The sequence below is a fragment of the Bradyrhizobium sp. USDA 3315 genome, from assembly GCF_054056795.1.
Genome location: NZ_JBSRYP010000001.1, coordinates 3346998 through 3401110, shown reverse-complemented (window position 1 = coordinate 3401110; position 54113 = coordinate 3346998). Strand labels below are relative to the sequence as shown.

Here is a 54113-nt window from a genome sequence, read left to right as displayed (position 1 = left end):
GAGAACGGCTGCGCCTTCTTGTCGGTGAAATGTCCGACCAGCGGCTGCAGCAGCGACGCCGTGAACTGGAACGCCAGCGTGATCATGCCGATCTGCGCGAAGTCGAGCGCGTAATTGTCCTTCAGGATCGGATAGACCGAAGCGATCAGCGACTGCATCGTGTCGTTGAGGAAGTGCGAGAAGCTGATGCCCGCAAGCACGACATAGGCCGGTCCCGCAGCGGCGGCGACCTTCGCGGCTGTCAGCTCCGGCACCGGCACCGGCTCGCCCAGCGCCTGTTTGCTCACGACGGGTTTGTTCAATGCAGCATTCCCGGACAGATTCGCAAAAATACCTCCGTGTCGTACGACGCGGAGGTGAGGCAAACCAGTTGCGTTAGCCGATGGCAGCGATGCGCTGTGGGGTCAGCCGGCGGCCCAACTCTTTCCCCGTCACCCTGAGGAGCGCCAACGGGTCCGCGCAAAGCGCGGCCCGATGACAGGCTCCGCGCGTCTCGAAGGGTCGACGGCCCGGCGCTCGCCAAATTGCGACAATGGGCCGTGCATCCTTCGAGACGCGCGCAAGGGCGCGCTCCTCAGGATGACGGATCACGAGCTGACGAGGCCGGACGGAGCTTATGCCGCAGCGGCGTGGCCGAGTGCGCTGACGATGTTGTCGACGACCTCTTCCACCAGGATACGATCGTCGCCCTCGCCCATGACGCGGATCACCGGCTCGGTGCCGGAGGGGCGGATCAACAGACGGCCATGGCCGTTGAGGCGCTTCTCGCCGTCGGTGATCGCGGACTTGACCTCGGCGTCGTCGAGCGGCTTGCCGCTGCGATAGCGCACGTTCTTCAGGATTTGCGGCAACGGGTCGAAACGCCGGCAGATCTCCGACACCGGGCGGCGCAGCTTCTGCACCACGGCCAGCACCTGCAGTGCCGCGACGAAACCGTCGCCGGTCGTCGAATAGTCCGACATGATGATATGGCCCGACGGCTCGCCGCCGAGATTGTAGCCGCCGCTCAGCATCTGCTCGAGCACATAGCGGTCGCCGACCGGCGTGCGGACCATCTGCAGCCCGAGCCCCTGCAGGAAGCGCTCCAGCCCGAGATTGGACATCACGGTCGTGACGATGCCGGGCTTGGCGAGGCGCCCTTCTTCCTTCCAGCTCTGCGCGATCACCGCGAGCAGCTGGTCACCGTCGACGATGTGGCCGCGCTCGTCGACCAGGATGACGCGATCGGCATCGCCGTCGAGCGCAATGCCGATGTCGGCGCGCATCTCGCGCACCTTCCGCGACAGCGCTTCCGGCGAGGTGGAGCCGCATTCCTTGTTGATGTTGAAGCCGTCGGGTTCGACCCCGATCGGCACCACGTCGGCGCCGAGCTCCCACAGCGCTTCCGGCACCACCTTGTAGGCGGCGCCATTGGCGCAATCGACCACGACGCGCAGGCCGTCGAGCGAGAGATCGCGCGGCAGCGTGCGCTTGGCGAATTCGATGTAGCGGTCATGGACGCCGTCGATGCGGCGGGCGCGGCCGAGGCTCGCGCTCTGCGCCAGGCGGCGGTCGAGCGATTCGTCGAGCAGCTGCTCGATCTGCTTCTCGACATCGTCCGACAGCTTGAAGCCCTGCGGGCCGAACAGCTTGATGCCGTTGTCTTCGAAAAGATTATGCGACGCCGAGATCATGACGCCGAGATCGGCGCGCATCGACTTGGTGAGCATCGCGATCGCCGGGGTCGGCATCGGGCCGACCAGCAGCACGTCCATACCGACCGAGGTGAAGCCCGCGACCATGGCGTATTCGATCATGTAGCCGGACAGCCGCGTGTCCTTGCCGATCACGACGCGATGGCGATGGTCGCCACGCTGAAACACCAATCCCGCGGCCTGCCCTACCTTGAGCGCGAGCTCCGGCGTGATCAGTCCATTGGCGCGGCCCCGAATTCCATCGGTCCCGAAATATTTGCGGCTCATGTAACCCCCAACACGGACCTCTCGAACCACCCGGCGAGAGAGTCCTGAACGCCTACCAGTCTAGCGTGCATCGGCCTTATAGACTGCCAGGCGCTAAAAGGACTTCAAAAAATATGATGAATCATTACCGGGGCTAAACCCCGTGCCTCTACATTAAGGCACTGAAAGATATAACATTATTACTCTTTCGGCAACCTGGGGAACGAACGTCGTCCCTACCCTTTGCCGGTGCGCTTGACGTGCTGGTCACCCTTGGTAGGGGCCGGCTGGGTGACATTGACGGGGTCGGAACCGGGAAACGTCTCCTCCAGCCCCTCCTCCAGGGCCTCGTCGAGCCGGCGCTTCTCGGCGTTCTCGTCTGCTTTTGCTTTCGGTTTGGAGCCTGATTGGGTCATCGCGCTCTCCCATCCGTCTTCGATTTGGCAGCTCCCCCATCCATGCTAGATGACGGCAAGATCGAACACCCGCAAGACTTGCTGCCTAAACAAGGCTCGCGACATCGAACTTGCGACACAGAAGAAGGGCCGGGACCGTCCATGAAGCACATTACCTGCATCGAAGATCTGCGCCAGCTGCACAAGCGCCGGGTGCCGAAGGCGTTTTTCGATTATGCGGACCGCGGCTCCTACACCGAGGACACGCTGCGCGCGAATTCGGAAGATCTGCAGCAGATCAAGTTCCGCCAGCGCATCCTGGTCGATGTGTCCAAGCGCACCCTGGCGACCACGATCCTCGGCGAGCCGGCCGCGATGCCGCTGATCCTGGCGCCGGTCGGCCTGCTCGGCATGCAGCATGGCGACGGCGAGATCTATGCCTGCCGCGCCGCGCAGGCGGCCGGCATTCCCTTCACCCAGAGCACGATGTCGATCTGCTCGATCGAGGACATCGCCGCCGCCGTCGACAAGCCGTTCTGGTTCCAGCTCTACGTCATGAAGGACCGCGGCTTCATCAAGTCGCTGATCGAGCGCGCGATCGCGGCGAAATGCTCGGCGCTGGTGTTGACCGTCGACCTGCAGGTGATCGGCCAGCGCCACCAGGACATCAAGAACGGCATGACGGTGCCGCCGGAATGGTCACTGTCGAAGCTGATCGACTTCGCGACCAAGCCCGCCTGGGTATCAGGCGTGCTGCAAGGCAAGCGCCGCACCTTCGGCAACATTGCCGGCCACGTCAAAGGCACCGAGGATCTGACGAAACTGTCGGAATGGACCGCCTCGCAGTTCGACACCTCGCTGAGCTGGAAGGACATCGACTGGATCCGCAGCATCTGGCCGGGCAAGCTGATCCTTAAAGGCATCCTCGATATCGAGGACGCCGAGCTTGCCGCCAAGACCGGCGCGCAGGCGATCGTGGTCTCCAACCATGGCGGCCGCCAGCTCGACGGCGCACCGTCCTCGATCGAGGTGCTGCCGGAGATCGTCGATGAGGTCGGCTCGAAGCTCGAGATCATGTTCGACGGCGGCATCCGCACCGGCATGGACGTGATGCGGGCGCTGGCGCTCGGCGCGAAGTCCTGCATGATCGGCCGCGCCTATGCCTATGGCCTCGGCGCCGGCGGCCAGGAAGGCGTCGCCAAGGCGATCGATATCCTGGGCAAGGAGCTCACCACCACGATGGGACTGTGCGGCGTCAACACCATCGCCGAGATCGACGATCACGTGCTGGCGGTTTAGCCGCCGGCGCTATTATCGTAGCCCGGATGAAGCGAAGCGTAATCCGGGTCTTTCCTCGTGGATAGATTGGCCCCGGATTGCGCTGCGCTCCATCCGGGCTACGCAATCTTCGTCGTCCCGGGCAAGCGAAGCGCGACCCGGGACCCATAACCACCGATGGCCGTCGTTTCGCAGCGCTGCGGCGACAGCGCGCTTCAACAACTCAACCATGTGGTTACGGGTCCCTGCTTTCGCACTAGGGCATGCACACATTTCTGAGGCTCCATCCGAGAGCGACGGCGCGGAAGTAATCGAGACCGTTTTTGAAGGTGATGGGGCCTGGTGGCTTGGAGGACGGATAGCCGTCCCATCCTCCAATGCGGCCGATAATCCAGGCCGCCCAGGCAAGACGATCGGACGGATGCGGGTTCTTCAGTCGTCTGTTCCTGGCTTCAAGCTGCTGATTGAGGGCGGTCAACGCATCGATCTCGCTGGGATTGAAGGCAACGTGAAGCGACTGCTGGCTCCCGTTGCGCGCTTGCAGGAGCTGGATGGTGATGATCGCGGCCTTGGCAGCGATGGCAACCAATTTGAGAAGCCGGCCGGCGGTGCCGATCTGGCTATCCTCGAGCTTGAAGCCCTGCGTCTTGAGGACGCGGAAGAACTGCTCGATGATCCAGCGCTGCTTGTACCAGGCGACGATGCGCCAGGCATCGTCTGAACTGGTGACCTCGTGAGAGGTGAGAAGACGCCAGTGCAACGGCTCGACGTTGGGATCGGCATTGATCTCGCGGACGTCAACGATGGCCAGATGCAGGCTTTTCGGCAAATGGCGCAGGAACTTGCTTTGCGGCCGGGCCAGCTCGATTGCGCCGAAGCGAAGTTCGAGGTCCATCGGACGTGCAGGCCGCCCCGCACGCGCAGGCAACTCGATGATGCGACGCTCTACCGCCGTCATGGCGTCGATCGCCGCATACAAACCCGTCGTGTCGGCCAGCTTGCGATCATGCATGCTGCGGGCGATCACGCGGTAGTCTTGCTCGGCTGCGCTGGCATAAAGAGCAAAGATGTCGCTCTCGCGGTCACCAAGCAGGGTCACCATTGCAGCACCGGTAAGCAGCGGCTTGGCCGCAAGGGCGGTGGCAATCCAGCGCTGCGATTCCTTGTCCGACAGGTCGCGGCTGTCATGCGAGACGCTCCGAGGGCCTTCACGCGTCCACACCTCGCCGCTCAAAAGTCCCAGGCAGGTGCCATTGTCCGCATCCACCGCCAGCATCGGGTGCAGCAGCACGCCGTGGTGATTGCCCTTGCCGATCTCCCCGAGCCCGCGCCGGCGTTGCGGCGTGGTGTTGAAGTGGATCTCGCTGGTGTCCTGGATCGCCAAAACATGGCGGCCTGTAACCGCCGCAGCCGTGCTTTCGCTCCAGCTTTCGATGATGCGCTCCTTCGTCACCTTGGAGTTACCGAGAAAGCGGTTGAACCGCACCTCCAGCGCGCGGTCTCCCTTGGAAAGCCGCCGAAGGCATACATCCTTGCCCGCGACCATGCGTCCGATGAGCGCCGCCCCCCTTTATCGAGACGACCATCCTCGAACCGGCCCAACGTCCAGTCAATCCGCGACAACATGCTGGCACCTCCGCCCAAGCCGAAGTGCCGTAATAGAAGTCACCGAGACCCCCGATTCTGGAATCCCCAATCTCTGACCCGAGTCAATCCGTCGCACCAGATGTGTGCATCCCCTAGTGCTTTCGCAGAGACGACAGCGGAGCCTGTTCAGCCTCACATCGGCGGTGCGATCCCGTCGCGGCCGACATTGACGCGGTTGGCTTCCAGCGTGCCGTCGTCCTTCTTCAGCGCGCCGAAGATGATGATCTTGGCGCCCGGCTTCAGCTCCGACTTGTCGCCGGCGACGAAGGTGACGACCGGGGTGCCCGGCGGCACCACGACTTTCTTCTCGCCGTCCTTGTACTTCACCGTGATGTTCTGGCCGTCGGTGCCCTTCACGGTCTCGGCGACGGTGGCGTTGGTCATGGTCGAATTGGCGCGCAGGTCCCAGGGGCGGAAGCCTTCGGCGGCGCCGCGCTGGTTCTCCGGGAAGATGTGAACCGCGATCGCCTTCTGCGTTCCGTCAGCCTCGGGCATCGCGGTGACGCCGATATAGGAACCGGGCTTAATCTCCGACAGATCGGTCTTGGCGACGCCGAACACCGCGACGTTGTCGGTGGTCCGCACCTTCATGTCGGCGCCGTCGCGCGACTTGATCGACAGCATGGCGCCGTCGACGGCCTCGATGGTGCCGCGGATGCGCACCGCCGGCGGCTGCTGCGCGGATGCAGCCGAAGCAAAGGCAACAAGAAGCAATGCGGCGAACAGCGTCGATTTCGGCATGGTGTCCCTCATGGGTTGGGCTGGCGAATCAGGGAACACCGGGGAGTTGGTGGTATTCCGTGCAAGCCACAACTCCTCGCGGAAGCGACGGCTCAAACGACAACTACGCGCCGGACGAGGGAACTGTTACTGCGATAACGGACAGGTGATGCGCTCGCGTGTTCTGATGTAGCCCGTTCAGATCGTCATTCCGGGATGGTCCGAAGGACCAGACCCGGAATCTCGATATCCCGACGCTTCGCATCGCCCCGGGATGACATTGTGCGTCACATCGGCGGCGTAAGGCCGTCGCGGCCGACGCTGACGCGGTCGGTCTCCAGCGAGCCGTCGGGCAATTTCTTCATGAAGGCGATGATCTTGGCACCGGCCTTCAGGTCTGCCTTGTCGCCGGGAACATAGGTCACAACAGGCGTATCAGGTGGGACCTGAACCGTCTTCTCGCCGTCCTTGTACTTGACCTGCAACGTATGACCGTCATTGCTGACCACGGATTGCGCGACGGTCGCGTTGGTCATGCTGCTGTTCGGCTTCAGATCGTACGGCCGCGAGCCCTCGCCGGTGCCGCGCATGTTCTCCGGGAAGACATGCACCTCGACTGCCTTCGGCGTGCCGTCGGGGCCGGGCACCGTGGTGGTGCCGATGAAGGAACCGACCTTGATGTCGGACAGCGCGATCCTGGTGAGGCCGAGCACCACCATATTGCCGGCCATATGCAGCTTGACGTCCTCTCCGCTGCGCGACTTCACCGCGAGCGTATTGCCATCGACGTTTTCGACGGTTCCACGCACCCGCGTCGGCGTCGGCGGCTGTTGCGCGAGCGCGTAGAGCGTGGATGCCGTCACCATCGCAAGCGCAATGAACGGACGAACGAGATGGGAACGGCGGGCAGGCATGGTTGATCTCCGGAAGGGAACGCGGGGGACTAACACGAGACCCCGCATCGGAGACGCTATTCCAGGCCTCAAGTCTTTGTGAGATCGGCTTCGACGATCGCACGCAGCTCCGGCGTGACCCGCGGGCGCTGCCCGAACCAAAGCTCGAAACCGCGCACCGCCTGATGCAGCAGCATGCCGAGCCCGTCGGCGGTCTTCAGCCCCCGCGCCGTTGCCGCCGCAAGCAACGGCGTCACCAGCGGCACGTAGACAATGTCGGAAACAACCGCGCCCTCCGGCAACAGGCCGACATCGATCTCCAACGGAGGCTGGCCGTGCTGGCCGAGCGACGTCGTGTTCACCAGCAGCCCCGCGCGCGGCAACAACTCGCCGACCGTGTCCCAGGTCGCCGGATGGACGCGCGCGCCGTACAGGTCGGCAAGCGCGCGGGCGCGGTCGATCGTGCGATTGACCAGGTGCACGCGCGCAATCCCGCGCTCGATCAGGCCGAACACCACCGCGCGCGACGCGCCGCCGGCACCGAGCACCAGTGCGTCCTCGGTCTTGTCCCAACCGGGCACGCAGGCATCGAGATTGTTGATGAAGCCTTCGACATCGGTATTGGTCGAGCGCAGCTCGCCGTCGGCAAACCACAGCGTGTTGGCGGCGCCGACGGCGCGAGCGCGCTCGTCCGGCGCCGAGAGCGCCAGCGCGCGCTCCTTGTGCGGAATGGTGACGTTGGCGCCGACGAAGCCGCGCAGCGACAGGCGGAACAGGAAATCCTTGAAATCCTCCGGCGGCACCGCCTCGATCACGTAGCCACCCTGGATGCCGAGGGTGCGCAGCCAGTAATGATGGATCAGCGGCGAGCGGGAATGCGCGGCGGGCCAGCCGATCAGGCACGCGGCGCGGGTTTTGCTTGAGGACGTCATGATGGTGACATCGGCCAAGGCGGGCGCGCTGTCAATCCGTCCGCTTCGCGGTTGCGGCAACCAGCGCGCTGAGGGCGAACGCGGCGGCCGCGGCGAACCAGATCGCCGCGAGGTTGATCCAGCCATAGGCCAGCGCGCCGGCGAGCGCGCCCGCGACCAGCGCCGCCCACAGCAGCAGGTTCGGCAGCCAGGCCCAGCCCGCACCGCCGGTGAGCGCGGCGGCGATCAGCTGGCCGGCCTTCACCAGCGCCCCGGTGACGTAGGTGAGGCCGAGCCCGGCCCCGCCTTCGAGCTGAAATACGGCGTTCTCGAGCCCCATCGCCAGCACGATGGCGGCGACCGCGGCGTTCGGCAGGCCATAGGCATAGGCCACCGCCGCCGCCGTGAGCAGCCACGCCTCGATGAGCAGGAGCAGGGGCTGGCGATGGGCCAGCGCGCTGAGCACGATCAGGCTGCCGGCTGCGGCGCCGGCGACGAACAGCACGATCAGCTCCAGCGCTTCCAGGGCATGCTGCCAATGCCCCTCGGCCAGCGTCACGCCAAGCCGCGTCGAGTTGCCGCTCATGAAGGAGACGAACAGCCCGCCGAGATGCAGATAGCCGATGCCGTCGACATACCCGGCCATTGCGCTGAGCGCGCAGGCCAGCGCCAGGTTACGGCGGGATTCAAGCATGCTGGCGGAAACTGCGTCATAGGAAGGGAATCACGGGCGCTATCTTGGCCCGTCATTCCGGGGCGATGCGACAGCATCGAACCCGGAATCTCGAGATTCCGGGTCTGGTCCTTCGGACCATCCCGGAATGACAATTCGATCACGCCGCGTCGCGATGCGCGGCGATGATCTGGTCGGCGGCGCGGCCCGTCACTTCGGCCATGCGGTCGAACTGGCGGGTGAAGGTGCCGGCGCCGGCGGTGGCGGAGCGCAGTTCGACAATCAAGTCGCCGATCTCCGATTCCGGCATCGTGGCGCGGACGCAATCCCAGCCGATCCAGCCGTCGCGGGTGTCGAAGCCGAGGATCTGGCCGCGGCGCGCCGACAGGATCGCGTTGATCTTCGCGGTGGCGTCGGTCGGACAGACGATCTCGACCATATGGATCGGCTCCAGCAGCACCGGCTGGCACTGCGGCAACCCTTCGCTGACCCCGATCCGCGCCGCGGTACGGAACGCGAGATCGGACGAGTCGACGCTGTGATAGGAGCCGTCGGTCAGCGTGACGTCGACGTCGATCACGGGGAAGCCGAGCGGGCCGCGCGCCAGCGCGTCGACAACGCCCTCTTCCACCGCGCCGATATAGTTGCGCGGCACCGCGCCCCCGACCACTTTCTCGTGGAATTCGAAGCCTGACCCGCGCGGCTTCGGCTTGATGTCGAGCACGACGTCGCCGAACTGGCCGTGGCCGCCGGACTGCTTCTTGTGCCGGCCGCGCTGGGTGATCGGCTTGCGGATGGTCTCCTGATAGCCGATCGCCGGCGGATGCGATTTGACGTTGACGCCGTAGCGGTCCTTCAGCCGCTCCTGCGCCACGCGCAGATGCATCTCGCCCTGCCCCCACAGCACGGTGTCGTGGGTGCGCGGGTTCTGGATCATCGTCAGCGAGGGATCTTCCTCGTTCAGCCGCAGCAGCGCCTGGCCGAGCTTGACATCGTCCTTGCGGTCGGTCGCGGCAATCGAGATCGACAGCACGGCCGCGGCCGGCTCGACCTTGACCAGCGAGGCCGGCGCCGTCTTGCCGCTCGAGACCGTATCGCCGGTCTTGATCGCATCGAGCTTGCCGAGCGCGACGGTGTCGCCGGCCTCGGCCTGCGGCCGCTTGCTGTCATGCCCGCCCGAGACCGCGAGGATGCCTGAGACGCGTCCGCTCTCGCCGCTTGAGGATTGCAGCGTCGCGCCGTCGTCGAGCCGGCCCGCAAGCACGCGCGCCAGCGACAGCTTGCCGCCGTGCTGCAAGTGCACGGTCTTGAACACGTAGGCCAGCGCATCCTTCTGATCCTTGATGCCGAGCCGATCGGCGGTCTCGGCGACGCCGGGCGCCTCATGGCGCAGCGCCTTCATCAGGCGCAGCACGCCGTTCTCGCGGCTCGCAGCGCCGAGCAGCACCGGACAGATCTGCCCTTCGCGCAGTTCGCGGGCGAGATCGTCGAACACGGCATCGCGCGGCGGCTGGATATCCTCCAGCAACTGCTCCATCAGCGCGTCGTCGTGGTCGGCAAGCTTCTCCAGCATCGAGAAGCGGGCTTCCTTCTCGCGATCGAGATTGCCGCCCTCGAGCGCCATCACCTCCGACGGCTTGTGCTCGCGATAGACGAAGGCGCGCTCCAGCGCGAGATCGACAAAGCCTTCGATCAGATCGCCGTTCCAGATCGGGATCTGGCGCAGCACCAGCGGCACGCGCGAGGCCGGCTGCAGCGTCGCAAGCGTCTCGCGGACGCGCTTGTTGGCGCGGTCGATCTTGTTCAGGAACAGGAAACGGGGAATTCCGAGCTCCTCGAGCTCGCGCAGGATGATCTGCAGTTGCGGCAGCTTTTTCTCGTCGGCTTCGCAGACCACGACCGCGGCATCGACCGCCGGCAACGCTGCACGCATATCGTGCGCGAATTCGATCGAGCCGGGACAATCGATAAAGGTGTAGCTGTCCCCCATAAAGGTGGTGGTGGCGGCGGTCAGGCCTACGCCCATCTTGTGCTGACGCGCCTCGGGGCTGGCATCGCCGACGGAGGTTCCGGCATCGACGCTGCCGGCAGTTTTAATGGCGCCACTGCGCGCCAGGATCGCTTCCAGAAGTGTGGTTTTACCGCTTTGGAAAGGGCCCACCAATGCGATGCACCGTGGACCTCGGGGACTTCTGACGTCTTGTCCCATTGCCGCCTCCTCGTTTTGGAGCTCGGCCCATGATTGGGTCGGCGACCGTTTATGCTCTGCCTGCGTTTGACATTTGGCAAGCGGGAAAACGTCGCTGCGGTGCGGCGTCGCGGAGGTTTGCAATTCCGAGCCATCGTCCGGACAATTGCATCCGCTGCGTCAGTTCCTTCGCGCAAGTCCCGGAGAAATCTCGCGCCAGCGTGTCGCAAGGTCGAGCAGACGCTGCACGGCGGGCGAGACATCTTCTTCACGCCACGCAATCGTGAGCGGCGCCGTCACCGCCGGCGCGGCCAAGCGGACATACGCCACGCCGCGACCGGTCTGCGCGCGTGCCGCGGCCTCCGGGACGAGCGATACACCGACGCCGGCGGCGATCAGGCCAATCGCGGTTTGCAGATGCAGCACCTCCTGCGCGAGTCGCGGCGTGAATCCGGCGGCCTGGCACGCGGCGACGATCAGGCCGGTGACCGATGGCTCCGGCCGCGCCGGATAGAGCACGAAGGCATCATCGGACAATTCGGCAAGCGCAATGTCGTCCCTCTCGGCAAGCGGATGCGCGCGCGGCAACGCCGCGACATAGGGCTCCTCCAGGATCAGGCGCTGGGCAAGACCCGCCTCCGGCAATAGCGCCGGGCGTGCGAAGCCGACATCGATCCGGCGTCGCCGCAGCGCTTCGGCAATCTCGGCCGCCAGCATCTCGTCAAGCACGAGCTCGACGTCGGGACAGGCGTCGCGATAGCTGCCTATGATATCGGGCAGACCGGCGAACATCGCGGAGCCGACGAATCCGATCGCGAGCTTGCCGGCCTGGCCGCGCCCGACGCGCCGCGTGTCCGCAACCGCGGCCTCGAAATTTGCGAGCAGGGAGCGGGCGCGCGCAAGCAGCAGCTCGCCCGCCTCGGTGAGCCTGACAGGACGGCTATTCCGCTGCAGCAACGTCACGCCGAGTTCGTCCTCGAGCTGACGGATCTGCTGGCTCAGCGGCGGTTGCGCGATGTGCAGCCGCTCGGCCGCGCGGGTGAAGTTCAATTCCTCGCCGAGCGCCACGAAATATCTGAGATGTCGCAATTCCATGCCGTCGGTATAGCACGGCGGCGGGTGCCGTCAGTCATACGCAATAGCTCTGCAACCGTATCGAACGAGTATTGGACCGGACGCGCGAACGCGGACAGCCTGCGACAAAGCAAAGGGAGTCCCCATGACGGCGCTGGAAAAAGCCTTCGCAGAAGCAGCCGCGGCAGGCATTACGCAACAGAAGATCGATATCGGCGATTTGCGCGTCAATGTCGCGCGCTTCGGCAAAGGGCCGCCGCTGCTCCTGCTTCACGGCTGGCCGGAGTTCTGGCTGGTGTGGCGCCCGCTGATGCTGCGCCTCGGCGACAGTTTTGAACTGATCGCGCCCGACTTGCGCGGCTGCGGCGACACCGGCAAGCCGACAACGGGGCCCGATGCGTCCGCCACCGCGGAGCGCCACGCGCTGGATATGTTTGCCGTCATGGACGCGCTCGACTATCAGCGCTTCGGCGTCATCGGCGGCGATCTCGGCGCCTACGTCATGCAGGCGATGTCGCATCGACATCCGCAGCGGCTGATCGGCACGCTCTATCTCTGCACGCCCTATCCGGGCCTCGGCCATCGCTACGGCCAGCCCGGCCACCTGATCGAGGTCTGGTATCAATACTTCCAGCAGCTGCCATGGGCCGCGCAATTGGTCGGAAGCTCGCGCGAGTCATGCCGGCTCTACTTCCGGCATTTCCTCGACCACTGGTCGGGCGACGATCCCGCGGTGTTCGGCGACCTGCTGGAAGCCTATGTCGACAACTTTATGAAGCCGGGCAACATCCAGGGCGGCTTCGACTGGTATCTCTCGTCCGCGCCCAATCGCCGGCTCTGGCTGGAAGGCAAGCTGCCGGCGCAGCCGCGCATCGACGTGCCGTCGCGCTTTCTCTGGGGCCGCCGCGATCCGTTGATCGCGCCCGAATGGTCGGACAGGTTGGGAGACTATTGGAGCGAACCTTCGATCAGGTTCGTCGAGACCGGGCACTATGTTCACGCCGAGGCGCCCGGGATCGTTGCCGAAGAGGCCCGCGGCTTCTTCGGCAAGCTGATCAACCGCACGGGCGCGCGTTAGCGGCCCGGACGGAGCTCGAGGCTTTCGAGGCCGGCGGCGATGTTGATGCCGACCTGGCCCTGCACGCTGAGCGGCTGCAGGGCGATCGTGTTGTCGGAGCCGCCGACCAGCACGTTGCCGCCGACGCCGACACCGAGCGTCGCGCTGCCCTGCGCGCCGGCATAGTTGCCGGAGAGCGCACCCGGCCCGAGCCGCTCCACCGGCGCATAGACGCCCCAGGCCAGCGCCGATTCCTGGGTGATGCCGAGATCGATGCCGACCTTCTGGATGGTCGCGATGTAGCGATCCTCAGGCAGACCATTGGCGCGCAGCACGCAACCGAGATGGGTCACGGAACCGACGATGAAGCCGACGCTCGCGCCGCCGCGGCATTCAAGGACGCCGACCTGCACGCGCTGGATCGGCTGTTGGGCGCTGGCGCTCACGATTGCGGTCAGCGTGGCAATGGCAGCACCGGCGAGGAAAGTGAAGCGACGCATGTTGGGGAGTCTCCGGCTGAGAGGCATGACGCGAGCAGAGAACAGAACGGCGCCGTGTCTGCGGCGCCGTTCGCATCCTATGCCACAACATCGAACGTCCAGCCAGAATTTGTGGTGCCCGGCCACCGATTGTCAGGAGATGTTGCGGCGCTGCTATGTTCCTCGGGGTCCGCCGATTGATCGAGCAACGGACAGCAAACAACAGACAACAAAAAAGAGGCCCGCTTTCGCGGGCCTCTTTGATCGAACACCGACCAGCCTAGAGCGTTTTCGAGCGAAGTGGATACCGGTTCGCGTGAAGAAAACGCGTCAAAACAAAATCTAGTGGTGGTGATGATGATGACGGTGGTGACGATGATGACGGCGCGGACCGCCGTAGGCGACCGGCTCGAGATCGATCCCGGCGATGCCGGCCGCAACGTTGAGGCCGGTCTGGCCCTGCACGCTGACCGGCTGCAGCGCGTAGGCGTTGTTCGGGCCGCCGAACAGGAAGTTACCGCCGGCACCGAGGCCGACCGAGGCGTTGACCCCGACGCCGCCGTAGCTGCCGGCCAGCGCACCGCGCGGAAGCTGCGTGGTCGGCGCGCTCACGGCCCAGGCGAGCTGGGTCGTCGCGGTGACGCCGAGGTCGACGCCGATCCGCTTCACGGTCGCAACATAGGGCTCGGGCCGACGGCCGCCGCTCTGAAACACGCATTCGAGGCGCGCGACAGAGCCGACAACGAAGCCGACATTCTCGCCGCCCTGGCATTGCAGGACCCCGGCTTGAACCTGAGGCGCCGCGTTGGCGGTGGCGAACGGCGCCAGCAACGCAAGCGCTGCAAGGGTGAGGGTCGAAAGTCGCATTGAACTGTCTCCGCAAGGTGAACTGAATTTGCGCGGCGGACAGGAAGGAAGGCTCGTGTCCAAAACAAGGCAGCGCGCAAAGACGCCGTAAAAACTTCCCGCGTGTGGCATCGATGTTCGCACACACGCGCGTGAGGTGAGCAGGATGTGATTTGACTCGTCGAATCTACCGGCGCGATTTCAGCACACAAACAAAAACGCTCCCGCACCAGGTGCGGGAGCGTTTCTTGATTTCGGATCGACCTACCGCAGATTACCGCAGAAGCGCTGGATGCGCTTGCAGGCATCCTCGAGATCGGAAGTCTTGGTGGCGTAGGAGATGCGGAACGCGGGGCCGAGCCCGAATGCCGATCCCTGCACCACGGCGACGCCTTCGCTCTCGAGCAATTCGGTGACGAACGCCTCGTCGTTGTCGATCAGCTTGCCCGACGGCGCCTTCTTGCCGATCGTGCCGGCGCAGGACGGATAGACGTAGAACGCGCCTTCCGGCCGCGGGCATTCGATGCCGCTCGCCTGGTTGAGCATCGACACCACGAGGTCGCGACGCTCCTTGAACACCTTGTTGTTCGCGGCGATGAAGTCCTGCGGACCGTTGAGCGCCTCGACCGACGCCCATTGCGCGATCGACGACGGGTTCGAGGTCGACTGCGACTGGATCGTCGCCATCGCCTTGATCAGCTGCGCCGGGCCGCCGGCATAGCCGATGCGCCAGCCTGTCATGCAGTAGGCCTTCGACACGCCGTTCACGGTCAGCGTGCGGTCGTACAGGCTCGGCTCGACCTGCGCCGCCGTGGTGAAGACGAAGTCGTCATAGACGAGGTGCTCGTACATGTCGTCGGTCATCACCCAGACATGCGGATGCTTGACCAGCACATCGGTGATCGCCTTGAGCTCGCTCTTCGTATAGGCCGAGCCGGTCGGGTTCGACGGCGAGCACAGGATCACCCACTTGGTCTTCGGCGTGATCGCCTTCTCGAGATCTTCCGGACGCAGCTTGAAGCCGGTCGAGGCCGGGCACACCACCGGCACCGACTCGCCGCCGGCGAGCGCCACCATCTCGGGATAGCTGACCCAGTACGGCGCCGGGATGATCACCTCATCGCCCGGATTGATGGTCGCCATCAGCGCGTTGTAGAGCACCTGCTTGCCGCCGGTGCCGACGATGACCTGGTTCGGCTTGTAGGTCAGGCCGTTCTCGCGCGCGAACTTGTTGATGATGGCTTCCTTGAGCTCCGGAATGCCGCCGACATCGGTGTACTTGGTCTTGCCGGCCTCGATCGCGTGGATCGCTGCGAGCTTGATGTTGGCGGGCGTATCGAAGTCAGGCTCGCCGGCGCCGAGGCCGATGACGTTGCGGCCCGCGGCTTTCAGCGCGCGTGCTTTGTCCGTGACCGCGATCGTCGCGGACGGCTTCACACGGTCGAGCGCAGCGGACAGGAAGGCCATTATCATCTCCTGGCAAACGTCGTGAGCCGTAGGGCCACGACTTGATTTGAATGGGATCGCGGCACCCTAGGCCTGTCGCCGCTGCACCGCAAGAAGCTTGGCGGTAAAGCACGAAAACTTTCGCGCATGGCTCGCGGCACGCGCAATTTTCCGCAAGTTCCGGCACCGGATGACTCATATCCGGCAAGCCCGCTCGGGTCTTGCCGGCGGGGCCTTCGGCGGCATGCGCCAGCGCGGATTGCTCCGAGGACAATGCCGCGCGGCAACCTGCCTGACAGCGCTAACGGCGGGTCGTCAACGCAGACCGGCGCGCGTCGTGCCGCCAAGGACGCGCGTTAAGGTTTGTGAATTGCAGCGCACCGGCCATGGTCGCGACCTTGGCGATCGACCGGCACCGTGCAGAGCGTCGCGCAGGCGTGATCCGAGTTGTTCTGCCGTGTGGATGGAATCGTTCTGCACGTGTGCAGTGCAGTAGACGTTTCGACTTTTTCCACACTGCAGGGCTTGCGACGCACCCCCGTCAGCATCATTGTTTAGCGGCGTTGCGGTGTGACAGGCCGCGCAATTTTTAAGCGTACCGTCTCCCTGACCGAGTGAACCACGACGCAATGTACAAGCTCTATTCGATGCAGCGCTCCGGCAACAGCTACAAGGTCCGGCTGGCGCTTGCCGTGCTGAACACGCCGTACGAGGCGATCGAGATCGACATCCTGCGCGGCGAGAGCCGCACGCCGGAATTCCTGGCCAAGAATCCGAGCGGCCAGGTGCCGCTGCTCGAGGTCGCCGAGGGCCGCCATCTCGCCGAGTCCAATGCCATCCTCTGGTACGTCGCGATCGGCACGCCGCTGGCGCCGGAGTCGCGGATCGAGCGCGCCGAGGCGCTGCAGTGGATGTTCTTCGAGCAGCACGCGCTGGAGCCGAACATCGGCGCCGCCTATTTCTGGCTGTCGCTGGTCAAGGGCGGACGCGACCTGCAGACGCACGCGCTGGAGGACTGGATGGAGCGCGGCTATGCGGCGCTGCAGGTGATGGAAAATCACCTCAAGGAGCACGCCTATTTCGCCGCCGGACAGCTCACCGTCGCCGACATCGCCCTCTACGGCTACACCCACGTCGCCGACCGCTGCGACTTCGACCTGGCGACCTTTCCGTCGATCCGCGCCTGGCTCAAGCGGGTCGAGCAGACCCCCGGGTTTGTCTCGATGGACTGGCAGCCTGGTACCGAGGCCGAGCCTGAGCCTCGCCTCGCGGCCGGCGTCTGAACGGCCGGGTGTGAATCCAGGGAATAACGGGGAAACTGCCCAAATAACGGGCAAAACTCGCGCCACCGCCGTATTTTAGCCATTTTTGGACGGCGCCGCCGCCGCAATGTTGCCGGTGACAACCGGCAGATTCGCGCGGATGTCGCGAGTGATTCGCTCGCGGCCTGAGGGATTTAGACCATGAAGCGGTGGTCCGGCACGGCAGGCTTCGATGGCCGCCCTGCCCCGGTGGCATCATCCCGGCTGACGAACGCGATCGCCGCGTCGCTCGCGCTCGGCGCGCTGACGTTGTGCCTGGTCGTCGCCGTGACGGTGCTGTCGAGCAACATCACCATGGCAACGGCGATCCCGGCGTAATCAAGCAATTTCCGGTTGGCACCTGATCCGCGGCAAGGCGCGGGAGAGACAGCGGCGCGACATGATGAAGACCCCCGTCGGACTGGTGACCGTGACGCTGTCGGCGGCGATCCTGCTGGCGGCATCGCTCCTTATCGTGACCGGCACGCAAGGCGAAGACCGCGCACGCCCCGCGCATGTCACGACGCCGACCGCCAAGCCGGCCCCGCACCGCTAGCTCAGGCGCAGAGCGCATTAGAGCGTTTTCGAGCGAAGTGGAAACCGGTTCGCGTGAAGAAAACGCGTCAAAACAAGCATCTAGAGCTTCGGTTCTGATTCAATCAGAACCGAAGATGCTCTAGCCCCATTTGTGGAAGATCAGAAACGCGCCGGCGGCGATGAAGGCAAATCCGAGCGCGTGATTCCAGCCCAGCGGCTCCTTCAGGTACAACACCGAGAAGGCGGCGAACACGACCAGCGTGATCACCTCCTGCATGGTCTTGAGCTGCGCCGCCGAGTAGACCGCGCTGCCCCAGCGATTGGCCGGCACTGCCAGCCAGTACTCGAAGAAGGCGATGCCCCAGCTCACCATGATGACGATGGGGAGCGAGTGATCCTTGAACTTGAGATGGCCGTACCAGGCGAAGGTCATGAAGACGTTCGAGGCGAACAGCATCAGGATCGGCAGCAGCGACGGCGAAATGGCGGGCATCGAATGTCCTCTTGCAAGCAAAGCACGCGGTAACCCGCAGGCACGGAACCGGGTTCCGTGCCGATCTGCATATCATTTGATTTGAAAGCAGCGAAAGCTGGTTCGGCCCCCGCAACGCCCGCTTAACGGTCGGGACGGAAATGCCGGCGCGGTTGCGGCCCTGTCGTCAAACTGCGGCTTTATCGTTCGTTTGATAGATAGCGAGAACGCGCATGCGGTTCGACTGGCGTGCAATTTCAGGTCCGGCCCTGACGGCGATCACGGCATCCGCCGCCTTCCTGCTCGATCGCCTCGTTGTCGCCGTCCCCAATCCCGCGCCGCTGTTCGTCTGCGTCGTGGCGCTTGCGAGCTCGATCAGCGGCATCACCTCCGGGCTGATCTCCGCCGCGATCGCGGTGGCCGCCTCGGCGCTGTTCTTCCTCAATCATCGCGCGCTGCCCGGTTACGACACCGCCGACGTCGCGCGGATGCTGATGCTGGCGGCGACCGCGGCCGGCACCGCCGTGATCACCGGAATGCTACGGCAGAAATGGATCGACGCCTTTGCCGCGGACCAGCAGCATCACGCCACCGCGGAGCGGCTCGCAGCCGCGCTCGACCAGGTCGACATCGGCATCGTGCTGCTCGACGCCGACACCCGCGCCGAATTCATCAACCGCGCCTTCCGCGACTATTTCGCGCTGTCGGATGCGCAGGCCGAGAGCAAGCCGCCCTTCGTCGCGCTGATGTATCACGGCCGCGACACCGGCGCCTATGAACTGCCGGAAGACGAGCTGAGCGCATTCATCGCCGAGCGCATCGCGATGATGCGCGCCGGCGACTCCACGCCGATCAATCTCAACCTCGCCGACGGCCAGGTGCTGCGCTTCAGCTGCACCGCACTGCCGGACGGCGGCCGCATGCTGAGCTACACGCCGGTCACCGACCTCGTGCGGCACACCGACGATCCCGCGAAGGCCGATGAATATCGGGCCCAGCGCGCCGGGCGCGAGCGCCGTCTGGCGCGGCTGCTGCGCGCCGCCGAGTGAGGCGCGACCTCGTCCGCAATTGATCCTGCGAGATAGCGACGGTAGAACCTTGCGAGCGGTGCGGAGACATCGCCCGCAACGCAGGATCATTCAGGAATCCTCCATGGCCGACGACGTCACCATCCGCTTCGTCACCCGCGACGACTACGCCCAGTGGCTTCCTCTGTGGGACGGCTACAATGCCTTCTATGAGCGATCCGGGCCGACCGCGCTCGCGCCCGAGATCACCGCGATGACGTGGGAGCGTTTCTTCGATGCCTATGAGCCGGTGCACGCGCTGGTCGCCGACGCCGGCGGCAGATTGCTCGGGCTGACGCATTATCTGTTTCACCGCTCGACCACGGCGATCGCGCCAACCTGCTATTTGCAGGATCTGTTCACCAGCGAAGCCGCACGCGGCAAGGGCGTTGGCCGCGCGTTGATCAACGGGGTTTACGCGCAGGCCAGGCTCGCGGGATCGCCACGCGTCTACTGGCAGACGCATGAGACCAACCACACCGCGATGCAGCTTTATGACAAGGTCGCAGACAAGCCGGGCTTCGTCATCTATCGCAAGATTGTCTGAGCGGATCTTCGCGGCCTGTGGATTGAACAGAGGTGTCACCGGCACGTTACAAAGCCCGGCTAGGCTTCCGCTCGCGCAGATCAGGCCCCCCGTCTCAGATCTTCGCCAAGCGGTCCCCGTCAGTCGCCGCGTCTGACCGGGACCGCTTTTTTTGCGGCATCTCATTTTGCGACACCGTCATGCGTGATCGGCGGTAGGACGGCACCTTGCCGGGCCCTAAGGACCAATCCACATTCAGGATTCCCATAGCTGAATGATGCTGAATCAATGCGTTCCGGACGTTTTGATTCGGAGCGTGCTGATGGGTGTGAAGCGCTATGAGCTAAGTGATGCGCAATGGGCTCGGATTGCGCCTCTGCTGCCAGGCAAGGTGGGCGATCCCGGCCGCAGCGGTGTCGACAATCGCCTGTTCGTGAACGGGGTTTTGTGGGTTCTGCGGTCCGGCGCCTACTGGCAGCACCTGCCGGAGCGCTACGGCAAGTGGAAGAGCGTACACGCGCGTTTCACCCGCTGGGCCAAGGCTGGCGTTTGGGAGAAGGTGTTTGCCGAGCTGATCAAGGATCGCGACAACAAATACCTGATGCTCGACACCACTCTGGTTCGTGTCCACCAGCAGGCTGCGAGCGGAAAAGGGGGGCCAAAACTCAGGAACTGGGGCGTTCCCGAGGTGGTTTGACCACCAAGATCCACATGCTCTGCGACAGCCTCGGTCGGCCGCTGCGCTTCATGCTCACCGCCGGACAACGACACGACAACCTCACCGCAAAAGCCCTGCTCGAAGGCTTCAAGGCCGAGGCCGTGTTGGCCGATAAGGCCTACGACAACAATGATCTACGCACGACCATCGCGGACATGAACGCCGAAGCGGTAATCCCCTCAACCCGCTCTCGTAAGATCCCCATCCCGCATGACGAGACGATCTACAAGCTACGCAACCGCATCGAGCGTTGCTTCAACAAGCTCAAACACTTCCGCCGCTTTGCCACGCGATATGACCGACGAGCAGACTACTTCCTCGCATTCGTCCACCTCGCCGCAATCTGCATTTGGCTCCGCTGAATGTGGATTCGTCCTAGCACTACTTTGGCAGATTGTTGATTTTGCCGCGTTTTATAGGATTCCCGAATCAATTTTTCAATGATTCATGGGTGGTCGGCTCTGGGAGGGCTGACCATGCCCGGATGGGAAGACGAACTCGAACGCTGGCTGATGCCGTTCTTGGACCGGCTGGGTCATAAGACCCGGCAGCGGATGTGTCCTCTGTATGTTGCGGGATTGATCGGTCCGGGCGATCGCAAGAGCGTTCAGCCGATGGCGGAACGCCTTGCCACGAGCAACTACGACCAGTTGCACCATTTCATTGCGGACGGTGTCTGGGACGCGACGCCGCTGGAGACAGAGCTGCTCAACCAGGCGGACCGACTTGTCGGCGGCAGGGATGCGGTGCTGGTTATTGATGACACCTCACTTCCCAAGAAGGGTGAGCGCTCGGTCGGTGTTGCGGCTCAATACGCGTCGGCTCTCGGTAAAACGGCAAATTGCCAAACGCTGGTGTCTTTGACGCTTGCTCGCGGCGAAGTGCCCGTGATGGTCGCGTTACGTCTCTTTCTGCCTGACAGTTGGACAAGCGACATATCTCGTTTGAAGCGCGCTCGCGTGCCAGTCGAACATCGAACGGCACGGTCCAAGCCCGAGATTGCTCTAGCCGAGATTGACCGCGCGATGGCAGCCAACGTGCGCTTTGGATGTGTGCTGGCGGATGCAGGATACGGCCTCAGCGCACCGTTTCGACAAGGGCTAACAGAGCGCGGGCTGACCTGGGCTGTCGGCATCCCTCGGCACCAGAAAGTGTATCCGGTCGATGTGAAGCTCATTTGGCCGATTACCAAAGTCCGCGGAAAACCACGAAAGCACCACGTGCCCGATATCTTATCGATTGCCGCAGAACAAATGCTCGCCAGCGCCAAATGGAAAACCGTGAGTTGGCGTAGCGGGACGAAAGGTCGGCTGAAAGCCCAATTTGCTGCTCTCCGTGTCCGGACCGCCGACGGCCCTCCGCAGCGGATATGGGATAAAGGTCAGCAGCATCTGCCAGGCGACGAAGCCTGGCTCATTGGCGAGCAACGTGCGTCCGGGGAGAAGAAATACTATCTGGCCAACCTTCCGGCGGCGACGGATCTGCGCACGCTGGCCGCCACCATCAAGGCACGGTGGATTTGTGAGCAGGCGCATCAGCAGTTGAAGGAGGAACTTGGACTTGATCACTTCGAAGGGCGATCATGGCAAGGTCTTCATCGCCACGCCTTGATGACAATGATTGCCTACGCCTTCCTGCAACATCGTCGCCTCGCATACGCGGGGCGGAAAAAAAAGAATCAACGGGCCTCCGCCTCAGCCAACCATGCCAGCCGTACGTCACGCCATCGTCGATCTCATCCTTCGGCCGCCGTCTCAGCAGTGCCCATATTGCCGAAAGCAGATCCGTGAAAAACAGCGGCGAAAACACAATCTGCCAAAGTAGTGCTAGTGTGCTTGTCACAATACGCGGCACCCCTCGCCTATCCCACAGGATTGTCTCATGGAAATTCGTAATCTCGGCGGCTCCGGGCTGCGCGTGTCCGCGGTCGGCCTCGGCTGCAACAATTTCGGCCAGCGCACCGACCTCGAGACCTCGCGGAAGGTGATCCACAAGGCGATCGATCTCGGCATCACGCTGTTCGACACCGCCGACATCTATGCCGGCATGGGCGGCTCGGAGACCGTGCTCGGCACCGTGCTGGGCGACCGCCGCAAGGACATCGTGCTCGCCACCAAATTCTCCAAGCCGATGGCGACCGACGGCACCAAGCAGGGCGCCTCGCGGCGCTACATCATGTCCGCAGTCGAAGCGAGCCTCACTCGCCTGAAGACCGACTATATCGATCTCTACCAGCAGCACGACTACGATCCGCTCACCCCGATCGACGAGACGCTGCGCGCGCTCGACGATCTCGTCCGCCACGGCAAGGTGCGCTACATCGGCAACTCCAACTTCCCGGCTTGGCGGATCGCCGAAGCCGAGTACGTCGCGCGCCAGATGAACGTGAACCGCTTCGTGTCCTGCCAGGACGAATACAGCCTCCTGGTGCGCGACATCGAGAAGGACCTGCTGCCGGCGACGCAGCAATACAATCTCGGCCTGCTGCCGTTCTTCCCGCTCGCCAGCGGCCTCTTGACCGGCAAGTACCAGCGCGGCGCCGCTGCACCCGCCGATACCCGCTTCGCCAAGGCGCCGGCCCTGAAGGATCGCTACGTCACGCCGCGCAACGAGGACATCGTCGAGAAGCTGCAGGCGTTTGCCAGGGAGCGCGGCCACGCCATGCTCGAGCTCGCCTTCTCCTGGCTCGCCGCCCGCCCGCAAGTCGCAAGCGTCATCGCCGGGGCGACGCGTCCCGAGCAGATCGAGCAGAACGTCAAGGCGATCAGCTGGAAGCTCTCCGCGGAGGAGATGGCGGAGATCGATGGGATAACGAAGGCGTGAAGCGAACGGCACTCTCTCCGCTCCCTCTCCCCGTCCTTCACGGGGAGAGGGTTGGGGTGAGGGGCATCTATCCGCGCAACTCAGTCTGAATTGTAATCAACACACCCTCGACGTTGCCGAGCACATCGTTGTTCCAGAAGCGAAGCACGCGATAGCCCTCCCCGGTGAGATACCGGTCCCGGACCACATCTGCAGCTGAGTCCGCGTGCTGACCGCCATCCACTTCGATCACGAGCCGTCGCTCGCGGCAGACGAAGTCGCAAATGTAACTCCCGACCGGCACCTGCCGTGCGAACTTATGGCCATCAATCTGGCGATTGCGGATGCGATTCCAAAGCACGGTCTCCGCGTCCGTTTGATTGGCGCGCAGCCCTCTCGCGAGTCGGATAGGTGTTTCCTTGCGGCCACGCATTGCCCTGCCCCTCACCCGGAAGCAACGCGATGCGTCGCTTCCGACCTCTCCCCGCAAAGAGCGGGGAGAGGTTGAGGAAGTCAAGCCACCAGCCCCTTCATCGGCTTTACCGGGGCGCTGTCCGGAAACACGGCATCGGCCAGCACGCGCTCGCCGAGGCCGAACTGGTCGTGCAGCACGCCCTTGATCACAGCGCGCAGGTCGGTGGTCGGGGCGAGGTCGCGGGCCTGGTAGAGATTGGCCGGCTTGAGGCCGGGCCAGTCGGTGATCATGCGGCCGCCATTCACCGCGCCGCCGGCGAGCAGCGCGATGGTGCCGGTGCCGTGGTCGGTGCCCTCGGTGCCGTTGATGCGCGCGGTGCGGCCGAACTCGGTCGCGACCACGATCACGGTGTCGCGCCAGCGCGCGCCGAGGCCGCTCTGAAATTCCGCCAGCGCGCCGTCGAGGCCGCCGAGCAGTTGCGCGAGGCGGCCGACGGGCCCGCCTTCATTGGCATGGGTATCCCAGCCGTCGAAGGCGAGCGCGCCGATCCTCGGGCCGTCATCGGCCGCCATCAATTTCGCGGCGCCCCGCGCCACGAGGCGCATCGCCGCCACGCCGCCCGCCCCGGGCTTCGGCTTCATCTCCTCGCCCTGCGCCTGCTTCTCGAGCTGCAAGCCTTGCGTCAGCGCGCTCGCCAGCGCCGGATCGCGGTGCTGATAGAGATCGAGCAGCCGCATCGCGGTGTCGTCGGCGGCTTGCGGCAGCGCGGTCGGGGCCCAGCCGACGGTCGGCGCGGCGCCGCGCAGCACCAGCGGCGTGGTCGGGCCGACCGCGAGCGCGCTCGTCACCCGCTCGCCTTTCGGCAGCGCCTCCAGCGCGCGGTTGAGCCAGCCGGACTGCACGCGGCCCGGACCGGGAAAGCCGCTTTCCAGCACGTCCTGGCCGTCGAAATGCGAGCGATCGCGATAGGAGGTTGCCACCGCATGAACCACCGCGGCCTGCTTGGCGCGATACATCCGCGAAAATTCCGGCATCGCCGGATGCAGGCCGAAGAACTGATCGAGCATCACCGCCGCGTTCGGCCCATCGGCCCTCAACGCGATCGCGCCATGTAGGCCGGCATAATCAGGGTCGCCGACCGGTGCGACCGTGGCGAGGCCGTCGAGTGCACCGCGCAGGATGATGGTGACGAAGCGCGGATCGCGGCCATCGGCGGCGCGCGCGAATTTCGGCAAGTAGGCCCAAGCCGCAAAGGAGGCGCCGCCGAGCAGCAGCGCGCGCCGCGACGTCGCCTGCAGCATTAGGCTCTCGGAGCATTCCATCGTCATCTCCTCTGGAACTCGGGCGACATCAACAGCAGGGCCAGCGCCTGCTGCCGCGATTCCGCGCGCTCGATGGTGCGCCGCGTCTCGGGCGAGGCGGCATCGGCGGCAACGAGCTCGAGCAGGTCGCGCGGGTCGAACCGGTCGGCGAGTTGGGAGGCGACTTGCGCCGAGATGTCGAGCCTGAGCTTGACGCCTTCAGGTGCCGCCCAGGCCGCGGCGGTGTCCGGAAAACCGTTCGGCCCGGCCGGGGACCACAAGGGGTGGCCCAGCACGTTGAGGCCGTTGAGATAGCGGCCCGGATCCTCCGGATTGCGCGCCAGCAGGCGGCCGGAGGCGACCAGGAATTCGTAAGGCGAACGCATCTTTGTCAGTGGCGCCTGCCAAGCCTCGCTGGACTGAAGGAGCGCGGTGGCCAGCGCCCTGAGATCGCCGTCCGTTTTCGTGAACATATCCTGCAACCTCGCCACCAGCGCCGGCGGCGGATCGTCGGCGACGAAGTGGCGCGCGAGTTTGGTCGCAATGAATTTTGCGGTCGAGGGATGCCGCGCGATGTCCGACAGCACCGCCTCGCCCTGCGCGACGCCCGCCTGCGCGTAGCTCTTGCCGAGCACCTGCTGCGGTCCGGGCTGGTGCGCATTGGCGTTGAACACGAAACTGCCGGGCACACCTAACTGGCCACGGCGGCCGGCAAAGGTCCAGCCGGTGATGACGCGCGCCAGCGCCGTCACATCGTCCTGGGTGTAGCCGCCGCCGACGCCGAGCGTATGCAGCTCCATGATCTCGCGCGCGAGATTCTCGTTCAGGCCGCGATTGCGGTTGATGCCGGCGCGCGACTCCGGGCCGAGCGATTGCTGGTTGTCGAGAAAGAACAGCATCGCTGGGTGCTGCTCGACGGCCTTCAGCATATCCGGGAAATGGCCGAGCACATGCGGACGGATCGCCTCGCGCTCGAACGAGCCGGCCCACATCCGCGCCAGCGCGCCCTTGTTGGCGGAGATGCAGAAGTGGTTGGACCAGAACACCACAAGCCGTTCGACGAAGCCGCAATCGGCGACCACGCCGCGCTGCAGGCGCGCCAGCGCCTCGGCGCGGAACGTCTTCTGGATGATGTTGAGCGGTTGCGCAGGCGGCTTGGGGGGACCGGGCACCGTCTGCATCGTCGGAGGCTGCATCGGAGCCGACGGCGTCATCGCCGCGTTGGCGCCATCGGCGCCCTGCGCCTGCATCGCCGGATCCTTGCCGGCGATCTCCTTGGCGGCCGTGGACAGCGACAGATTGCGCCGCTGCGCCGGCTTTGCGTCGGACCCTTGCGGCGGTGTCTCGCTCGCGCCTTGCTGCGCGACCTTCGCGGCATTGCGCGCCTGCTGGATCTCGAACTGATAGTCGAACACCTGCTTGCCGAGCTCCGGCGTCGAGAGCAGGCCCGGCACTTCGAGCAGCGCGCCGTTCGGACGCGCCAGTTCCGCCAGCACGAAACCGCGCGGATCGGAGGCGGCGTTGATGAAGTCGCCGGACGCCCCGCCGCGGGCACCGAATCCAAACCGGTTGAGGGCAACCAGCGCGGCTTGCGAATCACGGGCCATCAGAATTCCCTTAACGGCCTATCCCGGCTATATCAGTTGCCTGGCATCATAGCGCGGTCCGGGATGAACCCGAGATTAATTCGCGCATTAAATCGCGGTTAGAATGGACCTCTCGTCAAACGATCGTTCCAAACCAGCATCTCCGCGCCAGCTTGCCTGCACGGCATGCGGCAGCGAATTTTCCTGCTCGCTCACCGGAGCATGCTGGTGCTGCGATGAGAGTTTTCGCCTGCCGATGCCGACCGACGGCGGCGACTGCCTGTGCCCCGCATGCTTGCGGAAGCTCGCGGAACAGCAAGCAGCGGTGAGCGCCACGTGAACGCACGCTGGACCGTCGACGCCGTCCTGCTCGACATGGACGGCACGCTGCTCGACACCGAGAAGGTTTACTTCGACAGCCTGGTCGCGGCGCTGAACGTGTGCGGCTACACCGACGACGTCGTCGCGCTGTGCCACTCCATGGTCGGGCTTCCCGGCCCGGTCTGCGAGGCGATGCTGCGCGACCATTACGGCGCGGCGTTTCCGCTCGCGGACGTCAACCAAGCGTTTCTCGAACATCGCGATCGGATGATGCGGTCGGGCCTGCCGCTCAAATCAGGCACGCTCGCTCTGCTCGATGCGCTCGCGCTTGCGGAGCGCCCGATGGCGATCGTCACCTCGTCATCGCGCCGTTCGGCCGAACGCAACCTCACCCTCGCCGGCATCCGCGCGCGCTTCGACACGCTGCTGACGCTTGACGATGTCGCGCAGGGCAAGCCGGATCCCGAGCTCTATCTCAAGGCCGCCGCGCGGCTCGGCGTGAGGCCGGCGTCCTGCATCGCGGTGGAAGACTCCAACCACGGCGTCGCCGCCGCCCACGCCGCCGGCGCGATCACGCTGATGGTGCCGGACATGGCGCCGCCGACCGACGAGACCCGCGCGAAATGCGCAGCCGTGTTGCCGGACCTCAACGCCGTGCTGGCGCTGCTGCAGGAGCGCGGCGCGCTTTAGCCGTCATTGCGAGACGGTCTCGCCGCAGGCTGCTGCACCTCTCCCGCTTGCGGGGCAGGGAGCGCACCGCCTTCGCGACTACCATTCAACCTACTCTCGTCATGTCCTAACCCCGCTTACGCCCTGCTTCCCCAGCGCCGTCTCGATCAGTTTGCGCGCGGCCTCGCCGGCGGTCTCCATGTAGCTCGGGTCGCGATGCAGCAGCACCACGGCGAACGATCCGTCCAGCAGCAAGAGGATCTGCCGCGCCAGTTTGAGCGGATCGGCGATGCCCTGCTCCGCGAAGGTCGCGCGCAGCCAATCCTCGAACTTCTTCTTGTGCGCGGCACCGATCCGGATCGCGGGATGCCCGGGCATGTTGGCGAGCTCCGCGGAGGTGCGCAGGAAGCCGCAGCCCTTCCACTTCGGATGCCGCGCCGAGCGCGCGAGGTTCTTGAAGATCGCCTCGACCTTCACCGCCAGGCCGCCCTCGGCCTCCGCGAACCACTTTCGGAACAGCGCGAGATTGGGCTGGTCGCGCGCGGCGAGATAGGCAGCGACCAGATCGTCCTTGCTCTTGAAGTGATAGTACAGCGTGCGCTTGGTCAGGCCGGCCTTGGCCGCGACCTCGTCGACGCTGACGCGGCGGATCCCTTCATTGTAGAACAGCGCGCTTGCCGCCTGGACGATGCGCTCGCGGGTGGGCTCGGAAGGTCTGGGCATTCTGCGTATGTATACTAACCAGTGAATATACACAAATTGCAGCTAGCCCTACATTCGGCCCGACACACAATTGCTGGAGACTGCATCATGCCCGAACCCATCCTGCTCGATATCACCGACGGGATCGCCCTGATCACCCTGAATCGTCCGGAGCAACTCAACGCGCTGAATTATGCACTGATCGATCAGCTGATGGCCGCGCTCGACCGCATCGAGGGCGACGCTGAGGTGCGCGCCGTGATTTTGACCGGGGCCGGCGAGCGCGCCTTCTCGGCCGGCGCCGACATCAAGGAGTTTTCCGAGAGCGTAAAGCAGGGCTCCGCCGTCGCGGTGCGCGACTTCGTCCGCCGCGGCCAAGCCATGACCGCGCGGCTCGAGGCATTCAAGAAGCCCGTGATCGCCGCAATCAACGGGCTCGCCTTCGGCGGCGGCTGCGAGATCACCGAGGCGGTGCATCTCGCTGTCGCCAGCGACCGCGCGCAATTTGCAAAGCCCGAGATCAAGCTCGGCATGCCGCCGACCTTCGGCGGCACGCAGCGACTGCCACGGCTGGCGGGACGCAAGCGCGGACTTGAATTGCTGCTGACGGGCGATCCGTTCCCGCCCGAGCATGCGCGCGAGATCGGGCTGGTCAATCAGGTCGTGCCGCACGATCAGCTGCTGACCGCCGCGCGCGAACTCGCCGGCCGGATCACCAGGCATTCGCCCGGATCGGTCGCCGGCACCATCACCGCGGTGACTCGCGGGCTCAACATGCCGATTGCCGAGGGCCTTTTGGTCGAGAGCGAGCAGTTCGCCGCGCTGGTGCCGGGCCGCGATCTCGCCGAGGGGCTCGCGGCGTGGAAGGAACGGCGGCCGGCGAGGTATGTCGGGGCTTGAAAACCCGCGAGTGCTACATCCGTCATTGCGAGCGAAGCGAAGCAATCCATCGACCCGCATACGCGGAAAGATGGATTGCTTCGTCGCTTCGCTCCTCGCAATGACGGAGGAGTTCGCCCTACCGCACCACGGCCGCGGTCTGCCCGAACAAGAGCTTGCGCTCTTCCTCGGTGCGAATCGCGGGCTGGCCGAAATTCGGATTGACCTCCTTCGCCTTGGCATAGGCGCGCACGGTCGCCGGGCGCTTGCCGATCGTCTCCAACCAGCGCTTCAGATGCGGGAAATCGTCGATCTCCTGGCCCTGGTTCTTGTAGGGCACGACCCACGGATAGCTCGCCATGTCGGCGATCGAGTAGTCGCCGGCGACGAATTCGCGGTCGGCGAGCCGCTTGTTGAGCACGCCGTAGAGCCGGTTGGTCTCGTTGACATAGCGGTCGATCGCGTAAGGCAGCTTCTCGACGGCGTAGTTGCGGAAGTGGTGGTTCTGCCCCGCCATCGGCCCGAGCCCGCCCATCTGCCAGAACGTCCACTGGATCGCGTCATAGCGGCCATGGATATCGGCCGGCAGGAATTGTCCGGTCTTCTCGGCGAGATAGAGCAGGATCGCGCCGGACTCGAACAGCTGTAGCGGCTTGCCACCGCCCTTCGGCGTGTGATCGAGAATTGCGGGGATGCGGTTGTTCGGCGCGATCTGCAAAAAGTCCGGCTTGAACTGATCGCCTTTGCCGATGTTCACCGGGAAAATCCTGTACTCCAATCCGGTCTCCTCAAGGAACATCGTTACCTTGTGACCGTTCGGCGTGGACCAGTAGTGGAGATCGATCATGGGCGTGATCCTGCATTGCCAGGGACTGCCGATGCCGCGCATCGGCGAGAAAGATGCGAATGCATTGACTTGGGCGCATAACCGCAGCCAAGTCAATGGCGCGCGCATTGCACCGCGCGCGAATGTGATCTGCAAGCAGTGCAAGTGCCCGATTGAGCCGCGTCCCGATTGCTCCTAGGCTCAACGTGTTTGGTATTGAAAAGTTTTCAAAACACGGGGGATTGCGATGACACGGGATTTGGCACGACGTGATTTCCTGAAAGGTTCGGCGGCGCTCGCCGGCGCCGCAGCCGCGGGCGCCTTCTCCTGCGTCGAGATCGCGAGCGCCGCACCGATCGAGGTGCCGACCGTCGACAAGCTCTCGATCCGCGTGCTGGTCGATTCCAGCTTCGATTTGTTCTTCAAGCCGAAGCAGTCGGGCGGCGTCACCATCGCGCCGCCGCCGCGCTCCGCCGACTACCAGAAGTCGCTGCACAATGAATGGGGCCTGTCGCTGTGGCTGGAGTCGGAGGCCAAGGGCGCGCAGCGCACGCTGATGCTCGACTACGGCTACACGCCGGAAGTGCTGCTCAACAATATGGCGCTGGTCGGCGTCGATCCGGCGAAGCTCGATGCCCTGATCGTGAGCCACGGGCATTACGACCATTTCGGCGGCCTCAACGGCCTCCTCGACAAATTCCGCGACAAGCTGCCGGCCGACGTGAAGCTCTATGCCGGCGGCGAGGACAATTTCTGCCACCGCGTCAGCGCAACGCCGACCAAGGGCCAGTTCAACGATTTCGGCACGCTCGACCGCCGCCAGCTCGCGGCGCAGCGCGTCACCACGGTGCTGTGCGAGACCCCGACCGTGATCGCCGGCCACGCCTTCACCACCGGCAAGATCACCCGCCGCAGCATCGAGCGTGTGTTGCCGCAGACCTGGGTCGAGTTCGGCATCAAGGACGGGCTCGGCTGCAACGCCAGCCACTATCTGCCGGCCGAGATGGACGGCAAGATCGTGCCCGACGAGCACATCCATGAGCACGCCACCTGCTTCAACGTTCGGGACTTCGGCCTCGTCGTGATCTCGTCCTGCGGCCATGTCGGCATCGTCAATTCGGTGAAGCAGGCGCAGGAGGTCTCCGGTATCCAGAAGGTGCACGCCATCGTCGGCGGTTTCCATCTCGGGCCGGCGCCGAAGGACTACCTCACCGAGGTGGTCGCCGAGATCAGGAAGCTCGACCCCGACGTGCTGATCCCGATGCACTGCTCCGGGCTCAACTTCGTGCAGGAGGCGACCGCGCAGATGGGCGACAAGGTGCTGGTCACGACGACGGGCAACCGCCTCTCCTTCGGCATATGATCGCGCCGATCCAGCGCGTCATTGCATTCGCTGGCGCGGGCTTGGCATTCGCTGGCGCGGGCCTGGCATTCGCTGGCGCGGGCCTGGCATTCGCCGGCGCCGGCCTGTGGCTGACGCTGGCGCCGGTGCTGGCCGCCGATGCGCCGCCGCAATCGGCGCGCTCGGCCGCCGAGATCATGGACATCCTGATGTGGAACAGGGAGCCGGTCGGCGGCCCGTTCGCGCTGACCGATCAGGCCGGCCATGAACGCACCGACAAGGAGTTTCGCGGCAAGCTGATGCTGATCTATTTCGGCTTCACCACCTGCCCAGACGTCTGCCCGACCGATCTGCAGGCGATCGGGCTTGTGCTCGACAAGCTCGGCCACGACGGCGACCAGGTGCAACCGATCTTCGTCACGGTCGATCCCGAGCGCGACACCGCGGCGCATCTCGCGGAGTACGTGCCGATGTTCCACCCGCGCCTGATCGGGCTGACCGGCAAGCTGGATGCGATCCGCAAGCTCGCCGATGCCTACAAGGTCTATTTCGCGCGGGTGCCGCTGAAGGATGCCGGCGACTACACCGTCGATCACACCGCCTACATCTATTTGATGGACCGCGAGGGCAATTATCTCGGCTTCTTTCCGCCGGGGACGTCGACCGACCGGATGGTCGAGATCATCCGGCCACGGCTCGCCGAGCCGGGACGCTGACATCAGAGATTGGCAATTCCAACCAACGCGATCGGTGCACCTCTCCCCGATGGGAGAGGTGACAATGACGGCAGCGGTCGGCCTCAAAGCATCCGCCCGCGCGCGCAAGAATGTCTCGCCGCTTTCCGTCACCATTACCCGTATGCCCTCGACCGAGGGACGGCGCGCGACGTAGCCGCGATCGACGGCGTCCTCCCAGATCGTCAGCCGCGGGCATGAGGTGCGCCAGACCTCGAGCACCTCGGCATAAGACCGCGGCTCGCGCGCCACCCATTCCACGAGATCGAGCACCAGGGCGTCTGTGGTCTCTGTCATGTGGTCCTCGCCGGGGTCAGCAGGGATTCACTGTCTCCGGTATTTCTGCGCCGCTTGGCCTCTTCCGGCAAACTGAGTTATCTTGACCTTGCATCAGTTTTCCTGAGGGTTCATGCGGCGGCTGCTCTTCCTCAACGGCATCAAGGCGTTCGAAGCGGCGGCGCGGACCGGCAGCTTCGCGGCGGCGGGCAGCGAGCTCAATGTCTCGGCCGCCGCGATCAGCCGGATGGTGCATCTGCTCGAGGAGCGGCTCGGCGTCGCGCTGTTCGAGCGCAAGGCCAACCGCCTCGTCACCACTCCGGCGGGCCGCGCCTATCAGGGCGGGCTGACGCCGATCTTCGACGCGCTGGCGAGCCTCACCGCGCAGGTCACGGCATCCGCGAGCGCGCGGGTGCTGACCGTCGGCGTCGGACCGACCTTTGCGCTGAAATGGATGATCCCGCACCTTGCCGAGTTCCGCAAAGCGGAGCCCGACATCGAGGTGCGGATCACGACCGGCGGCATGGCGGTGCCTTTCGCCGACGACTGGAGCTGCGGCATCCAGCTCGGCGACGGCCAGTGGCCGGGCCTCGTCGCCGAGCCGCTGTTTGCCGCCGACCTGATGCCGGTGTGCACGGCGCGGCTCGCCAACACCCTGAAGCGCCCCGCCGACCTCAAGGGCCCGAGCCTGATCCGCGTCGCGCATTCGCCCGACGACTGGCCGTCCTGGCTGAAGGCCGCGGGCGTGCCGCGCCTGACCGCGCGCGGGCCGGAATTCCAGTTTTACGGCCAGGCGCTGCAGGCAGCTAGCGACGGGCTCGGCATCGCGATGGGCATCCGGCCCTATATCGACGACGATCTCGCCGCCGGCCGGCTGGTGGCGCCGTTTGCGCTCAGCGTGCCGAAGGGCATGCGCTGGTATCTGGTCTATCGCGGCTTCCACGCCGAACAGCGCGATTTCGCCGCGTTCCGGCGCTGGATCATACGCGCCGCGGCGGAGCCCGCGGCCCGCCGCAAGGGATCGCGCAGTGCCTGACGAGACCGTCGATACGCTGGTGATCGGCGGCGGCCAGGCCGGGCTCACCATGAGCCATCGGCTGAAGCAGCGCGGCATCGCCCATCTGGTGCTGGAGCGGGGGCGCATCGCCGAGCGCTGGCGCAGCGAACGCTGGGACGGCCTCATGTTCCAGTTTCCGAACTGGTCGGTGCGGCTACCGGATTTCGCGTTTCCGCACAGCGATCCCGACGGCTTCTCGGACACCGCTGCCATCATCGCCTTCATCGAGAACTACGCCGCGTTCGTCGCGCCGCCGATCCGCTGCGGTGTCGCGGTCACGAAGCTGCGCCGCGACGCCGGCGGTTTCCTCGCCGAATTTGCCGGCGGCAGCATCGCAGCCCGCAACGTCGTCATCGCCACCGGTCCCTATCAACGGCCGCTGCGGCCCGCGCTGCTGCGCGAGCATCCCGGCCTGTTCCAGATCGATGCCGCCGGCTACAAAAATCCGGCGCAATTGCCTGACGGCGCGGTGCTGGTGGTCGGTGCCGGCGCCTCGGGCGCGCAGATAGCCGAAGAGCTGATGCTCGCCGGCCGCGAGGTCTTCCTCTCGGTCGGACGTCACAACCGCCTGCCGCGCCGCTATCGCGGCCGCGACCTGATCTGGTGGCTGGCCGAGATGGGCATCGACCGGACGCCGGTCGAGCAGCGCGGCCCGTCGCGGCTGCTGCCGGTGATTTCCGGCGCCCATGGCGGCCACACCGTCGATTTCCGCCGCTTCGCCGCCGGCGGCGTGACCCTGCTCGGCCGTGTGACGACAGCGCGCGACGGCGTGCTGGAGATCGCGCCCGATCTCGCCGCCAACATCGCCGATGGCGACGCCTATTACGCGACCTTCCTCGGGATCGTCGACGACTTCGTCGCGGCGCGCGGCCTCGATCATCCCGAAGATCCCTTGGCGCGCCTCCGCCTGCCCGATCCGCCGTGCCTCACCGCGCCGCTCGACGCGATCGACCTCCGCGCCGCGCGGATCAGGAGCGTGATCTGGGCCACCGGCTACGGTCTCGATCTGAACTGGATCGACATACCGGTGCTGGATGCCGACGGGGCGCCGCGACATCGCCACGGCGTCTCCGACGTGCCGGGCCTCTATTTCCTCGGCCTGCAATGGCTGTCGAAGATGAAATCCTCGTTCCTGTCAGGCGTCGGCGACGATGCCGCCGTGCTCGCCGACCACATCGCCGGCCGCGGCTAGCGGGAGGCGGAAGACCGGGCAATATCGAGCAGCCCGAGGCTGCCGCGGCCGGTAACCTTAGACGAAAGGTCGTTGCTCGCTTCAGTTGTCAACGAAACCGGACGACTGTAAGGGTTGCAAACTACCTCAACGGGTGGCCGCATATTGAAATTGATATCAGGTTGAGCATGGGTCCAATTGCTGGTCCGCGCCCGGAGGAGGATTCTGCCGGGCCACGCTCCGAATCGCTCGATGCGCTAAGGGGCCTCGCGATCTCGGCGGTCATTGCCCGCCACTACTTCGAATTCAAGTACGGCATGCTGGGCGTCGACCTGTTCTTCGTCGTCAGCGGCTTTTTGATCGGCGGCATCCTGCTCGATAGCCGCGAACAGCGCGGTTACTTCTCGTCGTTCTATGGCCGGCGCGCGTTCCGGATCCTGCCGCTGTACTGGCTGCTGCTGTTGATCGCGACGCCCGGTCACTGGGGCTATTACCTGTTCTTCCTGCAGGCCGTGCCGTGGTTGCAGTTCGGTTATCCCATGACCGAGCCGACATTCGTCAGCTGGACACTCGCGATCGAGGAGCAGTTTTACCTGATCCTGCCGCTCCTGATCTGGTCGCTGCCGCGGGAATGGCTGGTCCGCGTCCTCTGGTGCGGCGTGCTGATCGCCCCGGTCAGTCGCTGGCTGTTCCACGCGCACCTGCCCGACCTCTCCTGGGAGTTCTTGCTGCCCTGCCGGCTCGACGAGCTGTTCGGCGGCGTTTTGCTGGCGTGCTTTGTGCGCGGCTACTGCCGCTCCCCTCTAGTGTGGGCAGCGCTCGCCTGCGTGCCGATGCTTTGCGATTTGACCTATGCGGCGGCGTTTGGACCGTTCTCCTTCCTCGGGATATCGGCGTTCGCCTGCGGCGTCATCGTGTGGGCCGGGATCAACGTACAGAAGACGGTGTTGCTCAAGCCGTTCATCTGGCCCGGGCGCCGCTGCTATGCGCTCTATCTCTTCCACCTGATCGTGCTGAACATCTTCCTGTCCCTCGATTTTGGTGCATGGTCGGGTCTCATCGCGCTTCCGATCGTCTGCGTCCTTGCCGAGATCAGCTGGCGCGCGATCGAATCCCCGCTCATCGACTACGCGAAACGCCGGTTTGCGCGGGTTCGGCCGGTCGCGCGGCCGGCCTGCTGTCGGTGCGACACAAGAAAGCCCGCGAACGCCGAAGCGTCGCGGGCTTAGCAGGATGGCGGCGCCGCCGGGCATGGCGACGCCGCAGGCACAAACGCTAAAGATTGCCGGCTGGCGGCATTCCCTCGATCATGTGGCGCAACATGGCAGTCGCCTGTTGGGCGTCGAACAGATTGGTCCCGCTCGGTTCATGCTTCGCCGGATGAGCGGTGTGCTCGTTGTACGTCGCTGCACCTCTCCCGCTTGCGGGGGAGGTCGTATCGTATCGAAGATGCGATACGGGTGGGGGCTCTCTCCACACTGTGACTCGTGGAGAGAGCCCCCACCCCAACCCTCCCCCGCACGCGCAGGGGTGTCCGGGGAAATTCAGGCATAGCGGAGCTCCATCTGGTCAGGTGAGATGGTTGATTTCCGACGGCTGGGGTTGATGGGCGGAGGTTTGTCGATGGCAGCGAGGGATCGACGCGTGAGCAGGAGCTGGCCGACGAGTTCGGCGAACCTGAGCGGGAGCATTTTGATGCAGTTGGTGTGAGCGGCGATGCGCAGCAGCAGGTAGGCAATCATCGCAGCGAGCACCTGAAGGCGGATCGCGTTGTCGTTGGCGCCGAGGAACTTGCGAATATCGAGATGCTGCTTGATCCAGCGGAACAGCAGCTCGATTTGCCATCGGCTCTTGTAGAGGGCGGCGATCTCGACGGCGCTACGGGCAAGGTCGTTGGTCAGGAGTGTGATCTTGCCGCCTTTCTCGCGTCTGATCTTGATGCGGCGGAGCGGGATTGGAAGGCGCGAATCGCCCTTGCTGGTGAGCTTCACCTCGTCATCGGCAAGGATTTCGAAGCCATCCCCGTTACGCTTGCGGATGGCGCGATGCCTGAGCGAGCGAAGACGGATGCTCGTCTTCGCCCGGGTAACGAAGAAAGCCTTGCTATCATTGATCTTCTGCCACCAGTCGAAACGGCAATAGCCCTTGTCAAACACATAGGTGGTGGCGGGCTGGATTGGGGTCTGTCGGCCGATCTCGATGTCATTGACGTTCGCGGCCGTCATCTCGACGCAGGTCGGGACATCGCTCCTTGGGTCGTAGACGACATGCAGCTTCATGCCGCGGATGCGGCCGTTCCACGTCGCCCAACTGCAGACCTTGCCGAGCGGGATCGGACTGGCGTCGATCAGACGCACCATCTCCATGCCTTCACTCCGCAGCTGGCGACGCGCCATCGCCGACAGCGCCGCAAAGGTTTGCGCGAAAATGCCGATCGGACGGCGGGCATTGGCATCGGACAACGTCGAGCGCGACAGCTTGCCGGTTCCCAAGTGATAGTGATGCTGCGAATTGGCGTTGAAGCCAGTCACCACCCCGCGCAGACTGCTGTTGCCGCTAAGCTGGGCATAGATCAGCGCCACCAGATGATCCCAGCTCCTGAACGACTTGTCGTAGGCATCCCCGTCCAGACGATCCACAACCGTCTGAAACTGCCGTCGATTGATCGGTTCAAGCAGCCTTCCAAAAATGCTACCGCGATATCGCATGCTCGGCCCTCTGTGTCTCGACAACCAGAAAAGACCGATTTGCCTCGGTCCTGCCGAGCATGCACCGCGACACAGTGAATCATTCCCCGGACACCCCTGCCGCAAGCGGGAGAGGGAGCGCACCGCCGTCGCAGCCGCTATTCGACCATCTCCACGCGCTCAAGGCTCCGGGTTCCTTTGCTGCGCGGAAATAAACCCGGCGAGTTGTGAACTGCTTCACATTTGGCGCAACGCGCTCGTGCTTCCTATGAGAAGGGCGTTTCGAGGTCGCACATGATTTACAGCGGTTTTGAGATCAAGTCGTTCGAAGTGGGGAAGGGGCAATGGCACGCCAGGGTTCAACGGGTCGATCAAAGGCCGGTCGTCATCGATGGCATGCTGTTTCCGACGCTCGACATCGGCTTTGCGTGGTCCGATCCGGATGCGGCGATCGCCGACGCGAAGCGGGCTATCGACCGGTTCCCGCAACGCTATGGCATGACAATGCCGGCGGCCGAAGCGTCGGCGTGACCGGCAACGTCGTGGTTGCCGCCGTCCCGCAATGCGAGCCGAATCCGGTCTGGCCGGCGCAGGTCCGCACCAGCTGCCCGGAATGCGCCGCATCGCTTTCGCTGCTGCGCGTGATCCCCGGCCGCGCCGCCGAATACTGGACCATGCGCTGCGACGGCTGCGGCGGGATCCATCTCGACATCGTCGACCTGCCGCGGGCCTGAACTCCGCGACGGCGCCCCCTGCTGACACCTGCTGTCAGCAGCCTCGCCCGTGCAGCTATCTAGCCGTCGTTTACCCTTTTCTCGCTGCCGGACTCGTCCCATATTCGGGGCATGGCGAAGACACCGAACACTCCGAAAAAGCCCGGCAAAACCCCCAAATCCAAAGCACACCGGCCCGAGGTCCTCCCGATCGGGCCCGCGCTTGCCGAATTGCTCAATCCGGCGATCAACCGCGGCGATGCCGGCATGGGTTCGGGCACCGGCCTGCAGCCGCCGCCGGACAATTCCTGGGACCGCCGCGCCGGCGGCGAGGCCGCTGCGCATCGCGCGCGGGCGTCGACGCGAGAGACCAGCGAGGGCGTCGCGAAGCGCGATGCTTCCGGGCTCGAGGAGGCCCCGCAGGCCAATTACGGAACCTCGGCCACCATTCCGACGCTCGATCCGGAACTGGCGCGGCAGCTCGGTCTGCCGACCGCCGAGGACGACGACGAGGCCCTGGCGCGGCCGCCGCGCAGCAAGATGGAGGCGCTCGGCGTCAAGGCGACCGCCGACGCGCTGGAGAACCTGATCCGCGACGGCCGCCCGGAGTTCCGCAAGGACGACGGCTCGATGCGGGTGTGGACCCCGCACCGCCCGCCGCGCCCGGAGAAATCCGAAGGCGGCGTGCGCTTCGAGATCAAGTCCGACTATCAGCCGAAGGGCGACCAGCCGACCGCGATCGCCGAGTTGGTCGAGGGCATCGACCGCAACGACCGCACCCAGGTGCTGCTCGGCGTCACCGGGTCGGGCAAGACCTACACCATGGCCAAGGTGATCGAGGCGACGCAGCGCCCGGCGCTGATCCTGGCGCCGAACAAGACACTGGCCGCCCAGCTCTATGGCGAGTTCAAGAACTTCTTCCCCGACAACGCCGTCGAGTATTTCGTCAGCTATTACGACTACTACCAGCCGGAAGCCTACGTCCCGCGCACCGACACCTATATCGAGAAGGATTCCTCGATCAACGAGCAGATCGACCGCATGCGCCACTCGGCGACGCGCGCGCTGCTCGAGCGCGACGACGTCATCATCGTCGCTTCCGTGTCCTGCATCTACGGTATCGGCTCGGTCGAGACCTACACCGCGATGACCTTCGCCTTGAAGAAGGGCGAGCGCATCGATCAGCGGCAGCTCATCGCCGACCTCGTTGCTCTCCAGTACAAGCGCACCCAGGCCGACTTCACCCGCGGCACCTTCCGCGTCCGCGGCGACGTCATCGACATCTTCCCGGCGCACTATGAGGACCGCGCCTGGCGGGTGAACCTGTTCGGCGACACCATCGAAACCATCGAGGAGTTCGATCCGCTCACCGGCCACAAGCAGGACGAGCTCGAATTCATCAAGATGTACGCCAACTCGCACTATGTGACGCCGCGCCCGACGCTGGTGCAGGCGATCAAGTCGATCAAATCGGAGTTGAAGCAGCGCCTCGACCAGCTCAACGACCAGGGCCGCCTCTTGGAGGCACAGCGACTCGAGCAGCGCACCACCTTCGATCTCGAGATGATGGAGGCGACCGGAAGCTGCGCCGGCATCGAGAACTATTCGCGCTATCTCACCGGGCGCCGCCCCGGCGAACCGCCGCCGACGCTGTTCGAATATGTACCGGACAACGCGCTGATCTTCGCCGACGAGAGCCACGTCACCGTGCCGCAGATCGGCGCCATGTTCCGCGGCGACTTCCGCCGCAAGGCGACGCTCGCCGAATACGGCTTCCGCCTGCCCTCCTGCATGGACAACCGGCCGCTCCGCTTCGAGGAGTGGGACATGATGCGACCGCAGACGGTGGCGGTGTCGGCGACGCCGAGCGGCTGGGAGCTGAACGAAAGCGGCGGCGTGTTCGTCGAGCAGGTGATCCGTCCGACCGGCCTCATCGACCCGCCGGTCGACATCCGCCCTGCCCGCACCCAGGTCGACGATCTCGTCGGCGAGGTGCGCGCCACCGCGGCGGCCGGCTATCGCTCGCTGATCACGGTGCTCACCAAGCGCATGGCGGAGGACCTCACCGAATATCTGCATGAGCAGGGCATCCGCGTCCGCTACATGCACTCGGATATCGACACCATCGAGCGCATCGAGATCATCCGGGATCTTCGCCTTGGTGCGTTCGACGCGCTGGTCGGCATCAACCTGTTGCGCGAGGGCCTCGACATTCCCGAATGCGCGCTGGTCGCGATCCTCGATGCCGACAAGGAAGGCTTTCTGCGCAGCGAAACCTCGCTGATCCAGACCATCGGCCGTGCCGCGCGCAACGTCGACGGCAAGGTGATCCTCTATGCCGACAGCATGACCGGCTCGATGGAGCGCGCGATGGCCGAGACCACGCGGCGCCGCGAGAAGCAGGTCGAGTACAACGAGGCCAACGGCATCACGCCGGAGAGCGTGAAGAAGTCGATCGGCGACATCCTCAACTCCGTCTACGAGCGCGACCACGTGCTGGTCGAGATCGGCGACGGCGGCATCGCCGACGACGTCATCAGTATCGGGCATAATTTCGAGGCCGTGCTGAGCGATCTCGAAACGCGGATGCGCGAGGCCGCGGCCGATTTGAACTTCGAGGAGGCCGCGCGACTGCGCGACGAGGTCAAGCGGCTGCGCGCCACCGAGATGGCCGTGGTCGACGACCCCACCGCCAAGCAGCGCAACGTGCAGAAGCAGGCCGTCGCCTATGCCGGCACAAGAAAATACGGCGATGCCGCCAACCTGCCGGTCAGCGCATTGAAGAACAAGTCGGCGCAGACCTCGCTCAAGGCGAGCCGCGGCGGCAAGTCCGGCTCACGCATCCACAAGCCCGATCTCGACGAGATGCACGGCCCGGAATCGCTGCCCTTCCGCCCCAGCGGCGCGCTGCCCGCAAAGCCGTTCGGCACCACGAGCCGCATCATCCAGCCGACCGACTCGCGGCAGTCGGGGCCGGAGTTCGGCCCGTCGCCGCGGTCGAGCGGCGGCGCGCCGGGCAAGCGGGGCGGGTGGAAGAAAAGGTAGATCATGACGCGCGCCGAGCTGCTCGCCTTCCTGCGGATGCATCGGCTCGCGGTGGTCAGCACGGTTCACAATGGCGCGCCCCAGGCGGCGGTCGTCGGGATCGCGGTCAGCGACGATCTTGAGATCATCTTCGACACGCTTACCACCTCGCGCAAATACCAGAACCTCCGCGCCGATCCGCGCGCGGCGCTGGTGATCGGCTGGGACGCCGAGCAGACCGCGCAGGTCGAGGGCGTCGCAGACTTCCCGAGCGGCGCGGAGCTCATCGCCTGCAAGCAGGTGTATTTCGCGGCGTGGCCCGACGGGCCGGAGCGCGAGACATGGCCGAACATCGGCTATGTGCGGATACGGCCGAACTGGGCCCGGTTCAGCGATTTTGGCGCGGTGCCGGCGCGGATCGAGGAAATGACTCTGCCGTAAGCCACGTCGTCTTGAGGCGGTACCTGATCACGTCACATCGAACGCCGCATGGTACTTCACATCCCCCTTCGGCGGATCGCCCTTCAGCACCAGCCGCTGAAAGTACGGGCTGGGCTCGCCGCCATAGGTCAGCGCGGGATCGCTGACAAAGCCGAAGCGGCTGTAATAGGCGGGATCGCCGAGCAGGACGCAGCCGTCAGCATTCATCGCCGCGAGGCGAGCAAGTCCCGCGCGGATCAGCGCGCCGCCGGTGCCCTGCCGTTGCAGGTCGGGTGCGACCGAGGCCGGGCCAAGCCCATACCAACGTCCTACTACACCTTCGATCCGGACCGGCGAGAACGCGACGTGGCCGAAGATGCTGCCGTCGTCGGATACAGCGACCAGAGAAATCGTCAGCGCGTCAGCCTGGCGCAGCGCCTCGACGATGCGGGCTTCGGTGCCGCTGCTGTGCGGCGCTGTTGCGAATGCTGCCGCCGTGATGCGGCTGATCGCGGCGGCGTCTTCGGGGCGTTCGTCCTTGATCTGCATGCTCGCAGATAAGGCCGATCGGGAACGGCGCGCAAGGGAAGCGCAAAGCTCGGGCAGATCATGTCGCGAGAATGCGGAGGTATGACTCACCGGCCGAACCACATATTCGGTGTCGTCCCTGCTTTCGCACTAGCGTGTCTACACGGTTTTGGGGCGCGACAGATTGACTCGGTGCAGCAAGAAGTGGCGTCTCTGCAGCATGTTGTATGATTCTCTCACTGGCGCTTTGATTCGAAGGAGCGCCAGCGATGCAGCCGGATTTGTCTTTGGGTGAGTTCGGGGACGTTCGTCTCGACAAAAGGGGGCGACGCTTCTGCGGGCTATGCTTTGCACGCGCAGCGTCTGCTTGCGCCAGATGGCCCGGGGCGATTGGGCTGCCAATATGGCGTTCTGGCGGTTTGTGAACAACCCCCAAGTCACGATCGATAAATTGATTGAGGGCTGGAGCGCGCAGACGCGGACTGCGGTCAGCGGGCGTCATGTGCTGGCGATCCAGGATACGAGCGAGGTCAAGTTCCAGACCCAGGCGGGACGGCGGCGCGGGCTGGGCAAAGTCGGCAAGGGCAATGCTCGCGGCGTGCTGTTGCATGCGATGATGGCGGTGGATGCCGACAGCGGGGTCTGTCTTGGCCTTACTGGCGGCAACGTTTGGACGCGCAAAGGCAAGGTAAAAATCCCGCATGAGCGGCGCGCCTTGGCCGACAAGGAGTCGGCGCGCTGGGTGACGGCCGCCGAGCAAGGCCGCGACGTCCTGGCAGATGCCCGCATGATCACCGTCGTCAACGACCGCGAGGGGGATTTCTTTGCTCACTGGGCGCTGACGCCAGCTGAGAATGTCCATCTTCTGTCGCGTGCCATGCACGACCATGCGCTGGTCGATGGCGACACACTTTATCAGGCGGTCGAGCGGAGCCGCTTCTGCGACAACGCGGTGATCGATCTGCCGCAGCGAATGGATCGGCGCGGCCGGCAGGCCCATCTCTCGATGCGCTTCGGAACCGTCGTGCTCAAGCGGCCGCAGAGGCCCGGCGTCACCGACTTGGCGGAGGGCATCAAACTCAGCTTCGTAGAAGTGGTCGAGTTGCATCCGCCGAGAGGTGCGGAGCCCATTCGCTGGCTGCTCCTGACCACTCATCCGGTCGCCACCGTTAAAGACGCCTGGCAGATCGTCTCCTGGTACCGCCAGCGCTGGATCATTGAGCAACTCTTTCGCTCGCTGAAGAGCCAGGGTTTGCGCATCGAGGATAGTCAGATCGAGAGCGCCGAAGGCCTGATCAAGCTCGTGGCGGTCGCCACCAGAGCGGCATGTATCGTCATTCAACTCGTTCAGGCCCGCAACAGTGGCGAAGAATTGCCGGCTGAATTTGTCTTCACCGCAGAAGAGATCGAGACGCTCAGGGCCATCAACAAAACCATGAAAGGTCGCACCGAGCTTCAGAAAAACCACCATCGCCCCAACACTCTTGCTTGGGCGGCATGGATCATCGCAAAACTCGGCGGATGGACCGGCTACGCCTCCCACCGTCAACCTGGACCAATCACCTTCCACACCGGATGGCCCGCTTCCAAATCCTCGCAAATGGCCCGACAAACGTGTAGATGCACTAGTGCGAAAGCAGGGACCCATAACCACGGACGATCATCGTGAACGACGGTGGAACGACGAGTCCCGTTCACTACAATTGCCGCGGGGTATGGGTCCCTGCTTTCGCACTAGGGCATGCACACATTTCTGAGGCTCCATCCGAGAGCGACGGCGCGGAAGTAATCGAGACCGTTTTTGAAGGTGATGGGGCCTGGTGGCTTGGAGGACGGATAGCCGTCCCATCCTCCAATGCGGCCGATAATCCAGGCCGCCCAGGCAAGACGATCGGACGGATGCGGGTTCTTCAGTCGTCTGTTCCTGGCTTCAAGCTGCTGATTGAGGGCGGTCAACGCATCGATCTCGCTGGGATTGAAGGCAACGTGAAGCGACTGCTGGCTCCCGTTGCGCGCTTGCAGGAGCTGGATGGTGATGATCGCGGCCTTGGCAGCGATGGCAACCAATTTGAGAAGCCGGCCGGCGGTGCCGATCTGGCTATCCTCGAGCTTGAAGCCCTGCGTCTTGAGGACGCGGAAGAACTGCTCGATGATCCAGCGCTGCTTGTACCAGGCGACGATGCGCCAGGCATCGTCTGAACTGGTGACCTCGTGAGAGGTGAGAAGACGCCAGTGCAACGGCTCGACGTTGGGATCGGCATTGATCTCGCGGACGTCAACGATGGCCAGATGCAGGCTTTTCGGCAAATGGCGCAGGAACTTGCTTTGCGGCCGGGCCAGCTCGATTGCGCCGAAGCGAAGTTCGAGGTCCATCGGACGTGCAGGCCGCCCCGCACGCGCAGGCAACTCGATGATGCGACGCTCTACCGCCGTCATGGCGTCGATCGCCGCATACAAACCCGTCGTGTCGGCCAGCTTGCGATCATGCATGCTGCGGGCGATCACGCGGTAGTCTTGCTCGGCTGCGCTGGCATAAAGAGCAAAGATGTCGCTCTCGCGGTCACCAAGCAGGGTCACCATTGCAGCACCGGTAAGCAGCGGCTTGGCCGCAAGGGCGGTGGCAATCCAGCGCTGCGATTCCTTGTCCGACAGGTCGCGGCTGTCATGCGAGACGCTCCGAGGGCCTTCACGCGTCCACACCTCGCCGCTCAAAAGTCCCAGGCAGGTGCCATTGTCCGCATCCACCGCCAGCATCGGGTGCAGCAGCACGCCGTGGTGATTGCCCTTGCCGATCTCCCCGAGCCCGCGCCGGCGTTGCGGCGTGGTGTTGAAGTGGATCTCGCTGGTGTCCTGGATCGCCAAAACATGGCGGCCTGTAACCGCCGCAGCCGTGCTTTCGCTCCAGCTTTCGATGATGCGCTCCTTCGTCACCTTGGAGTTACCGAGAAAGCGGTTGAACCGCACCTCCAGCGCGCGGTCTCCCTTGGAAAGCCGCCGAAGGCATACATCCTTGCCCGCGACCATGCGTCCGATGAGCGCCGCCCCCCTTTATCGAGACGACCATCCTCGAACCGGCCCAACGTCCAGTCAATCCGCGACAACATGCTGGCACCTCCGCCCAAGCCGAAGTGCCGTAATAGAAGTCACCGAGACCCCCGATTCTGGAATCCCCAATCTCTGACCCGAGTCAATCCGTCGCACCAGATGTGTGCATCCCCTAGTGCTTTCGCAGGGACGACGTCCGGAAGAAGCCGCGGCCTCTCGGCTCACGCACGGATGTCTCTGGAATACTGGATCACCCGCAGGCAAGGTGATGACACCGAACAAGCTGTTTGACCGTGAATCGGATTTTCATCGTCGTCCTGGCGAAAGCCAGGAGGTGGATTCACATTCGAAGTGCAACACTTGAGCAAAGGACTCGGCAGGCGTGCGGTAGTCAAGGCATTTGCGCGGGGTGTTGTTGTAGGCGGCGATGAACTGGCGGAACCTGGCGGTCGAGAGGGTTAGAAGATCCGTCTTGCGGGGAATCAAGCGGCGCATCCTGCCGATGGCGTTCTCGATGCCACCCTTCTGCCAGGGGGCATGGGGATCGCAGAAGAAGGTCGCGATCGAGAGGCGGTGCAGCGCCAGGTGACCGGCGAACTCGGTGCCGTTGTCGAAGGTAACGCTCTGGCGCAGCTCTTGTGGAAGGGGCGCGAAGAAGCCCACGAGATGGCGGGCGACACCGCGCGCGACCTTGCTGGCAAGGCGGATGCCGAGCAGCAGCCGCGAGGTGCGCTCGTGCACGGTCAGCACGGCCTGACCGTATTTCGAGAACATCATCAGGTCGGCCTCCCAGTGTCCGGGCACGCTGCGGTCGGCCACTTCGAGCGGCCGATTTGCCAAGGATACACGGCCTTCGATGAAGCTTGCGGGGCTGCCGCCCCGCTTGCCGCGGCAGCCGCGCTTGCTCTTGGCGCGCGGCAGATAGCGCCGCCAGTTGAAGTCCGTGGTGCGCCTGAGTTGGCCATAGATGAAGCGCTAGATGGTCTCGTGGGAGATCACCTTGCGCCCGTGCTCGCGGGCCAGCCGGCCAGCGACCTGCTCGGGCGACCAGCCGCGGCGAAGGCGTTGCAACACCGCGCGGCGCAGGCCGGGCTCCCGTTCGAGGCGTCCGCCCGTCCAGCGCCGCGCTCGCATCTGGTGCTGGGCATAGCTCGGCTTGTAGCCGACCTGGCTCCCCCGATTGCGCCTCAGTTCCCGAGAGATCGTTGATGGCGAGCGATCCAGAGCTGCCGCGATTTGCCGGACCGAGCTGCCATTGGCCGATAGGCAGGCAATCTCGCATCGGTCGTCCAGAGAGAGCTGCTTGTAAGTCCGCCCCATGGCAACACCTCCTCAAGGAAGTGTTGCACTTCGTTTGTGAACTCAGGGGACCCATTACCCCATATCTCTATTGCTGCGCGACATTGCGCCGCGATCCCGCTCATCACTGAATTGGGTGGTCATGGGTCCTGGCTTTCGCCAGGACGACACCGAGAGTGTGGCCGCCCTACCCCGATCGCTTGTTGCTGGTGTTCTGGGTCAGATTGCCGTGCGCGGCCTGCTCGCGGATGTTGTGCTTCTCGTCGTCGCGATGGCCCTTGGTGGTGTCGATGGGAACGCTGGGGGTGCTGCCGGGGCCCTTGTGGCTCTTGTTGTCGTCGGGAACGGGCTGGATGGTCTTTGTCTTTGGTTTCGTCATCATCGTCTCCGTTACGCATGGAGACAACGCGGCCGGTGCGGACGGCGTTCCCGGAATGTGCTTCAAGTTTCTGGAGCGTGGCTTCACGCTCCCGGAACGTGGCGTCACAACCGACCCTACAGTTTCTCCTGCTGCGCGGGCTGTGACTGCGGCTGCTGCTGGCGCTGCTGTTTGGCGTGATGGCGGCCGTAGAGGCAACCGGCGGCGGCGCCGAGCATGCCGTGATGGCCGGCATAATGACCGGCGACGCCGCCGACGATCGCACCCTTGATGCAACCCTTGGCGTCGGCAGGCGACGCCAAGGCAAACCCGCTGACGGCAATGACGGACGCGAGGACAATCGATTTCATGATACGGCTCCAATGCAATGCTGCCGCATCAACGGCGCAGCGGCACGGCCGGTTCCGGGAAGACGAAGCGGTTCACCATCGACCCCGCCGCCGGCAACGCGGCGCCGTCGGATTAGCTGTTGTCGAACGCACCGCGACAGCGAGCCGGCGCGATTTCACCGGCCGGCCCCGGAGGAGCTCAAGGCCTCGTGGCCGGTGTCGACGCCGGCTCACCGTCGCGCGGTGCGCGCTCGCATGATTTATTTGGAGACAACCAGGGCGGCGACGGCAAGCGGCATGGTGTTTCTCATACGGAACTCCTGATCGCGGATGCGTCGCCCACGCCGAACCAACCGGGGGCGCGGGCGGAGGTTTCATTAACTCGCGGACAGCTGCCCGCCGCATGCCTCCACGTCTGCGAGGCGCGGCCGGTTCAGCCGATCACTCCAGTTTCTTGCCGCCGTCGGTCACGCCGTCGAGGAACACCCCGGTTTCGCGGTTGAGAAACTCGACATCCGCCGGGAAGAAGCCGCCGGCCGAAGCGTGGCCGGTCACGGTGCCCGGGCTGATCGTCTTGATGGTCACGCCTCCGAAGTTCTGGCCCATCTGGTTCGGCTCGAATTCGGGGTTGAGCAGGTCCTTGGTGCCGGTGAGGATCAGCGTCTTCGCCTTGATCGAAGCCAGCGCCTTCGCGGTGTCGCCGCCGAACCCGGCCGTGGTGCCGACATCGTGCCGGTCATAGGCCCAGCTCTGGTAGATCCAGTCGTTGGCGTCGAACAGCTTCCACAGCGCGGTCTCCTGCTCGGCCATCCAGGGCAGCACGTCGGGGCCGGACTTGAACTGCGCCGCATACATGTCGGGCGTGCGCGCCGCGAGCAGCGCGACGATATCGCGGAACAGCTTGAGGCCCTTCTCCGGCGGCGCCTCGTAATTGCCGTCCTTCCACGCCGGATCGTTCATGATCGCCTTGCGCGAGGCCTCCATCACCGCGACCGACCAGGCCGGCGTCTTCGCAAGCGGCACCATCGCAACCAGCGCGTCCATGAAGTCCGGATGGCTGACGCCCCATTGCAGCGCCTGCATGCCGCCCATCGAGGGGCCGACCACGGCGACGACATGGTCGATACCGAGCTTCTCCTTCATCAGCCGATACTGCGATTCCACCATGTCGCGGATCGCGAATTTCGGGAACTGCATCCGCGGCTGCGCCTTCGAATTGCTCGGAGACGTGGTCAGCCCGTTGCCGATCGCATCGGTGCAGACGATGAAATACTTGTCGGGGTCGAGCGCCTTGCCGAGGCCGATCATGAAATCGAGCCGGTGATGATTGCCCGAGATCGCGGTCACCACCAGGATGGCGTTCGACTTCTTCGCGTTCAGCGTGCCGTGGGTGACGTAGGAGATCGAGAAATCCTTGATCGCCTCGCCGCTCTCGAGCTTCAGGTCGCCTTCGTTGTAGAGCTGGTGGGCAGGCTGCTGCGGCGTGTGTGCGAAGGCGGGCGGGATCGCCGGGCATGCCAGCAGCGACAGGATCGCGGCGAAGTGGGTGATGCGCTTCATTGGTCTCTCCCCATCGGGGCGGCTCTGTTCGGCCGCCTTCCGCCGCGAAGCATACGGGCCGGCGGCGCCGCGGCAAGGCCGCGGGCGCGAAGATTTAAGCGGCGCAGGCGCGGAATAAACCGCCGCCTGCACCGCGACAGCCGCCCGTCGTCGCATTGCGCGAACCGGCGCGCCGCATGCATTTTGCGCCACAATGCACGCGCTGGTTGCCGAACCTAATCGCGTCTCGCGCGTCAAACATATGTTGCTTGATTGTGGAATGCTCCGGTTCACAATGCCGGGCCAGAGCGAGTCGGACCGGCGGAGTCGATCATGGGCGAGGATTTGAACCGGCAGCGCGTCTTGAACTTCCTCGACGTTTATTATGCCGGCGGCATCGAGGGCGCGCTCGATCGCTGCAGCGACGACGTCGCGTTTCTCGCCAACGCCCCGATCGACATTCTCCCGCATATGGGCCAGCACCGCGGCAAGGCCGCGCTGCGCCAGATGTGGACCACGATCCACGAGCGCTATTCGGACATGCGCTACGAGGCGCCGATCGTGGTGACCCAGGGCGACAAAGTCGCCGCGCAGCTGCGCGTGTTCTTCCGCAAGCGCAACAACGCCCGCGTGGTGCAGTTCGATGTGGCGGTGTTCTACACGCTGCGCGACGGCAAGATCACCGAGATCCGCGAGATCATCGACACCTTCGACCTCGTCCAGCAGGTGCTGGAGCGCGACGTCGCGGCGGCGCTGACCGGGCACGACGACATCGTGCAGGCAAATTCGCAACGCCGGCGTTGAACCTCGACGGCCCGGCGCTGACTTATTACCGGGCTTGTTGCGGTCGGGGCTGAAATCACCATGAAAATCGCATTGCTCGCTGTGCTTGGCCTGGCGCTGGGCGCCCTTGGCGGCGCCGCCTTCGGCATCGGAGCCGGGCTTAGCTGGATCGGATTGGCCAGAACCTCTGGTATCGACAGCGGAACGCTGGTGTTTTTCACCTTCATGCCGCTCGGCGCCGCGATCGGCGGCATCGGCGGCGCGCTGCTGTTCGCGGTGGTGGCGATCCGCGACGCCGAGATCGTGATCGAGCGGCAACCGGTGCGGCAGCGCGACCGCTGAATTGCGGCGACCGGAGCGTTTTCGCGCGAAGCCTGCCCCGCACGTGATGCGGGGTGGATGCCGGTTCGCATCAAAAAAGCGCGTCGGAACCAGAATCCAGAGGTCGGCGGTCACATTCGGGTAAAATTCGGCGCAATTGTGCATTGCAAAAAAGTCATTTGCGTTTTTGCCGTTCGGCACTATTTCAGGCCGCAATAGCGATGTGCAGCAACCTGGCAAGGCGTCGGCGCTGACCCCCTGCCATCCGTTTGCGTTTGAAAATCCAGTTTCAGGACAAGGCCAAAATGACAGAGCATAGTCTCTGGCGTTTTTCGCGCGCATTGCATCGCGCGATCAACGAACGCCAGCTTGCAGATATCGAGCCGCTGCTCGACGACGAGGTCGAATGGTCCATCTATGGGCCGATCGACCTGTTTTCCTTTTTCGGCGCGCGCCGCGGCAAGGCCGCGGTGCTCGAGGTGATCCGGCAGATCGGCGAGAACCTCAGGGTTCACCGCTTCGACCGGGAACAGATCATGCTCGGCGTGGATTCCGCAGCCTCGATGCTGCGCTATTCGCTGACGGCACTCGACTCCAACAAGCCGATCTCGCTCCGGATCGCGCATTTCGCGCAGTTCAGGGCCGGCAAGCTGACGAGCTTCCGCGTGCTGGTCGACAGTTTCGACCTCGTCGAGCAGACCGTCGGCTACCCGATCCATCTGCCGCGCATCGCGGTCTGACGGCTTTTCGATTTCACGCCTTCGTCATGTCCGGGGCGCTAAAGCGCGAAGCGCGTCTTCGCGTTCAGGCGCCCCGGCAGCGGCGGCCTGTTTTGCCAGCCCCGAACGGCCGCGCTCGGGACGCGCCGCGCGAACGCGCCGCGCGTTTGTCCCGGACATGACGATCACGCGTTGATCACTTGCTTTCAGAGCGCCGATGCCACAATTTTGCGGCACGGCAATGCATGCTGCGGCTCTGGAATTTGTGGGCTGGGAATGACTTTCACATTACGATTTGGCTGGGCAAGACTGCCGGTGCTGGCAGCCGGCTTCAGCCTGGCGATGGCGCTGCCGGCCGCCGCGCAAACCCCGCCATGGCAGATCGCTCCCGCCGCCCAGGATACCGCAGCTGATAACGCCGAGGCTGCGGCCGACGAGGAGCCGCCGGCGGCCAATGCCAATGACGCCGACATTCTGAAGGACATCGACGAGAGCAAGCTCGACTGGAGCCAGCTCGACACCGATTCCACCAGCCTGCCCACGCTGGCGCCGAAGCGTGCGGCGAGGCCCGCCAGCGTCGCCGGCAAGGATCCATCCTGGTCGACCAACAACAACGCCAACGGCTCGTCGGCGGTGTCGGTCAAGCAGTCGATCTCGCCATTCCTCGACACCCGCATCGGCGCCGACATGACGGTCGCAAGGCAAGGCACCATGACGACGTCGGAGCAATTGTCGGAGCGGCTCGCCAATGGCGGCAGCCTGCCGCAGTCCGGCGGCTCGGCCTGGGCCGCGATCTCGACCGGCGGCGTGGCCTCGATCTGGGACAAGACCTCGGTCGAGGCGCGGGTCGATCCCTCCGCCGACCAGAGCAAGGTCGGCACCTCCTTGAGCAAGTCGGTGCCGCTGTCGGAGCAATATTCGCTGACGCTGCAGAACGGCTACAACCTCATCCAGCAGGGCGTGGTCCCGGTGCCCGGCATCATCAGCCACCCCTCGCGCAGCTACGACACCGATCAGTCGGCGAGCCTGTCCGTTAACGACACCGGCACCAGCATCACGGCAGGCCAGACGCTGTCGACCTCCGACGACAGATGGCTGCGCCGGATCGGCGCCGAGCAGAAGCTGTTCAACGGCGTTACCGTCTCCGGCTCGGTCGGCGAGACATCCCAGGGCACCACCAGCAAGAGCATCAGCGCCGGCTACAAGCGCTCATGGTGAACGGTCTGTTAGCTCTATCGCGTTAAATGATCAGGCATTGCCGCAACTTGGCCCAGATGCGGTCAAATTCGGCGGCACTGATAGGTCCGTAACTTCATCAATTCGTCGTGCGGGGGACAAGCCGCGCTTCGCCATTGCGAACAAGGGGAAAGCCGATGAACGCCACCAACCGTACCGAGGAAGCCGAAGTCGAAACGACGTCCGAGGTCGACACCAACCTCGCCGCCGTCTCGGAAGTCGAAGCCGGCATCCGCGACTTCGTGCGCAACGATATCGCCTATCTGCGCCGGCCGGTGGCGAGCCCGGAGACCGCGCCGACCGACACCAACACCGATGCCACCGTCAGCAACGTCAATTCGCTGATCCAGCGCGTCGCCGGCACCTCGCTCGCCGAGATCGAGAAGCTGATCGGCGAGCTCGAGAGCCTGCGTGACCTGCTGCATGCCGAGGGCCAGCGCGTCCAGCGCGAGATCTCCGGCTATGCCCAGCTCAGCCAGGCCGCGATGAAGTCGACGCGCATGATCGCCGACAACGTCTCGCAGTGGAAGCGCGCCGCCGACGGCCTGCGCAACAGCTGATACTTCAGTTTTCCAAACTGATCGCCGCCGCCTCCTGAACAGGGGGCGGCGGCTTCGCTTTGCGGCCTGATTCAGCGCAGAACGATTCGTTATTCAGCGCGGTGTAAACTCCGCGACGTCAATTTTTTGCAGAAGCCGATTTGAACGTCGGATGTCGAGCCCGCGTCCGATCCGGAATTCGCGTCCGGACCGCGCCCTGCCGGCATCCATTTGGAGATGCAGTCATGCAGAGCATCCGGCCGGATAACGCCGCCGATCCGATTCCGCTGCGCCAGCCGCAGCAGGGCATCGGCACGATCATGATCCGGTTCATCGGCATATTGGCAGCCGCGACGGTCGTGATGGTGCTGATCTGGAATCGTTAGACTGAAGCTTGGAAGAAATGTGACGCAGCCTGCCGACAGATCACATTGAAAAGCGCAAATGCACGCCACCTGCCTCGAGCGCCGGCAGTTACAGACGGTCGATCAGCGGTCGATGCTCGCGGTGGTCTCGAAGGAATAGTTGCCGTCGGCAAAGCCCTTCACGACCATTCCGGTGGCCAGCATCACCACAACCGTTACCGTCGCGAAGATAATGCCGACGAGTTTCAGCGCGCTGCGATCTGCCATGGTATCCCCAGTCATTCTTGCCAGATGTCCGTGCCCTCAAACCATAAGGCAGGGACAAAGGTTCAGAATGCGTTAGCAAAAACTGAGTTCCACGCAACGCACAACTGCGTCGGCAGCAGAAGTCATTCGCTAACCATGGCGTCCGCGCAACATCAGAGGCGCGCGGGCAACATCAGGAACCGGGATTCCGGCGCGGCACGAAGGCCGTCGCAAGGAACGAGAACACCACCTCATTGCGCTGATTGACGCCGGTGTTGCGGGCCTGAAGGATGCCCCATTCGGGCCGCTTTTCGGACGTGCGCTTGGTCTCGATCTGGTTGGTGAAACTGATGGTATCGCCTGCCAGCACCGGGCGGATCCAGCGCAGTTCGCGGAAGCCCGGCGAGGGCCCCCAGACCGCGATCTGTTCGCCGCGCGCGGCGGCTTCCGCGGCGAGTCGCTTGCCGTCGGCGACGAGCAGCTTCATGCAGACGCTGGCGACATGCCAGCCCGATGCGGCGAGCCCGCCGAACAGCGAGTTGCGCCCCTCCTCCTCGTCGAGATGGAAGCGCTGCGGATCGAACTGCGCGGCGAACCGCTTGATGTCCTCGGGCGTGAAGGTGAAGCAGCCGAACTCGCGCCGCGCGCCGATCTCGATATCTTCAAAAAAGCGCATGATCTCTCCTATGCGCTCGCGCCGTCGCGGCGGCTGACGATGATCGGCGACTCCATCTCGCACAGCATCTCGCCGCGCGCGTTGCGGATGGTGCCCTTGAAGGTGACGATGCCGGTCTCGGGCCGGCTCTTCGAGACGCGCGCCTCGACGACGTCGACATCCAGCGTCAAATCGTCGCCCGGACGCAGCGGCGCCACCCAGCGCATCTTGTTGACCCCGGGCGAGCCGAGCGAGGCGGTGCGGCCGATGAAGCCGTCGAACAGCATCCGCATCATCAGCGAGCCGAGATGCCAGCCTGAGCCCGACAGGCCGCGGAGCATGGATTTCTTCGCCGCCTCCTCGTCGAGATGCATCGGCTGCGGGTCGAATTCGGCGGCAAAGGCGAGGATCTCCTCGCGCGAAACATGGCGCGGGCCGAACGTGCCGAAGCGGCCGGGCTTGAAGTCTTCGAAGGTCAGCGTGGTCATTGGGTGAGGATATGCCGGAGGGAAGCCCGATTGTGGCCGTTATTTGCGGCAATCACAACCGGCCCACTCGCATAGCTCGCCCCTGGACTGCCGGCGCCCGGTCCGGGGCTCGCCTTTGGCGAGACCGAATGGGCTTCTGCGGTATCGATACCTCTGGTCGCGGAGGCGCCTGGCGCCGTCCCGAACCATTGGCCCGGCGAAAGCCTCGTCCCGACGGACGCCTGCGGCGCAGGCTCCCGGGATGAAGTGATCATGCCGGCGGTCACGCAGTAGGATGAACGAGACGCGAATCATATTTCGGCTGGCCGGGAGAACCATGATGTTCGATTTCCAGGATCTGTTTCAGTGGGACCGCTTCATCACGCCCACGATCATCAAGACGTTCTACTGGCTGGTGATCGCGGTCATCGTGCTGTTCGGGATCTCCGGCATCCTGTGGAGCCTCACGGCGATGGCGATCAGCCCGTTCGTCGGATTCATCCAGCTGCTCGCGTCGATCGCGAGCGTCTTCGTCGGCATCGTGTTCTCGCGCATCGCCGCCGAGTTCAT

58 protein-coding genes and 2 pseudogenes (2 of these 60 cut by a window edge) are annotated in these 54113 nt (G+C 64.7%); 30 read left to right on the top strand and 30 right to left on the bottom strand.

What is annotated here, in order from left to right; all coding sequences use genetic code 11:
* From ACVIYL_RS15645 to ACVIYL_RS15635, 3 genes are all read right to left on the bottom strand, one after another.
* On the bottom strand, positions 1-302 hold the start of the coding sequence (locus tag ACVIYL_RS15645; protein ID WP_456779074.1) for an MFS transporter. Its footprint begins 949 nt before the window's first position; the window shows 302 of its 1251 coding nt (coding positions 1-302); the start codon lies at positions 300-302; its stop codon lies off the left edge, out of view.
* 312 nt (positions 303-614) lie between these two features.
* The gene (gene glmM, locus ACVIYL_RS15640; RefSeq protein ID WP_016846677.1) at positions 615-1961 is read right to left on the bottom strand and encodes a phosphoglucosamine mutase; all 1347 of its coding nucleotides are present in this window, start codon (positions 1959-1961) and stop codon (positions 615-617) included.
* A 215-nt stretch (positions 1962-2176) separates the two neighbouring features.
* Positions 2177-2356 carry a hypothetical protein gene (locus ACVIYL_RS15635; protein ID WP_253606882.1) on the bottom strand — a complete coding sequence of 60 codons (180 nt, stop codon included), beginning with the start codon at positions 2354-2356 and terminating at the stop codon, positions 2177-2179.
* 141 nt (positions 2357-2497) lie between these two features.
* Between ACVIYL_RS15635 and ACVIYL_RS15630 the strand changes: the two genes are divergently transcribed.
* Positions 2498-3634 carry an alpha-hydroxy acid oxidase gene (locus tag ACVIYL_RS15630; protein WP_456779073.1) on the top strand — a complete coding sequence of 379 codons (1137 nt, stop codon included), beginning with the start codon at positions 2498-2500 and terminating at the stop codon, positions 3632-3634.
* Positions 3635-3869: 235 nt separating this feature from the next.
* On the opposite strand, the gene ACVIYL_RS15625 is transcribed toward ACVIYL_RS15630, so the two are convergent.
* From ACVIYL_RS15625 to ACVIYL_RS15595, 7 genes are all read right to left on the bottom strand, one after another.
* A complete protein-coding gene (locus tag ACVIYL_RS15625) occupies positions 3870-5159 on the bottom strand; it encodes an IS4 family transposase (RefSeq protein ID WP_225642830.1) in 1290 nt (429 codons plus the stop codon).
* 233 nt (positions 5160-5392) lie between these two features.
* Positions 5393-6001, bottom strand: a complete 609-nt coding sequence (locus ACVIYL_RS15620) for a hypothetical protein (RefSeq protein ID WP_456779072.1) — start codon at positions 5999-6001, stop codon at positions 5393-5395.
* Positions 6002-6267: 266 nt separating this feature from the next.
* Positions 6268-6846 (bottom strand): hypothetical protein, encoded by a 579-nt coding sequence (locus tag ACVIYL_RS15615; RefSeq protein WP_456781834.1) that lies wholly within the window; start codon positions 6844-6846, stop codon positions 6268-6270.
* Between the two features lie 116 nt (positions 6847-6962).
* Positions 6963-7805 carry a shikimate dehydrogenase gene (locus tag ACVIYL_RS15610; RefSeq protein ID WP_456779071.1) on the bottom strand — a complete coding sequence of 281 codons (843 nt, stop codon included), beginning with the start codon at positions 7803-7805 and terminating at the stop codon, positions 6963-6965.
* 31 nt (positions 7806-7836) lie between these two features.
* The gene (locus ACVIYL_RS15605) at positions 7837-8478 is read right to left on the bottom strand and encodes a YoaK family protein (RefSeq protein WP_456779070.1); all 642 of its coding nucleotides are present in this window, start codon (positions 8476-8478) and stop codon (positions 7837-7839) included.
* Positions 8479-8617: 139 nt separating this feature from the next.
* On the bottom strand, positions 8618-10666 hold the full coding sequence (locus tag ACVIYL_RS15600) for an elongation factor G (protein WP_456779069.1): 2049 nt from the start codon (positions 10664-10666) through the stop codon (positions 8618-8620).
* A gap of 159 nt (positions 10667-10825) precedes the next feature.
* The gene (locus tag ACVIYL_RS15595) at positions 10826-11740 is read right to left on the bottom strand and encodes a LysR substrate-binding domain-containing protein (RefSeq protein WP_057015950.1); all 915 of its coding nucleotides are present in this window, start codon (positions 11738-11740) and stop codon (positions 10826-10828) included.
* A gap of 124 nt (positions 11741-11864) precedes the next feature.
* On the opposite strand from ACVIYL_RS15595, the gene ACVIYL_RS15590 reads away from it, so the two are divergent.
* A complete protein-coding gene (locus ACVIYL_RS15590) occupies positions 11865-12797 on the top strand; it encodes an alpha/beta fold hydrolase (protein WP_456779068.1) in 933 nt (310 codons plus the stop codon).
* Here the strand turns inward: ACVIYL_RS15590 and ACVIYL_RS15585 are convergent.
* The 3 genes from ACVIYL_RS15585 to ACVIYL_RS15575 all read right to left on the bottom strand — a co-directional run bounded on the left by ACVIYL_RS15585 (position 12794) and on the right by ACVIYL_RS15575 (position 15568).
* Positions 12794-13276: a DUF992 domain-containing protein gene (locus ACVIYL_RS15585; RefSeq protein ID WP_316399019.1), complete on the bottom strand. Its 483-nt coding sequence runs from the start codon at positions 13274-13276 to the stop codon at positions 12794-12796. The two genes, ACVIYL_RS15590 and ACVIYL_RS15585, sit on opposite strands and share 4 nt — an antisense overlap.
* A 321-nt stretch (positions 13277-13597) precedes the next feature.
* A complete protein-coding gene (locus ACVIYL_RS15580) occupies positions 13598-14122 on the bottom strand; it encodes a DUF992 domain-containing protein (RefSeq protein WP_028336065.1) in 525 nt (174 codons plus the stop codon).
* Between the two features lie 243 nt (positions 14123-14365).
* Positions 14366-15568 (bottom strand): pyridoxal phosphate-dependent aminotransferase, encoded by a 1203-nt coding sequence (locus ACVIYL_RS15575; protein ID WP_028340563.1) that lies wholly within the window; start codon positions 15566-15568, stop codon positions 14366-14368.
* A gap of 608 nt (positions 15569-16176) precedes the next feature.
* Between ACVIYL_RS15575 and ACVIYL_RS15570 the strand changes: the two genes are divergently transcribed.
* The 3 genes from ACVIYL_RS15570 (at position 16177) to ACVIYL_RS15560 (ending at position 17404) form a co-directional block, all read left to right on the top strand.
* On the top strand, positions 16177-16830 hold the full coding sequence (locus tag ACVIYL_RS15570; protein WP_057015955.1) for a glutathione S-transferase family protein: 654 nt from the start codon (positions 16177-16179) through the stop codon (positions 16828-16830).
* A gap of 180 nt (positions 16831-17010) precedes the next feature.
* Positions 17011-17187, top strand: coding sequence for a hypothetical protein (locus tag ACVIYL_RS15565; RefSeq protein ID WP_168859259.1), 177 nt, complete (start codon positions 17011-17013; stop codon positions 17185-17187).
* A gap of 61 nt (positions 17188-17248) precedes the next feature.
* Positions 17249-17404, top strand: coding sequence for a hypothetical protein (locus ACVIYL_RS15560; RefSeq protein WP_456779067.1), 156 nt, complete (start codon positions 17249-17251; stop codon positions 17402-17404).
* Between the two features lie 120 nt (positions 17405-17524).
* Here the strand turns inward: ACVIYL_RS15560 and ACVIYL_RS15555 are convergent, their stop codons facing one another.
* Positions 17525-17878, bottom strand: a complete 354-nt coding sequence (locus tag ACVIYL_RS15555; RefSeq protein WP_076829887.1) for a DMT family protein — start codon at positions 17876-17878, stop codon at positions 17525-17527.
* Positions 17879-18090: 212 nt separating this feature from the next.
* Between ACVIYL_RS15555 and ACVIYL_RS15550 the strand changes: the two genes are divergently transcribed.
* From ACVIYL_RS15550 to ACVIYL_RS15530, 5 genes are all read left to right on the top strand, one after another.
* Positions 18091-18906 (top strand): PAS domain-containing protein, encoded by an 816-nt coding sequence (locus ACVIYL_RS15550; protein ID WP_456779066.1) that lies wholly within the window; start codon positions 18091-18093, stop codon positions 18904-18906.
* A 103-nt stretch (positions 18907-19009) separates the two neighbouring features.
* On the top strand, positions 19010-19471 hold the full coding sequence (locus ACVIYL_RS15545) for a GNAT family N-acetyltransferase (protein WP_172649052.1): 462 nt from the start codon (positions 19010-19012) through the stop codon (positions 19469-19471).
* A 301-nt stretch (positions 19472-19772) separates the two neighbouring features.
* Positions 19773-20530, top strand: a protein-coding gene (locus ACVIYL_RS15540) for an IS5 family transposase (protein WP_256558577.1) whose coding sequence is annotated in 2 segments (ribosomal slippage) — positions 19773-20109 and positions 20109-20530 — 759 coding nt in all. Because the reading frame shifts where the segments join, the coding sequence is not laid out codon by codon here.
* Between the two features lie 78 nt (positions 20531-20608).
* Entirely contained in the window at positions 20609-21958 is a 1350-nt protein-coding gene (locus ACVIYL_RS15535) for an IS701 family transposase (RefSeq protein ID WP_253605578.1), read from the top strand.
* Between the two features lie 91 nt (positions 21959-22049).
* Positions 22050-22991, top strand: coding sequence for an aldo/keto reductase (locus tag ACVIYL_RS15530; RefSeq protein WP_456779065.1), 942 nt, complete (start codon positions 22050-22052; stop codon positions 22989-22991).
* A gap of 67 nt (positions 22992-23058) precedes the next feature.
* Here the strand turns inward: ACVIYL_RS15530 and ACVIYL_RS15525 are convergent, their stop codons facing one another.
* The 3 genes from ACVIYL_RS15525 to ACVIYL_RS15515 form a co-directional block, all read right to left on the bottom strand.
* Entirely contained in the window at positions 23059-23403 is a 345-nt protein-coding gene (locus ACVIYL_RS15525) for an endonuclease domain-containing protein (RefSeq protein ID WP_253606874.1), read from the bottom strand.
* Positions 23404-23483: 80 nt separating this feature from the next.
* Complete coding sequence (locus tag ACVIYL_RS15520; protein ID WP_456779064.1) at positions 23484-24713, bottom strand: DUF1501 domain-containing protein; 1230 nt, start codon at positions 24711-24713, stop codon at positions 23484-23486.
* A complete protein-coding gene (locus ACVIYL_RS15515; RefSeq protein WP_456779063.1) occupies positions 24710-26293 on the bottom strand; it encodes a DUF1800 domain-containing protein in 1584 nt (527 codons plus the stop codon). The genes ACVIYL_RS15520 and ACVIYL_RS15515 overlap by 4 nt, the downstream gene beginning before the upstream one ends.
* A gap of 315 nt (positions 26294-26608) precedes the next feature.
* On the opposite strand from ACVIYL_RS15515, the gene ACVIYL_RS15510 reads away from it, so the two are divergent.
* Positions 26609-27283, top strand: coding sequence for an HAD family hydrolase (locus ACVIYL_RS15510; RefSeq protein ID WP_229191216.1), 675 nt, complete (start codon positions 26609-26611; stop codon positions 27281-27283).
* Positions 27284-27382: 99 nt separating this feature from the next.
* On the opposite strand, the gene ACVIYL_RS15505 is transcribed toward ACVIYL_RS15510, so the two are convergent.
* Complete coding sequence (locus tag ACVIYL_RS15505) at positions 27383-27985, bottom strand: TetR/AcrR family transcriptional regulator (RefSeq protein WP_456779062.1); 603 nt, start codon at positions 27983-27985, stop codon at positions 27383-27385.
* A gap of 87 nt (positions 27986-28072) precedes the next feature.
* On the opposite strand from ACVIYL_RS15505, the gene ACVIYL_RS15500 reads away from it, so the two are divergent.
* Positions 28073-28864: a crotonase/enoyl-CoA hydratase family protein gene (locus ACVIYL_RS15500; protein WP_456779061.1), complete on the top strand. Its 792-nt coding sequence runs from the start codon at positions 28073-28075 to the stop codon at positions 28862-28864.
* 118 nt (positions 28865-28982) lie between these two features.
* Here the strand turns inward: ACVIYL_RS15500 and ACVIYL_RS15495 are convergent, their stop codons facing one another.
* Positions 28983-29690: a glutathione binding-like protein gene (locus ACVIYL_RS15495; protein ID WP_456779060.1), complete on the bottom strand. Its 708-nt coding sequence runs from the start codon at positions 29688-29690 to the stop codon at positions 28983-28985.
* Between ACVIYL_RS15495 and ACVIYL_RS15490 the strand changes: the two genes are divergently transcribed.
* The 3 genes from ACVIYL_RS15490 to ACVIYL_RS15480 are packed head-to-tail and all read left to right on the top strand — an operon-like array spanning position 29689 to position 31727.
* Positions 29689-29868, top strand: a complete 180-nt coding sequence (locus ACVIYL_RS15490) for a hypothetical protein (protein WP_456779059.1) — start codon at positions 29689-29691, stop codon at positions 29866-29868. The two genes, ACVIYL_RS15495 and ACVIYL_RS15490, sit on opposite strands and share 2 nt — an antisense overlap.
* Positions 29869-29916: 48 nt before the next feature.
* Positions 29917-31032 (top strand): MBL fold metallo-hydrolase, encoded by a 1116-nt coding sequence (locus tag ACVIYL_RS15485; protein WP_456779058.1) that lies wholly within the window; start codon positions 29917-29919, stop codon positions 31030-31032.
* A complete protein-coding gene (locus ACVIYL_RS15480; protein ID WP_456779057.1) occupies positions 31029-31727 on the top strand; it encodes an SCO family protein in 699 nt (232 codons plus the stop codon). The genes ACVIYL_RS15485 and ACVIYL_RS15480 overlap by 4 nt, the downstream gene beginning before the upstream one ends.
* 102 nt (positions 31728-31829) lie before the next feature.
* Here the strand turns inward: ACVIYL_RS15480 and ACVIYL_RS15475 are convergent.
* A pseudogene (locus ACVIYL_RS15475) lies at positions 31830-32042 on the bottom strand (hypothetical protein); the annotation flags it as partial.
* Positions 32043-32154: 112 nt separating this feature from the next.
* On the opposite strand from ACVIYL_RS15475, the gene ACVIYL_RS15470 reads away from it, so the two are divergent.
* Genes ACVIYL_RS15470 through ACVIYL_RS15460 form a run of 3 tightly spaced genes read left to right on the top strand, consistent with a single transcriptional unit; the run spans position 32155 to position 35478 of the window.
* Positions 32155-33057: a LysR substrate-binding domain-containing protein gene (locus ACVIYL_RS15470; protein ID WP_069276582.1), complete on the top strand. Its 903-nt coding sequence runs from the start codon at positions 32155-32157 to the stop codon at positions 33055-33057.
* Entirely contained in the window at positions 33050-34270 is a 1221-nt protein-coding gene (locus tag ACVIYL_RS15465) for an NAD(P)-binding domain-containing protein (RefSeq protein ID WP_456779056.1), read from the top strand. Before ACVIYL_RS15470 ends, ACVIYL_RS15465 begins: the two co-directional genes overlap by 8 nt.
* Positions 34183-35478, top strand: a complete 1296-nt coding sequence (locus tag ACVIYL_RS15460; protein WP_456779055.1) for an acyltransferase family protein — start codon at positions 34183-34185, stop codon at positions 35476-35478. The genes ACVIYL_RS15465 and ACVIYL_RS15460 overlap by 88 nt, the downstream gene beginning before the upstream one ends.
* A 315-nt stretch (positions 35479-35793) precedes the next feature.
* Here ACVIYL_RS15460 and ACVIYL_RS15455 read toward each other — a convergent pair whose 3' ends face one another.
* A complete protein-coding gene (locus ACVIYL_RS15455) occupies positions 35794-36957 on the bottom strand; it encodes an IS4 family transposase (RefSeq protein ID WP_057015126.1) in 1164 nt (387 codons plus the stop codon).
* Positions 36958-37230: 273 nt separating this feature from the next.
* Between ACVIYL_RS15455 and ACVIYL_RS15450 the strand changes: the two genes are divergently transcribed.
* The 4 genes from ACVIYL_RS15450 to ACVIYL_RS15435 all read left to right on the top strand — a co-directional run bounded on the left by ACVIYL_RS15450 (position 37231) and on the right by ACVIYL_RS15435 (position 41114).
* Complete coding sequence (locus ACVIYL_RS15450; protein WP_038377734.1) at positions 37231-37467, top strand: hypothetical protein; 237 nt, start codon at positions 37231-37233, stop codon at positions 37465-37467.
* Complete coding sequence (locus tag ACVIYL_RS15445) at positions 37464-37670, top strand: hypothetical protein (RefSeq protein WP_456779054.1); 207 nt, start codon at positions 37464-37466, stop codon at positions 37668-37670. Before ACVIYL_RS15450 ends, ACVIYL_RS15445 begins: the two co-directional genes overlap by 4 nt.
* Positions 37671-37781: 111 nt before the next feature.
* On the top strand, positions 37782-40694 hold the full coding sequence (gene uvrB, locus ACVIYL_RS15440; RefSeq protein WP_456779053.1) for an excinuclease ABC subunit UvrB: 2913 nt from the start codon (positions 37782-37784) through the stop codon (positions 40692-40694).
* 3 nt (positions 40695-40697) lie between these two features.
* Positions 40698-41114, top strand: a complete 417-nt coding sequence (locus ACVIYL_RS15435) for a pyridoxamine 5'-phosphate oxidase family protein (protein ID WP_225162408.1) — start codon at positions 40698-40700, stop codon at positions 41112-41114.
* Positions 41115-41141: 27 nt separating this feature from the next.
* Here ACVIYL_RS15435 and ACVIYL_RS15430 read toward each other — a convergent pair whose 3' ends face one another.
* Entirely contained in the window at positions 41142-41642 is a 501-nt protein-coding gene (locus ACVIYL_RS15430) for a GNAT family N-acetyltransferase (RefSeq protein WP_456779052.1), read from the bottom strand.
* A gap of 355 nt (positions 41643-41997) precedes the next feature.
* Between ACVIYL_RS15430 and ACVIYL_RS15425 the strand changes: the two genes are divergently transcribed.
* Complete coding sequence (locus tag ACVIYL_RS15425) at positions 41998-43290, top strand: IS4 family transposase (protein ID WP_456781833.1); 1293 nt, start codon at positions 41998-42000, stop codon at positions 43288-43290.
* A gap of 65 nt (positions 43291-43355) precedes the next feature.
* On the opposite strand, the gene ACVIYL_RS15420 is transcribed toward ACVIYL_RS15425, so the two are convergent.
* The 5 genes and pseudogenes from ACVIYL_RS15420 to ACVIYL_RS15400 form a co-directional block, all read right to left on the bottom strand.
* The gene (locus tag ACVIYL_RS15420) at positions 43356-44645 is read right to left on the bottom strand and encodes an IS4 family transposase (RefSeq protein ID WP_225642830.1); all 1290 of its coding nucleotides are present in this window, start codon (positions 44643-44645) and stop codon (positions 43356-43358) included.
* Positions 44646-44972: 327 nt separating this feature from the next.
* Positions 44973-45986 (bottom strand): annotated as a pseudogene (locus tag ACVIYL_RS15415) (IS30 family transposase).
* Between the two features lie 166 nt (positions 45987-46152).
* Entirely contained in the window at positions 46153-46344 is a 192-nt protein-coding gene (locus ACVIYL_RS15410; RefSeq protein ID WP_172646835.1) for a hypothetical protein, read from the bottom strand.
* A 116-nt stretch (positions 46345-46460) separates the two neighbouring features.
* Positions 46461-46694, bottom strand: coding sequence for a hypothetical protein (locus ACVIYL_RS15405; protein ID WP_057019037.1), 234 nt, complete (start codon positions 46692-46694; stop codon positions 46461-46463).
* Positions 46695-47114: 420 nt separating this feature from the next.
* Positions 47115-48233 (bottom strand): alpha/beta fold hydrolase, encoded by a 1119-nt coding sequence (locus ACVIYL_RS15400; RefSeq protein ID WP_456779051.1) that lies wholly within the window; start codon positions 48231-48233, stop codon positions 47115-47117.
* A 312-nt stretch (positions 48234-48545) separates the two neighbouring features.
* On the opposite strand from ACVIYL_RS15400, the gene ACVIYL_RS15395 reads away from it, so the two are divergent.
* From ACVIYL_RS15395 to ACVIYL_RS15370, 6 genes are all read left to right on the top strand, one after another.
* Positions 48546-49016: a nuclear transport factor 2 family protein gene (locus ACVIYL_RS15395; protein ID WP_310882585.1), complete on the top strand. Its 471-nt coding sequence runs from the start codon at positions 48546-48548 to the stop codon at positions 49014-49016.
* A 60-nt stretch (positions 49017-49076) separates the two neighbouring features.
* Positions 49077-49337 (top strand): hypothetical protein, encoded by a 261-nt coding sequence (locus tag ACVIYL_RS15390; protein ID WP_028336038.1) that lies wholly within the window; start codon positions 49077-49079, stop codon positions 49335-49337.
* Positions 49338-49621: 284 nt separating this feature from the next.
* Entirely contained in the window at positions 49622-50056 is a 435-nt protein-coding gene (locus ACVIYL_RS15385; protein WP_026193357.1) for a nuclear transport factor 2 family protein, read from the top strand.
* 255 nt (positions 50057-50311) lie between these two features.
* Positions 50312-51253, top strand: coding sequence for a hypothetical protein (locus ACVIYL_RS15380; protein ID WP_310882583.1), 942 nt, complete (start codon positions 50312-50314; stop codon positions 51251-51253).
* A gap of 155 nt (positions 51254-51408) precedes the next feature.
* The gene (locus tag ACVIYL_RS15375; RefSeq protein ID WP_016841371.1) at positions 51409-51831 is read left to right on the top strand and encodes a hypothetical protein; all 423 of its coding nucleotides are present in this window, start codon (positions 51409-51411) and stop codon (positions 51829-51831) included.
* Between the two features lie 224 nt (positions 51832-52055).
* Positions 52056-52196: a hypothetical protein gene (locus ACVIYL_RS15370; RefSeq protein ID WP_310882582.1), complete on the top strand. Its 141-nt coding sequence runs from the start codon at positions 52056-52058 to the stop codon at positions 52194-52196.
* Positions 52197-52298: 102 nt separating this feature from the next.
* On the opposite strand, the gene ACVIYL_RS15365 is transcribed toward ACVIYL_RS15370, so the two are convergent.
* From ACVIYL_RS15365 to ACVIYL_RS15355, 3 genes are all read right to left on the bottom strand, one after another.
* Positions 52299-52442: a hypothetical protein gene (locus tag ACVIYL_RS15365; protein ID WP_016841369.1), complete on the bottom strand. Its 144-nt coding sequence runs from the start codon at positions 52440-52442 to the stop codon at positions 52299-52301.
* A 172-nt stretch (positions 52443-52614) separates the two neighbouring features.
* A complete protein-coding gene (locus ACVIYL_RS15360) occupies positions 52615-53097 on the bottom strand; it encodes a MaoC family dehydratase (RefSeq protein ID WP_225648039.1) in 483 nt (160 codons plus the stop codon).
* Between the two features lie 8 nt (positions 53098-53105).
* Positions 53106-53564 carry a MaoC family dehydratase gene (locus tag ACVIYL_RS15355; protein WP_456779050.1) on the bottom strand — a complete coding sequence of 153 codons (459 nt, stop codon included), beginning with the start codon at positions 53562-53564 and terminating at the stop codon, positions 53106-53108.
* Positions 53565-53883: 319 nt separating this feature from the next.
* Here ACVIYL_RS15355 and ACVIYL_RS15350 point away from each other — a divergent pair, with 319 nt between their 5' ends.
* Positions 53884-54113, top strand: the 5' portion of a protein-coding gene (locus tag ACVIYL_RS15350; RefSeq protein WP_028340592.1) for a DUF4282 domain-containing protein. Its footprint extends 67 nt past the window's final position; the window shows 230 of its 297 coding nt (coding positions 1-230); it begins with the start codon at positions 53884-53886; its stop codon lies beyond the right edge, outside the window.

Bases quoted from the DNA above. Each gene is read 5' to 3' on its own strand.
- ACVIYL_RS15490 (WP_456779059.1), top strand. From the start codon at position 29,689: ATGGGCGTGATCCTGCATTGCCAGGGACTGCCGATGCCGCGCATCGGC.
- ACVIYL_RS15420 (WP_225642830.1), bottom strand. From the start codon at position 44,645: ATGGTCGCGGGCAAGGATGTATGCCTTCGGCGGCTTTCCAAGGGAGAC.
- ACVIYL_RS15450 (WP_038377734.1), top strand. From the start codon at position 37,231: ATGATTTACAGCGGTTTTGAGATCAAGTCGTTCGAAGTGGGGAAGGGG.
- ACVIYL_RS15390 (WP_028336038.1), top strand. From the start codon at position 49,077: ATGAAAATCGCATTGCTCGCTGTGCTTGGCCTGGCGCTGGGCGCCCTT.
- ACVIYL_RS15400 (WP_456779051.1), bottom strand. From the start codon at position 48,233: ATGAAGCGCATCACCCACTTCGCCGCGATCCTGTCGCTGCTGGCATGC.
- ACVIYL_RS15495 (WP_456779060.1), bottom strand. From the start codon at position 29,690: ATGATCGATCTCCACTACTGGTCCACGCCGAACGGTCACAAGGTAACG.
- ACVIYL_RS15460 (WP_456779055.1), top strand. From the start codon at position 34,183: ATGGCTGTCGAAGATGAAATCCTCGTTCCTGTCAGGCGTCGGCGACGA.
- ACVIYL_RS15560 (WP_456779067.1), top strand. From the start codon at position 17,249: ATGATGAAGACCCCCGTCGGACTGGTGACCGTGACGCTGTCGGCGGCG.
- ACVIYL_RS15615 (WP_456781834.1), bottom strand. From the start codon at position 6,846: ATGGTGACGGCATCCACGCTCTACGCGCTCGCGCAACAGCCGCCGACG.
- ACVIYL_RS15535 (WP_253605578.1), top strand. From the start codon at position 20,609: ATGATTCATGGGTGGTCGGCTCTGGGAGGGCTGACCATGCCCGGATGG.
- ACVIYL_RS15605 (WP_456779070.1), bottom strand. From the start codon at position 8,478: ATGCTTGAATCCCGCCGTAACCTGGCGCTGGCCTGCGCGCTCAGCGCA.
- ACVIYL_RS15370 (WP_310882582.1), top strand. From the start codon at position 52,056: ATGCAGAGCATCCGGCCGGATAACGCCGCCGATCCGATTCCGCTGCGC.
- ACVIYL_RS15530 (WP_456779065.1), top strand. From the start codon at position 22,050: ATGGAAATTCGTAATCTCGGCGGCTCCGGGCTGCGCGTGTCCGCGGTC.
- ACVIYL_RS15385 (WP_026193357.1), top strand. From the start codon at position 49,622: ATGACAGAGCATAGTCTCTGGCGTTTTTCGCGCGCATTGCATCGCGCG.
- ACVIYL_RS15595 (WP_057015950.1), bottom strand. From the start codon at position 11,740: ATGGAATTGCGACATCTCAGATATTTCGTGGCGCTCGGCGAGGAATTG.
- ACVIYL_RS15520 (WP_456779064.1), bottom strand. From the start codon at position 24,713: ATGACGATGGAATGCTCCGAGAGCCTAATGCTGCAGGCGACGTCGCGG.
- ACVIYL_RS15365 (WP_016841369.1), bottom strand. From the start codon at position 52,442: ATGGCAGATCGCAGCGCGCTGAAACTCGTCGGCATTATCTTCGCGACG.
- ACVIYL_RS15580 (WP_028336065.1), bottom strand. From the start codon at position 14,122: ATGCGACTTTCGACCCTCACCCTTGCAGCGCTTGCGTTGCTGGCGCCG.
- ACVIYL_RS15435 (WP_225162408.1), top strand. From the start codon at position 40,698: ATGACGCGCGCCGAGCTGCTCGCCTTCCTGCGGATGCATCGGCTCGCG.
- ACVIYL_RS15470 (WP_069276582.1), top strand. From the start codon at position 32,155: ATGCGGCGGCTGCTCTTCCTCAACGGCATCAAGGCGTTCGAAGCGGCG.
- ACVIYL_RS15570 (WP_057015955.1), top strand. From the start codon at position 16,177: ATGTACAAGCTCTATTCGATGCAGCGCTCCGGCAACAGCTACAAGGTC.
- ACVIYL_RS15550 (WP_456779066.1), top strand. From the start codon at position 18,091: ATGCGGTTCGACTGGCGTGCAATTTCAGGTCCGGCCCTGACGGCGATC.
- ACVIYL_RS15555 (WP_076829887.1), bottom strand. From the start codon at position 17,878: ATGCCCGCCATTTCGCCGTCGCTGCTGCCGATCCTGATGCTGTTCGCC.
- ACVIYL_RS15430 (WP_456779052.1), bottom strand. From the start codon at position 41,642: ATGCAGATCAAGGACGAACGCCCCGAAGACGCCGCCGCGATCAGCCGC.
- ACVIYL_RS15410 (WP_172646835.1), bottom strand. From the start codon at position 46,344: ATGACGAAACCAAAGACAAAGACCATCCAGCCCGTTCCCGACGACAAC.
- ACVIYL_RS15455 (WP_057015126.1), bottom strand. From the start codon at position 36,957: ATGCGATATCGCGGTAGCATTTTTGGAAGGCTGCTTGAACCGATCAAT.
- ACVIYL_RS15545 (WP_172649052.1), top strand. From the start codon at position 19,010: ATGGCCGACGACGTCACCATCCGCTTCGTCACCCGCGACGACTACGCC.
- ACVIYL_RS15630 (WP_456779073.1), top strand. From the start codon at position 2,498: ATGAAGCACATTACCTGCATCGAAGATCTGCGCCAGCTGCACAAGCGC.
- ACVIYL_RS15355 (WP_456779050.1), bottom strand. From the start codon at position 53,564: ATGACCACGCTGACCTTCGAAGACTTCAAGCCCGGCCGCTTCGGCACG.
- ACVIYL_RS15575 (WP_028340563.1), bottom strand. From the start codon at position 15,568: ATGGCCTTCCTGTCCGCTGCGCTCGACCGTGTGAAGCCGTCCGCGACG.
- ACVIYL_RS15360 (WP_225648039.1), bottom strand. From the start codon at position 53,097: ATGCGCTTTTTTGAAGATATCGAGATCGGCGCGCGGCGCGAGTTCGGC.
- ACVIYL_RS15425 (WP_456781833.1), top strand. From the start codon at position 41,998: ATGGCCCGGGGCGATTGGGCTGCCAATATGGCGTTCTGGCGGTTTGTG.
- ACVIYL_RS15395 (WP_310882585.1), top strand. From the start codon at position 48,546: ATGGGCGAGGATTTGAACCGGCAGCGCGTCTTGAACTTCCTCGACGTT.
- ACVIYL_RS15405 (WP_057019037.1), bottom strand. From the start codon at position 46,694: ATGAAATCGATTGTCCTCGCGTCCGTCATTGCCGTCAGCGGGTTTGCC.
- ACVIYL_RS15590 (WP_456779068.1), top strand. From the start codon at position 11,865: ATGACGGCGCTGGAAAAAGCCTTCGCAGAAGCAGCCGCGGCAGGCATT.
- ACVIYL_RS15500 (WP_456779061.1), top strand. From the start codon at position 28,073: ATGCCCGAACCCATCCTGCTCGATATCACCGACGGGATCGCCCTGATC.
- ACVIYL_RS15600 (WP_456779069.1), bottom strand. From the start codon at position 10,666: ATGGGACAAGACGTCAGAAGTCCCCGAGGTCCACGGTGCATCGCATTG.
- ACVIYL_RS15635 (WP_253606882.1), bottom strand. From the start codon at position 2,356: ATGACCCAATCAGGCTCCAAACCGAAAGCAAAAGCAGACGAGAACGCC.
- ACVIYL_RS15375 (WP_016841371.1), top strand. From the start codon at position 51,409: ATGAACGCCACCAACCGTACCGAGGAAGCCGAAGTCGAAACGACGTCC.
- glmM (WP_016846677.1), bottom strand. From the start codon at position 1,961: ATGAGCCGCAAATATTTCGGGACCGATGGAATTCGGGGCCGCGCCAAT.
- ACVIYL_RS15620 (WP_456779072.1), bottom strand. From the start codon at position 6,001: ATGCCGAAATCGACGCTGTTCGCCGCATTGCTTCTTGTTGCCTTTGCT.
- ACVIYL_RS15485 (WP_456779058.1), top strand. From the start codon at position 29,917: ATGACACGGGATTTGGCACGACGTGATTTCCTGAAAGGTTCGGCGGCG.
- ACVIYL_RS15610 (WP_456779071.1), bottom strand. From the start codon at position 7,805: ATGACGTCCTCAAGCAAAACCCGCGCCGCGTGCCTGATCGGCTGGCCC.
- ACVIYL_RS15525 (WP_253606874.1), bottom strand. From the start codon at position 23,403: ATGCGTGGCCGCAAGGAAACACCTATCCGACTCGCGAGAGGGCTGCGC.
- uvrB (WP_456779053.1), top strand. From the start codon at position 37,782: ATGGCGAAGACACCGAACACTCCGAAAAAGCCCGGCAAAACCCCCAAA.
- ACVIYL_RS15585 (WP_316399019.1), bottom strand. From the start codon at position 13,276: ATGCGTCGCTTCACTTTCCTCGCCGGTGCTGCCATTGCCACGCTGACC.
- ACVIYL_RS15380 (WP_310882583.1), top strand. From the start codon at position 50,312: ATGACTTTCACATTACGATTTGGCTGGGCAAGACTGCCGGTGCTGGCA.
- ACVIYL_RS15625 (WP_225642830.1), bottom strand. From the start codon at position 5,159: ATGGTCGCGGGCAAGGATGTATGCCTTCGGCGGCTTTCCAAGGGAGAC.
- ACVIYL_RS15505 (WP_456779062.1), bottom strand. From the start codon at position 27,985: ATGCCCAGACCTTCCGAGCCCACCCGCGAGCGCATCGTCCAGGCGGCA.
- ACVIYL_RS15515 (WP_456779063.1), bottom strand. From the start codon at position 26,293: ATGGCCCGTGATTCGCAAGCCGCGCTGGTTGCCCTCAACCGGTTTGGA.
- ACVIYL_RS15480 (WP_456779057.1), top strand. From the start codon at position 31,029: ATGATCGCGCCGATCCAGCGCGTCATTGCATTCGCTGGCGCGGGCTTG.
- ACVIYL_RS15565 (WP_168859259.1), top strand. From the start codon at position 17,011: ATGAAGCGGTGGTCCGGCACGGCAGGCTTCGATGGCCGCCCTGCCCCG.